This is a genomic window from Streptomyces sp. NPDC047515, assembly GCF_040643055.1.
In the GTDB taxonomy this organism is placed as follows: Bacteria; Actinomycetota; Actinomycetes; order Streptomycetales; family Streptomycetaceae; genus Streptomyces.
The window spans coordinates 1-54,458 of sequence record NZ_JBEYTM010000009.1; the positions used below are offsets into that span (position 1 = coordinate 1).

At 71.4% G+C, this 54,458-nt stretch carries 54 protein-coding genes, 1 other RNA gene and 4 pseudogenes (1 of these 59 running past the window's edge); 32 read left to right on the plus strand and 27 right to left on the minus strand.

Going from position 1 to position 54,458, the window contains the following annotated elements; translation table 11 throughout:
* Positions 1-425: 425 nt before the first annotated feature.
* Entirely contained in the window at positions 426-1,184 is a 759-nt protein-coding gene (locus ABZ826_RS09885; RefSeq protein WP_361444968.1) for an SDR family oxidoreductase, read from the minus strand.
* Between the two features lie 267 nt (positions 1,185-1,451).
* Between ABZ826_RS09885 and ABZ826_RS09890 the strand changes: the two are divergent.
* Positions 1,452-1,642, plus strand: a pseudogene (locus ABZ826_RS09890) (cytochrome P450); the annotation flags it as partial.
* 44 nt (positions 1,643-1,686) lie between these two features.
* Here ABZ826_RS09890 and ABZ826_RS09895 read toward each other — a convergent pair.
* On the minus strand, positions 1,687-1,977 hold the full coding sequence (locus tag ABZ826_RS09895; protein ID WP_361444971.1) for a hypothetical protein: 291 nt from the start codon (positions 1,975-1,977) through the stop codon (positions 1,687-1,689).
* Between ABZ826_RS09895 and ABZ826_RS09900 the strand changes: the two are divergent.
* A pseudogene (locus ABZ826_RS09900) lies at positions 1,965-2,201 on the plus strand (5-amino-6-(5-phosphoribosylamino)uracil reductase); the annotation flags it as partial. The gene ABZ826_RS09895 and the pseudogene ABZ826_RS09900 sit on opposite strands and share 13 nt — an antisense overlap.
* 156 nt (positions 2,202-2,357) lie before the next feature.
* Here ABZ826_RS09900 and rnpB read toward each other — a convergent pair.
* Positions 2,358-2,759: RNase P RNA component class A (gene rnpB / locus ABZ826_RS09905), an RNA gene on the minus strand.
* A 53-nt stretch (positions 2,760-2,812) separates the two neighbouring features.
* Complete coding sequence (locus ABZ826_RS09910) at positions 2,813-3,382, minus strand: Uma2 family endonuclease (protein WP_361445475.1); 570 nt, start codon at positions 3,380-3,382, stop codon at positions 2,813-2,815.
* Between the two features lie 179 nt (positions 3,383-3,561).
* Here ABZ826_RS09910 and ABZ826_RS09915 point away from each other — a divergent pair, with 179 nt between their 5' ends.
* On the plus strand, positions 3,562-4,305 hold the full coding sequence (locus tag ABZ826_RS09915; RefSeq protein ID WP_361444974.1) for a MerR family transcriptional regulator: 744 nt from the start codon (positions 3,562-3,564) through the stop codon (positions 4,303-4,305).
* Complete coding sequence (locus ABZ826_RS09920; RefSeq protein ID WP_361444976.1) at positions 4,302-5,165, plus strand: hypothetical protein; 864 nt, start codon at positions 4,302-4,304, stop codon at positions 5,163-5,165. Before ABZ826_RS09915 ends, ABZ826_RS09920 begins: the two co-directional genes overlap by 4 nt.
* On the opposite strand, the gene ABZ826_RS09925 is transcribed toward ABZ826_RS09920, so the two are convergent.
* On the minus strand, positions 5,110-6,552 hold the full coding sequence (locus tag ABZ826_RS09925; protein ID WP_361444978.1) for an RNB domain-containing ribonuclease: 1,443 nt from the start codon (positions 6,550-6,552) through the stop codon (positions 5,110-5,112). The genes ABZ826_RS09920 and ABZ826_RS09925 overlap by 56 nt on opposite strands.
* 134 nt (positions 6,553-6,686) lie before the next feature.
* Between ABZ826_RS09925 and yaaA the strand changes: the two genes are divergently transcribed.
* On the plus strand, positions 6,687-7,487 hold the full coding sequence (gene yaaA / locus ABZ826_RS09930) for a peroxide stress protein YaaA (RefSeq protein WP_361444981.1): 801 nt from the start codon (positions 6,687-6,689) through the stop codon (positions 7,485-7,487).
* Positions 7,488-7,562: 75 nt separating this feature from the next.
* Positions 7,563-8,183, plus strand: coding sequence for a bifunctional 4-hydroxy-2-oxoglutarate aldolase/2-dehydro-3-deoxy-phosphogluconate aldolase (eda, locus tag ABZ826_RS09935; RefSeq protein ID WP_361444984.1), 621 nt, complete (start codon positions 7,563-7,565; stop codon positions 8,181-8,183).
* Between the two features lie 69 nt (positions 8,184-8,252).
* Here the strand turns inward: eda and ABZ826_RS09940 are convergent, their stop codons facing one another.
* The 4 genes from ABZ826_RS09940 to ABZ826_RS09955 form a co-directional block, all read right to left on the minus strand.
* The gene (locus ABZ826_RS09940; protein WP_361444987.1) at positions 8,253-9,542 is read right to left on the minus strand and encodes a bifunctional RNase H/acid phosphatase; all 1,290 of its coding nucleotides are present in this window, start codon (positions 9,540-9,542) and stop codon (positions 8,253-8,255) included.
* Positions 9,542-10,285 carry a C4-type zinc ribbon domain-containing protein gene (locus ABZ826_RS09945; protein WP_361445478.1) on the minus strand — a complete coding sequence of 248 codons (744 nt, stop codon included), beginning with the start codon at positions 10,283-10,285 and terminating at the stop codon, positions 9,542-9,544. Before ABZ826_RS09945 ends, ABZ826_RS09940 begins: the two co-directional genes overlap by 1 nt.
* Entirely contained in the window at positions 10,282-11,124 is an 843-nt protein-coding gene (locus ABZ826_RS09950; RefSeq protein ID WP_361444990.1) for a Nif3-like dinuclear metal center hexameric protein, read from the minus strand. Before ABZ826_RS09950 ends, ABZ826_RS09945 begins: the two co-directional genes overlap by 4 nt.
* Positions 11,125-11,346: 222 nt before the next feature.
* Positions 11,347-12,390 (minus strand): iron-siderophore ABC transporter substrate-binding protein, encoded by a 1,044-nt coding sequence (locus ABZ826_RS09955; RefSeq protein ID WP_361444993.1) that lies wholly within the window; start codon positions 12,388-12,390, stop codon positions 11,347-11,349.
* Positions 12,391-12,587: 197 nt separating this feature from the next.
* Here ABZ826_RS09955 and ABZ826_RS09960 point away from each other — a divergent pair, with 197 nt between their 5' ends.
* Entirely contained in the window at positions 12,588-13,904 is a 1,317-nt protein-coding gene (locus ABZ826_RS09960; RefSeq protein WP_361444996.1) for a hypothetical protein, read from the plus strand.
* Between the two features lie 123 nt (positions 13,905-14,027).
* Positions 14,028-14,201 (plus strand): hypothetical protein, encoded by a 174-nt coding sequence (locus ABZ826_RS09965; RefSeq protein WP_361444999.1) that lies wholly within the window; start codon positions 14,028-14,030, stop codon positions 14,199-14,201.
* Positions 14,202-14,278: 77 nt separating this feature from the next.
* Here ABZ826_RS09965 and ABZ826_RS09970 read toward each other — a convergent pair whose 3' ends face one another.
* The 3 genes from ABZ826_RS09970 to ABZ826_RS09980 are packed head-to-tail and all read right to left on the minus strand — an operon-like array spanning position 14,279 to position 17,264.
* Positions 14,279-15,220 (minus strand): 3-oxoacyl-ACP reductase, encoded by a 942-nt coding sequence (locus ABZ826_RS09970; protein WP_361445002.1) that lies wholly within the window; start codon positions 15,218-15,220, stop codon positions 14,279-14,281.
* Positions 15,221-15,271: 51 nt separating this feature from the next.
* Positions 15,272-16,348, minus strand: a complete 1,077-nt coding sequence (locus ABZ826_RS09975; RefSeq protein WP_361445005.1) for a Zn-dependent alcohol dehydrogenase — start codon at positions 16,346-16,348, stop codon at positions 15,272-15,274.
* Between the two features lie 43 nt (positions 16,349-16,391).
* Positions 16,392-17,264: a MaoC/PaaZ C-terminal domain-containing protein gene (locus tag ABZ826_RS09980; RefSeq protein WP_361445008.1), complete on the minus strand. Its 873-nt coding sequence runs from the start codon at positions 17,262-17,264 to the stop codon at positions 16,392-16,394.
* Positions 17,265-17,542: 278 nt separating this feature from the next.
* Between ABZ826_RS09980 and ABZ826_RS09985 the strand changes: the two genes are divergently transcribed.
* The 4 genes from ABZ826_RS09985 (at position 17,543) to ABZ826_RS10000 (ending at position 21,165) form a co-directional block, all read left to right on the plus strand.
* A complete protein-coding gene (locus ABZ826_RS09985) occupies positions 17,543-18,493 on the plus strand; it encodes an ABC transporter ATP-binding protein (protein WP_361445011.1) in 951 nt (316 codons plus the stop codon).
* Positions 18,493-19,212: an ABC transporter permease gene (locus tag ABZ826_RS09990; protein ID WP_361445014.1), complete on the plus strand. Its 720-nt coding sequence runs from the start codon at positions 18,493-18,495 to the stop codon at positions 19,210-19,212. Before ABZ826_RS09985 ends, ABZ826_RS09990 begins: the two co-directional genes overlap by 1 nt.
* Before the next feature lie 11 nt (positions 19,213-19,223).
* Positions 19,224-20,450 (plus strand): histidine kinase, encoded by a 1,227-nt coding sequence (locus tag ABZ826_RS09995; RefSeq protein ID WP_361445017.1) that lies wholly within the window; start codon positions 19,224-19,226, stop codon positions 20,448-20,450.
* Positions 20,451-20,526: 76 nt separating this feature from the next.
* A complete protein-coding gene (locus ABZ826_RS10000) occupies positions 20,527-21,165 on the plus strand; it encodes a response regulator transcription factor (protein WP_361445020.1) in 639 nt (212 codons plus the stop codon).
* A 42-nt stretch (positions 21,166-21,207) separates the two neighbouring features.
* On the opposite strand, the pseudogene ABZ826_RS10005 reads toward ABZ826_RS10000, so the two are convergent.
* The 3 genes and pseudogenes from ABZ826_RS10005 to ABZ826_RS10015 form a co-directional block, all read right to left on the minus strand.
* Positions 21,208-21,381: pseudogene (locus tag ABZ826_RS10005) on the minus strand (MFS transporter); the annotation flags it as partial.
* A gap of 156 nt (positions 21,382-21,537) precedes the next feature.
* A complete protein-coding gene (locus tag ABZ826_RS10010) occupies positions 21,538-22,734 on the minus strand; it encodes a lipid-transfer protein (protein ID WP_361445481.1) in 1,197 nt (398 codons plus the stop codon).
* 75 nt (positions 22,735-22,809) lie between these two features.
* Complete coding sequence (locus tag ABZ826_RS10015; protein WP_361445023.1) at positions 22,810-24,987, minus strand: acyl-CoA dehydrogenase; 2,178 nt, start codon at positions 24,985-24,987, stop codon at positions 22,810-22,812.
* Positions 24,988-25,319: 332 nt separating this feature from the next.
* Here ABZ826_RS10015 and ABZ826_RS10020 point away from each other — a divergent pair, with 332 nt between their 5' ends.
* Entirely contained in the window at positions 25,320-27,134 is a 1,815-nt protein-coding gene (locus ABZ826_RS10020) for an MFS transporter (RefSeq protein ID WP_361445026.1), read from the plus strand.
* 52 nt (positions 27,135-27,186) lie between these two features.
* On the opposite strand, the gene pepE is transcribed toward ABZ826_RS10020, so the two are convergent.
* Both pepE and ABZ826_RS10030 read right to left on the minus strand, forming a co-directional pair.
* On the minus strand, positions 27,187-27,915 hold the full coding sequence (gene pepE / locus ABZ826_RS10025; protein WP_361445029.1) for a dipeptidase PepE: 729 nt from the start codon (positions 27,913-27,915) through the stop codon (positions 27,187-27,189).
* Between the two features lie 62 nt (positions 27,916-27,977).
* A complete protein-coding gene (locus ABZ826_RS10030) occupies positions 27,978-28,808 on the minus strand; it encodes an IclR family transcriptional regulator (RefSeq protein WP_361445032.1) in 831 nt (276 codons plus the stop codon).
* 175 nt (positions 28,809-28,983) lie between these two features.
* Here ABZ826_RS10030 and ABZ826_RS10035 point away from each other — a divergent pair, with 175 nt between their 5' ends.
* From ABZ826_RS10035 to ABZ826_RS10045, 3 genes are read left to right on the plus strand one after another with little or no spacing between them, the layout of a single operon-like run.
* Complete coding sequence (locus ABZ826_RS10035; protein WP_361445035.1) at positions 28,984-29,937, plus strand: DUF1177 domain-containing protein; 954 nt, start codon at positions 28,984-28,986, stop codon at positions 29,935-29,937.
* The gene (locus tag ABZ826_RS10040) at positions 29,937-31,319 is read left to right on the plus strand and encodes a cytosine permease (RefSeq protein ID WP_361445038.1); all 1,383 of its coding nucleotides are present in this window, start codon (positions 29,937-29,939) and stop codon (positions 31,317-31,319) included. Before ABZ826_RS10035 ends, ABZ826_RS10040 begins: the two co-directional genes overlap by 1 nt.
* Entirely contained in the window at positions 31,316-32,644 is a 1,329-nt protein-coding gene (locus tag ABZ826_RS10045) for a M20/M25/M40 family metallo-hydrolase (RefSeq protein ID WP_361445041.1), read from the plus strand. Before ABZ826_RS10040 ends, ABZ826_RS10045 begins: the two co-directional genes overlap by 4 nt.
* 119 nt (positions 32,645-32,763) lie before the next feature.
* Here the strand turns inward: ABZ826_RS10045 and ABZ826_RS10050 are convergent, their stop codons facing one another.
* The 3 genes from ABZ826_RS10050 to ABZ826_RS10060 all read right to left on the minus strand — a co-directional run bounded on the left by ABZ826_RS10050 (position 32,764) and on the right by ABZ826_RS10060 (position 35,132).
* Positions 32,764-33,867: a DUF4037 domain-containing protein gene (locus tag ABZ826_RS10050; RefSeq protein ID WP_361445044.1), complete on the minus strand. Its 1,104-nt coding sequence runs from the start codon at positions 33,865-33,867 to the stop codon at positions 32,764-32,766.
* Between the two features lie 161 nt (positions 33,868-34,028).
* Positions 34,029-34,244 (minus strand): DUF397 domain-containing protein, encoded by a 216-nt coding sequence (locus ABZ826_RS10055; protein WP_361445047.1) that lies wholly within the window; start codon positions 34,242-34,244, stop codon positions 34,029-34,031.
* A 6-nt stretch (positions 34,245-34,250) separates the two neighbouring features.
* Entirely contained in the window at positions 34,251-35,132 is an 882-nt protein-coding gene (locus ABZ826_RS10060) for a helix-turn-helix transcriptional regulator (RefSeq protein WP_361445484.1), read from the minus strand.
* Positions 35,133-35,213: 81 nt separating this feature from the next.
* Between ABZ826_RS10060 and ABZ826_RS10065 the strand changes: the two genes are divergently transcribed.
* The 10 genes and pseudogenes from ABZ826_RS10065 to ABZ826_RS10110 all read left to right on the plus strand — a co-directional run bounded on the left by ABZ826_RS10065 (position 35,214) and on the right by ABZ826_RS10110 (position 42,457).
* A complete protein-coding gene (locus ABZ826_RS10065; protein ID WP_361445050.1) occupies positions 35,214-35,732 on the plus strand; it encodes a DUF6415 family natural product biosynthesis protein in 519 nt (172 codons plus the stop codon).
* Positions 35,733-35,996: 264 nt separating this feature from the next.
* On the plus strand, positions 35,997-36,218 hold the full coding sequence (locus ABZ826_RS10070; protein ID WP_361445053.1) for a hypothetical protein: 222 nt from the start codon (positions 35,997-35,999) through the stop codon (positions 36,216-36,218).
* Entirely contained in the window at positions 36,218-37,192 is a 975-nt protein-coding gene (gene tgmB / locus ABZ826_RS10075; protein ID WP_361445056.1) for an ATP-grasp ribosomal peptide maturase, read from the plus strand. The genes ABZ826_RS10070 and tgmB overlap by 1 nt, the downstream gene beginning before the upstream one ends.
* On the plus strand, positions 37,189-37,974 hold the full coding sequence (locus tag ABZ826_RS10080; RefSeq protein WP_361445059.1) for a methyltransferase domain-containing protein: 786 nt from the start codon (positions 37,189-37,191) through the stop codon (positions 37,972-37,974). The genes tgmB and ABZ826_RS10080 overlap by 4 nt, the downstream gene beginning before the upstream one ends.
* Positions 37,959-38,279, plus strand: a complete 321-nt coding sequence (locus ABZ826_RS10085) for a hypothetical protein (protein WP_361445062.1) — start codon at positions 37,959-37,961, stop codon at positions 38,277-38,279. Before ABZ826_RS10080 ends, ABZ826_RS10085 begins: the two co-directional genes overlap by 16 nt.
* Positions 38,280-38,373: 94 nt before the next feature.
* A pseudogene (locus tag ABZ826_RS10090) lies at positions 38,374-38,505 on the plus strand (VapC toxin family PIN domain ribonuclease); the annotation flags it as partial.
* 200 nt (positions 38,506-38,705) lie between these two features.
* On the plus strand, positions 38,706-39,293 hold the full coding sequence (locus ABZ826_RS10095; RefSeq protein ID WP_361445487.1) for a class I SAM-dependent methyltransferase: 588 nt from the start codon (positions 38,706-38,708) through the stop codon (positions 39,291-39,293).
* 79 nt (positions 39,294-39,372) lie between these two features.
* A complete protein-coding gene (locus ABZ826_RS10100; RefSeq protein WP_361445065.1) occupies positions 39,373-40,311 on the plus strand; it encodes an N-acetylmuramoyl-L-alanine amidase in 939 nt (312 codons plus the stop codon).
* A gap of 192 nt (positions 40,312-40,503) precedes the next feature.
* Positions 40,504-41,331, plus strand: a complete 828-nt coding sequence (locus ABZ826_RS10105; RefSeq protein WP_361445068.1) for a hypothetical protein — start codon at positions 40,504-40,506, stop codon at positions 41,329-41,331.
* A 118-nt stretch (positions 41,332-41,449) separates the two neighbouring features.
* Positions 41,450-42,457: an LLM class F420-dependent oxidoreductase gene (locus ABZ826_RS10110; protein ID WP_361445071.1), complete on the plus strand. Its 1,008-nt coding sequence runs from the start codon at positions 41,450-41,452 to the stop codon at positions 42,455-42,457.
* A 72-nt stretch (positions 42,458-42,529) separates the two neighbouring features.
* Here ABZ826_RS10110 and ABZ826_RS10115 read toward each other — a convergent pair whose 3' ends face one another.
* From ABZ826_RS10115 to ABZ826_RS10145, 7 genes are all read right to left on the minus strand, one after another.
* Positions 42,530-43,132: a VOC family protein gene (locus ABZ826_RS10115; protein WP_361445074.1), complete on the minus strand. Its 603-nt coding sequence runs from the start codon at positions 43,130-43,132 to the stop codon at positions 42,530-42,532.
* A complete protein-coding gene (locus ABZ826_RS10120; protein ID WP_361445077.1) occupies positions 43,129-44,217 on the minus strand; it encodes a PHP domain-containing protein in 1,089 nt (362 codons plus the stop codon). Before ABZ826_RS10120 ends, ABZ826_RS10115 begins: the two co-directional genes overlap by 4 nt.
* Positions 44,218-44,331: 114 nt before the next feature.
* Positions 44,332-45,108, minus strand: a complete 777-nt coding sequence (locus ABZ826_RS10125) for a maleylpyruvate isomerase family mycothiol-dependent enzyme (RefSeq protein WP_361445080.1) — start codon at positions 45,106-45,108, stop codon at positions 44,332-44,334.
* Between the two features lie 205 nt (positions 45,109-45,313).
* Positions 45,314-45,883 carry a hypothetical protein gene (locus tag ABZ826_RS10130; RefSeq protein ID WP_361445490.1) on the minus strand — a complete coding sequence of 190 codons (570 nt, stop codon included), beginning with the start codon at positions 45,881-45,883 and terminating at the stop codon, positions 45,314-45,316.
* A 267-nt stretch (positions 45,884-46,150) separates the two neighbouring features.
* A complete protein-coding gene (locus ABZ826_RS10135; RefSeq protein ID WP_361445083.1) occupies positions 46,151-47,224 on the minus strand; it encodes a prenyltransferase in 1,074 nt (357 codons plus the stop codon).
* The gene (locus ABZ826_RS10140) at positions 47,221-47,976 is read right to left on the minus strand and encodes a class I SAM-dependent methyltransferase (RefSeq protein ID WP_361445086.1); all 756 of its coding nucleotides are present in this window, start codon (positions 47,974-47,976) and stop codon (positions 47,221-47,223) included. The genes ABZ826_RS10135 and ABZ826_RS10140 overlap by 4 nt, the downstream gene beginning before the upstream one ends.
* Before the next feature lie 62 nt (positions 47,977-48,038).
* Positions 48,039-49,370: a glycosyltransferase family 4 protein gene (locus ABZ826_RS10145; RefSeq protein WP_361445089.1), complete on the minus strand. Its 1,332-nt coding sequence runs from the start codon at positions 49,368-49,370 to the stop codon at positions 48,039-48,041.
* 230 nt (positions 49,371-49,600) lie between these two features.
* Between ABZ826_RS10145 and ABZ826_RS10150 the strand changes: the two genes are divergently transcribed.
* From ABZ826_RS10150 to ABZ826_RS10175, 6 genes are all read left to right on the plus strand, one after another.
* Positions 49,601-50,227 (plus strand): TetR family transcriptional regulator, encoded by a 627-nt coding sequence (locus ABZ826_RS10150; protein WP_361445092.1) that lies wholly within the window; start codon positions 49,601-49,603, stop codon positions 50,225-50,227.
* 92 nt (positions 50,228-50,319) lie between these two features.
* A complete protein-coding gene (locus ABZ826_RS10155; protein WP_361445095.1) occupies positions 50,320-50,667 on the plus strand; it encodes a DUF4190 domain-containing protein in 348 nt (115 codons plus the stop codon).
* A gap of 210 nt (positions 50,668-50,877) precedes the next feature.
* Positions 50,878-52,125, plus strand: coding sequence for a substrate-binding domain-containing protein (locus ABZ826_RS10160; RefSeq protein ID WP_361445098.1), 1,248 nt, complete (start codon positions 50,878-50,880; stop codon positions 52,123-52,125).
* Between the two features lie 3 nt (positions 52,126-52,128).
* Positions 52,129-52,920, plus strand: coding sequence for an ABC transporter ATP-binding protein (locus tag ABZ826_RS10165; protein WP_361445101.1), 792 nt, complete (start codon positions 52,129-52,131; stop codon positions 52,918-52,920).
* Entirely contained in the window at positions 52,917-53,660 is a 744-nt protein-coding gene (locus ABZ826_RS10170; RefSeq protein ID WP_361445104.1) for an ABC transporter ATP-binding protein, read from the plus strand. Before ABZ826_RS10165 ends, ABZ826_RS10170 begins: the two co-directional genes overlap by 4 nt.
* Positions 53,660-54,458, plus strand: the 5' portion of a protein-coding gene (locus ABZ826_RS10175) for a branched-chain amino acid ABC transporter permease (protein ID WP_361445107.1). It continues 89 nt past the right edge of the window; the window shows 799 of its 888 coding nt (coding positions 1-799); it begins with the start codon at positions 53,660-53,662; the stop codon falls past the right edge of the window. Before ABZ826_RS10170 ends, ABZ826_RS10175 begins: the two co-directional genes overlap by 1 nt.

The following is a 54,458-nucleotide window of genomic DNA, read 5'->3' on the forward strand; positions in this document are numbered from 1 at the left end:
GAGCGGACGCTGACCCGCAGGTCCTTGGCGATCACCGAGCTCGCCTCACCCTGGGCGAACCTCTCGGCCGCCCTGAGCCGTAACTCCTCACGGAAACAGTGAGCAAGCGCCGTCTCTGGTGCGGGCCTTGGTGCCAAGCTCAAGGTAGGGCGTTGCGGGTGGCAGGTGGCCACATCCACCACCCGCGAGCAACAGCTCGGTTGGGACGCCGTGACCCACCAGAGTGTCAGTGGAAGTCCACGGCGTTCGGCCGCACAGCCTGACCCGCGCCACTCGCAGGGCCGCCCTGGTCGTTGTCTCACCGGGGCGGCTCTGCGGCACTGTGGTCGGGTAGCCGGGTCACGGCAACGTGATCCGGCTACGCGGACCACAAGGACTCTGGGACGGCGAGACCAGCTTCGGAACCGGCCGGGGGGACCTTCAGGTCAGCGGGTGGTGAATCCGCCGTCGATCGCGAGGGCCGCACCGGTTATGAACGAGGCTTCATCGCTCAGCAGGAACGCCACGAGCGGGGCGATTTCCTCGGGCTGGGCGATGCGGTTCACCGGGTGCATCGCTGAGATCTGCGCGACGGCCGCATCGCTGGTCATCATGGAACCGCGGGACAGCGGCGTGTCGACGCCGCCCGTGGTGATGGCGTTGATCCGCACGCCCTGCTCAGCGACTTCGAGCGCAGTGGCCCGGGTCAGGCCCACGACCGCATGCTTGGCGGCGACGTACGGGGCGACGCCGGGCAGCGCGACGACACCCATGTTGGAGGCGTTGTTGACGACCGCTCCGCGGGTCTTGAGGACCTCCGGGATCTGGTGCTTGAGGCAGTTGAAGACGCTGGTGACGTTCTGCGCGATCTCGGCGTTCCACGCGGCGCCGTCGATGCTGGACACCGGGCCGGACGCGTTGATGGCGCCGGCATTGTTGAACGCCCCGTCCAGGCGGCCGAATTCGGAAACCGCCGCCGCGACCAGGGCGGCGGCGTCGGCCTCGACGGAGACGTCCGCGGGAACGAAGAGCGCCCGACCACCCGTAGCGCGGATGTTCCCGGCGGCCTCCTCACCGACGTCCTTGCGGCGGGCGCCGATGACGACAGCAGCGCCTTCCGAGGCGAGCCGCCGGGCGACCGCGAGACCGATGCCGGAGGAGCCGCCGGTGACGACGAAAACCTTGGAGTCCAGACGGGAAGACATGGAGAAACCTTTCGGAAAGAGGTGGTTCCGGTGGTCGGCCGGGCCCGGCATCTGACCACCTCCTTCAGACTGCGACATGGTGGAAGTCGGCGCTGGCGGGTATCGGACCTTGCGTTTCCCCTCGTGGAACCCGGCCGCGGCTTGCGGTCCTCACGCCGGTGCTGCGCGGGCCGGAAGGCGAACATGGCCCACAGCCGACAGGGCAGCGCGTTCGGCGTTCTTGTCCGCGAAGATCCGGCTGCATCCGGCGTCGGCGAGAGCGTCGATCTGCTGGTCGCTCTTGGAACCGCCGACCGCGACCCAAAGCGGTTCCCGTCGCCGGACCTGCTCGACTTGGACCGAGACGCCGCCGCTCATCTCGGCTTCGGCCATAGCATCCATCGCTGTGTCGGCACTCCCCAGAATGGCGGCGCACTCGACTCGTTCGCGGGCTCGCAGCGCTTCCCGTCCTGGTGTAGCCACCCGGTGCAGCGCTCGTGTCCAATGAGTAGGAGCGTGAACATCAACGCACCAGGCCGCCGGTGGATGCACCGGCGGCGAGCAGATGGCCGGCTCGCGCGAGGTCTTCTGGTGTGTCCACTGCTACGCCGTCGTCCACGACAGGGATCATCTGCACGGCGTGGCCGTGTTCGACGAAGCGCAGCATCTCCACTCCCTCGGCGCGTTCCAGGGGCCCCTGTTGGAGTTGTCGGAAGCGTTTTAGGGCCGGGCCGGTGAAGCCGTAGAGGCCCAGCTGACGGAGGTACTTCGGCCAGCCGCCCTGCGGGTAGGGGATGGGCCGGCGCGAGAACATACAGCTCCCTGGAACCCTGTGCCAAGCGAGCATCCCGCCCTCGTCCCTGCGCCCAGCTCATCCGGGACACCGGCCTTCGCCGCGTCGTCACCGCCTGGAGCGAGCCCGACACCTTCGTTGCCGGTGCTGAAGGCACCGAGATTCTGGAAGACTCCGGCGTAACGGTCGTGGCAGTGCCTGAGTACGCGAACGCCGCGCAGGCGCCCAACCGGCACCTGCTCTGAACCTCGGTCCCTCAGGGACTTTTCAGGGACTTTCAGCGCTGTCCGAGGGACTTTCGAGGGACTTTTTGTCGCCCGAAGCAGCAAGCCCCTGAAAGCCCGGAAAGGACCTCCGACGCAGGTCAGAGGCCCTTTCGAAGGCAAAGCCGCAGGTGGCGGCAGACGAGTCGGGCTGTACGCCGGGTTCTGTCGCCCGGTCGCCTCGCGGCGGCCGGGGAGACGGCCATCCATCTAGGACCGGCATTGCTGCCGGCCTCGTGCGGTCTACCCGCGAACTCGGGCGGGCAGCCCTCGAACATTCGCGCAGGGCCGTCTCGCGACGGCCCCTCTTGACCTTGCTCCGGGTGGGGTTTACCTAGCCGCCTGAGTCACCTCAGGCGCTGGTGGTCTCTTACACCACCGTTTCACCCTTACCGAGGACCGAGGTCCCCGGCGGTCTGTTTTCTGTGGCACTGTCCCGCGGGTCACCCCGGGTGGCCGTTAGCCATCACCCTGCCCTGTGGAGCCCGGACGTTCCTCGGGGAGATCCGAGGATCCCCACGCGGCCGTCCGCCCGGCTCGTCTGCCGTGCCGACCATGCTACCCGCCCGGCCGGGGGCGCCGGACGGGGTGGCTCAGATGAACGCCTCGGTCGCCAGGTCGAAGGCGAAGGGGGCCGGAAGGGTGAGCGACTTGCCGAACGGGATCGTGCAGTGCTGACGGTAGTCGTCCCCTTCCGGCTCGCTGAACAGCGTCACCGAGGACTCCTCGCGGTCGACCAGCAGGTACAGGGGGATGGGTCCGCGGGCGTAGCAGTGCCGCTTGTCCGTGCGGTCGGCCCGGGGCTTGGTCGAGGTGACCTCGATGACGAGGGCCACTCCCTCGCACGGCATCCAGGGGTCCGCTCCCCGGTACAGACGCAGCTCGGTGGGGGCGAAGGTGCCATCGGGGATGACGTGGTTCCTGGGGCAGCGTCCACCGCTTTCCAGTTTCAGTCCCTTGTTCCCGGAGAACTGCATCTTCGTGCGTGCGTGGGTGATCACTTGCTCCAGGATCAGGCCGATGCAGTCCTCGTGGTCCCCGTCCGGCGGCGGCGTCACGACAATGTCCCCCTCGATGAGCTCGGCCCGGAAGCCCTCCGGCGTATCCAGCGCCAGGAAGCCCTCCAGCAGGACGTCCGCCTGCGTGAGCGGTTCGTGCGGCATCGCAGTCATGTCACGCCCCTTCCTCGGTCGCCCGCCAGATGGGGACATCGATGGATCCGCCGTCCGTGAGATGGGAGTGCTTCCCTCGATCGTGGCACAGGAGGGAGCGCGGTTGTCAGATGCGGACGGGTGGGGTGCGCGGTTGACCTTGCCGCAGCGTCAAGGTTTCTACTGGCTCCATGCGCATCGGAGAGATCGCCGCGCTCGTCGGGGTCACCTCGCGGGCGATCCGGCACTACCACCACATCGGACTGCTTCCCGAGCCCGCGCGCCGGCCCAATGGTTATCGCGCCTACAGCGTGCGCGATGCCGTGGTGCTGGCCCGGATCCGGCGTCTCACCGAGCTCGGGCTCGGGCTGGACGAGGTACGGGACGTCCTCGCCGACGATTCCGGGCGTGAACTCGTCGACGTGATCGTCGAGTTGGATGCCGACCTGGCCCGGCAGGAGGACGAGATCCGGGAGCGGCGGCGCCGGCTGGCCCGGCTGCTGGACGGGCCGGTGAGCGCCGAGGAGCCCGTGTCGCCCGCGCTGGCCGAGCTGCTGGGCGCGGCTGTGGTCACCGACTCCCCGACGGCTGCCAAGGACCGCGAGCACCTGGTGCTCCTGGACACGGCGGGCGTCGGCAGTGAGGTCTATGCCGCGCTGAGGCCGCTGGCCGAGGACCCGGCCGCGCACACGCTGTACGAGCGGCTGGACGCACTGGTCGCGGCGCCCGTGGACGACCCCCGGGTCGCCGCGCTCGCCACCGATCTGGTCGCTGCCGTACCGGACGAGGTGCTGGCGGCGATCCCCTCCGACGGGCCGGTCACGGCGGGGTTCGGCCAGGCCCTGCTCGACGAATACGCGCCCGCGCAGGCCGAGGTGGTGCGCCGGGTGATGGCGGCCCTGTCGGCGCGTGTGGCGGGGAAGGGGACGGGATGAGCGTGCGGATCGCGCGGTGGGCCGTGGGCGCCGCGCTGACGGTCGAGCTGGGCCTGGGCGGTTGCCTGGCGGCGGGGGCCCGGGTTCCGGGTGCGGTGCTGCTCGGGGCCGAGGCCCTGGTGATCGGCGTGCTCGGGTTCGAGGCCATGGCCCTGTGGCGGCTCTGGCGCGCGGGGCGGCGGGCCGGTGCCGGACGGCGGGCGGCGATGGGCGCGGCGCTCCGTGCCGTCGTACCCGACAAGGCGCGCCGTCTCCTCGCGCACGAGGTGCGCGGCCTGCACAGTCTCGGGCTGTGGGTGCTGCGGCGGCGGCACGGTGTGCCGGAGGGCGCCCTCGCCGTCCCGTACACCGGGCCGCAGACCGCGATGCTGTATGGGCTGGCCTTCGTCGCCCTGGTCGAGACGGTGATGCTGGCGCTGCTGGTCCCGTGGCCGGTCGTGCACGCGGTGCTGCTCGTGGCCGATGTGTACGGGGTGCTCCTGGTTCTCGCCCTCCACGCCGCGTGTGTGACCCGGCCGCATGTCGTGGACGCCGACGGGGCGCTGCGCATTCGGTACGGGGGGTTGTTCGACCTGCGGGTTCCCGCCGGCGCGGTGGCCGGTGCACGGGTCGAGCGGAGATATCCCGAGGGCGGGCCGGTGCGGACAGGGGCGGACGAGGTGCTGGACCTCGTCGTGGGCGGTCAGACGACGGTGACCGTGGAGCTGGTCTCTCCGGTGGAGTTCGTCCGGCCGCTCGGGAAGCGCGGGTGGGCGCGGACCGTGCGGTTCCATGCGGATGACCCGGGCGCCGTCGTGGCCGCGCTCACGCGGGGGCGAACAGGACCTTCGCGGTGCCAGGATCCGCCTGGGCGAGCCTGACCCGCAGCCGCTCCCCCAGCGGAAGCTTCTCCGTGCCGCCCTCGATCCGGGCGACGACGGCGGGGACGTCGATGTGGACGGTGCCCGTGGTGGGCTCCTGGTCCAGCACGTCGACCACGTACGCGTCGAAGATCTCGCCGATCCGGTCCTTGAGCAGCGCCGCCTCGACCACGTCGACGCACTCGCGCTCCACCGTGTTGGCGCGCCTGGTTCCGTCCGCCATCTCCTTCGGCAGGTCGGGCAGGGCGGCGAGGACCCATTCGGGCGGGTCGTGTTCCGCGACCGCTGCGAGGCACAGCTCGGCCGCGTACCGGTCGACCAGGCGGCGCAGCGGGGCGGTGCAGTGGGTGTAGAGGTCGGCGACCGCGGCATGGATGGCGGGGGTGGGGAGTTCACCGCGTTCGAAGACGGTGTAGCCGGCGCCGCGCAGCAGCGTGGTGCACTCCTGGAGGAACGCGGCGTGATCGGCCCTCCTCGGGTCGAGGGAGCGGACGACCTGGGCGTACGGGACGTGGTGCGGCCAGTCGATGTGGAGCGCCTCGGCCGAGCGGCGCAGCCGGGCCACGGCGCCGTCCGGCGCGACCGGCAGGGTCCGCAGGATGCCGGTGCCGGTCTCCGCCATGAGGTGGGCGGCGGCCATGCCGGTCAGCAGGGAGAGCTGGGCGTTCCAGCCGTCGGCGGGCAGCGGGGCGCGGTATTCCAGGCCGTATGTGCTGTCGCGCGCGACGACCTCCTGCTCGGGCACGTTGAGGGAGATGCCGCCGCGGGCGACCTCCTGCTCCTCGCGGAGCCGTCCGATGTCCCGGAGCAGTGCCAGGGGCTCCTCGGCGGTGCCTGTGTCGATCTGCCGCTGGACGCCCGCGTAGTCGAGCTTCGCGCGGCTGCGGACGAGGGCCCGGTGCACCGAGGTCGCGACGACGGCACCCTCGGCGTCGAGGTCGATCCGCCAGAGCGCGGCGGGGCGGGTCTGCCCGGGGAGGAGGCTGGCGGCGCCCTCGGAGAGCGAGGTGGGGTGGAGGGGGACCTTGCCGTCGGGGAAGTAGAGGGTCGTCACCCTGCGGTGGGCCTCGGCATCGAGTGCGCCACCCGGGCGTACGAAGGCGGCGACATCGGCGATGGCGTAGTGCACGCGGAAGCCGTGACGGCGGCGTTCGAGATGCACGGCCTGGTCGAGGTCGGCCGATGCGGGCGGGTCGATGGTGAAGAGCGGCAGGTCCGTCTCGTCCTTGTGGCCCGACACCGCCGGGGCCACCGCTGCCTGCGCCGCCTCGGCGAGGACAGCGGGCGGGAAGCCGTCGGGCAGGTCGAGCTCGGTGCGCAGCTTGCGCAGGGCCGCCCTCAGCGGGGTGTCGGCCGGCCCGGTCATGTGGAGATGGCGGCGGGGCATGGATCGAGCGTATGGCGGGGCGGCCGGGGCGGCATCCCGGGTGCCGGACAGGCTCCGGTGGGTCTGCGGCGCCCCCGTACGCTGGGCGCGGGCCTCCGCGGCCCGCCTGCCTGTGCGTACGAAGGAGAACCGCCGTGCTCGTGCTGTTGCCGCCCTCCGAAGGAAAGGCCGCGTCGGGGCGCGGAGCACCCCTGAAGCCGGAGACGCTGTCACTGCCGGGGCTGGCCCCGGCGCGGGCCGCGGTCCTCGACGAGCTGGTCGAGCTGTGCGCGGCGGACGAGGAGAAGGCCCGTGAGGTGCTCGGGCTGAGCGAGGGGCTGCGCGGGGAGATCGCGAAGAACGTCGAGCTGCGGACGGCGGGGACGCGTCCGGCCGGGGAGATCTACACGGGGGTGCTGTACGACGCCCTGGACCTGGCCTCCCTGGACGCGGCGGCCGGGCGGCGGGCCGGCAGGTCGTTGCTGGTCTTCTCCGGGCTGTGGGGCGCCGTGCGGGTGGGCGACCGGATTCCTTCGTACCGCTGCTCGATGGGTGTGAAGCTGCCGGGGCTCGGCGCGCTCGGGGCGTACTGGCGCGGCCCGATGGCACAGGTCATGCCGGAGGCGGCCGGGGACGGGCTCGTTCTGGATCTGCGGTCGTCCGCGTACACCGCGGCCTGGAGGCCGAAGGGTGAGGTGGCAGAGCGCACGGCGAGTGTGCGGGTGCTGCACTCCCAGAGGGTGGACGGGGTCGAGAAGCGGTCCGTGGTCAGTCACTTCAACAAGGCGACGAAGGGGCGGCTGGTCCGCGATCTGCTGGTGGCGGGCGCTCGGCCGAAGGGGCCCGCGGAGCTGGTGGAGACCTTGCGGGAGCTCGGGTACGTGGTGGAGGCCGAGGCCCCCGCGCGGGCCGGGCGGGCGTGGTCGCTCGATGTCGTGGTGACCGAACTCCACTGACCAGGGGGATCCACGCATTGCAGCATGTGCAACGTTCGTTGCGTACGATGCTGCGGGCGCGGCAGGATGGGGCGCATGACCTCCTCTGTGCTGGACCTTGCCCCCGTCGTCCCCGTTGTCGTCCTGGAGGACGCCGCCGACGCGGTGCCGCTCGCCCGTGCCCTGGTCGCGGGCGGGCTCCCGGCCATCGAGGTGACGCTGCGCACCGCCGCGGCCCTGGACGCGATCAAGGCCATCGCGGCCGAGGTGCCGGACGCGGTGGTCGGCGCCGGCACGGTGATCTCCGTGTCGAACGTCTCCGAGACCGTCGCCGCGGGGGCCCGGTTCCTGGTCAGCCCCGGCTGGACGGACACACTGCTGGACGCGATGAAGGCGTCGGGGATGCCGTTCCTGCCGGGCGTATCGACGACGTCCGAGGTGGTCGCACTGCTGGAGCGCGGGATCACCGAGATGAAGTTCTTCCCGGCCGAGGCGGCGGGCGGCACGGCCTATCTGAAGGCACTCTCCTCGCCGCTGCCGCAGGCCCGGTTCTGCCCGACGGGCGGCATCTCGCCCACCTTGGCACCGTCCTATCTGAAGCTGCCCAACGTCGGCTGCGTGGGCGGCAGTTGGATGATCCCGGCGGACGCGGTGGCGGCGAAGGACTGGGCCCGGGTGGAACGGCTGGCTAGCGAGGCGGCGGCGCTGCGCGACTGACGGAGGCGGGGGCAACCGAAGCGCGGGGCGGTTGTGGATGCCCCGCCGCCTGCCCGCGCTCCCTGCCTCCTACCTCAGATGCGACGTGTCGTTCAGCAGCCTGAGTGACATGTTCCCGTCCGCGTAGTACGCCACCGCGGACACCGAGGCCGCCGAGAGTTCCATCCGGAACATGGCCTCCGGCGGGGCGCCGAGCGCCAGCCTGACCAGGGTCTTGATCGGCGTCACATGGGTGACCAGGAGGACCGTGCGGCCCGCGTAGCGGGCGGTGAGGCGGTCGCGGGTGGCGGCGACGCGGCGGGTGACTTCGGCGAAGCTCTCGCCACCGCCGGTGGGGGCCGCCTTCGCGGAGCCGAGCCAGGCGTCCAGGTCGGCGCCGTGACGCTCACGCACCTCGGCGAACGTCAGCCCCTCCCAGGCGCCGAAGTCCGTCTCGCGCAGGCCTTCCTCGATCCGGACCTCCAGACCGAGCCGGGACGCCACCGCCGCCGCCGTCTCGCGGCAGCGCCGCAGGGGGGAGCTGACGATCTCCTCGATCGTGCCCCGGGCGGCCAGCGACCGGGCGACGAGTTCGGCCTGGTGCCGGCCGGCCGCCGAGAGTTCGGGGTCGCTGCCGCCGCTGCCGGAGAACCGCTTCTCGGGGGTGAGAGCCGTCTCGCCGTGCCGGAGCAGTACGAAGGTGGCGGGCGCTCCGAGATCGGGCGTCGCACCCCAGCCCAGCTGAGGGGCGGACGGGGACGCGGCTGCCGCGGCCGGTTCCGCCGCCGGTCCGGCTCCCGGGCGGGAGGACAGTGCCGCACGGGCCCTGGCCGCGCCCGCCGCCGCGTCACCGGGCGGGCCGGAGACGGGCGGCAGGACGGCGGTCGTCGAGGGCCGGGGGGTGTCGAGGGCGGCCGTCGACGACGACGGCTCCCACTGCTTGCCGCGCTTGCCGGCGTCCATCGCCTCGTTGGCCAGCCGGTCCGCGTGCTTGTTCTGCTCGCGCGGGATCCACTCGTACGTGACGGCGGAGGCCGGCAGGATCCTGGCTGCCTGGGCCGCGAGCGGCTTCATGTCGGGATGCTTGATCTTCCAGCGGCCCGACATCTGCTCCACGACCAGCTTGGAGTCCATCCGTACCCGCACCCGCAGCGCACCGTCCGCCGAGGCGTCCGGCACCAGCGCCTTCGCCGCCTTCAGGCCCGCGATGAGGCCCTTGTACTCGGCGACGTTGTTCGTCGCGACGCCGATGTACTCGGCGGCCTCGGCAAGGGTCTCCCCCGTCACCGGGTCGATGACGACCGCTCCGTAACCGGCGGGCCCGGGATTTCCCCGGGAACCGCCGTCGGCCTCGACGACGAGCTCGCGCGGCTGGGTCATTACAGGCCCGACTCCGCTGTACGGACCAGGATGCGGCGGCAGTTCTCGCAGCGCAGGACGGTGTCCGGGGAGGCCGCCTTCACGTCGTTGACCTCGGTGATGTTCAGTTCGAGACGGCAGCCCTCGCAGCGGCGCTGGTAGAGGCGGGCGGCGCCGACCCCGCCCTGCTGGACGCGGAGCTTGTCGTACAGCTTCAGCAGGTCCGCGGGGACGGAACCCGCGACGAGCTCGCGCTCCCTGGTGACGGTCGCGGCCTCCTCGTCGAGCGCCTTGGTCGCGGCATCGCGGCGGGCGGTCGCGTCGTCGGCCTTGGCCTGGACGGCGGAGACCCGGCCGGACAGTTCGGCGACGCGCTCCTGGGCGGACTCGCGGCGCTCCATCACTTCGAGGACGACGTCCTCCAGGTCGCCCTGGCGCTTGGCCAGTGAGGCGATCTCGCGCTGGAGACTCTCCAGGTCCTTCGGGGAGGTGACCGCGCCCGAGTCGAGGCGCTGCTGGTCGCGGGCGGCGCGCTGGCGCACCTGGTCGACGTCCTGCTCCGCCTTCGTCTGCTCGCGGGCGGTGTCGCTCTCCTCGGTCTGCGAGGCGACCAGCAGGTCGCGCAGTTGCGCGAGATCGCTCGTGAGCGTCTCGATCTCGGTGTGCTCGGGCAGCGACTTGCGCCGGTGCGCAAGCTGCGACAGACGTACGTCGAGGGCCTGGACGTCGAGGAGTCGGATCTGGTCGGCGGGCGCGGCGTTCAGTTGGGGGCTCCAGAAGAGTGGTGGGTGGTGGTGGTCCAGGGGTCGGTGACCTGCTGCGAGACATGAACCCGAAGGCCCCATCCATGGCGGTCGGAAATCGCGTCGAGCTGCGCCGCGGCCTGTTCGCACCAGGGCCATTCGGTGGCCCAGTGCGCGGCGTCGACCAGGCCGAGCGGGGAGTGCTGGATGGCTTCGGAGGCCGGGTGGTGGCGCAGGTCGGCGGTGAGGAAGGCGTCGACGCCCGCCGCGCGCACCGCGTCGAAGAGGCTGTCGCCGGAGCCGCCGCTCACCGCAACGGTGCGCACCGTCGCCGTCGGGTCGCCCGCGAGCCGGATGCCCTGCGCGGTGGCGGGCAGCCGCGCGGCGGCGCGGGCGGCGAAGTCGGCCAGGCTCTCGGGGTGGTCGAGCACACAGATCCGGCCGAGGCCGCGACGGCCCTTGAGGTCGGCCGGGTCCGGTACGAGGGGCCCCTCCACGCGCAGGTCGAGCGCGCCGGCGAGGGCGTCGGAGACACCCGGATCGGCGGTGTCGGCGTTGGTGTGGGCGACGTGCAGCGCGACATCGTGCTTGATGAGGGTGTGCACGACCCGGCCCTTGAAGGTATCGGCCGCGACCGTCGTCGTACCCCGCAGATAGAGCGGGTGGTGGGTGACGATCAGCTGGGCGCCGAGCCTGAGCGCCTCGTCGACGATCTCCTGGACGGGGTCGACGGCGAAGAGCACGCGGTCCACCTCGGAACCGGGGTCTCCGCAGACGGTGCCGACCGCGTCCCATCCTTCGGCCCGCTCGGGCGGCCAGAGAGCGTCGAGCTCGGCGAGGACTTCAGACAGACGGGGCACAAGGAAAAGGCTACCTGCCCCCGGTGCCCCGTCGCCCATGGCCTCGGCGACCCGTGCGGACGGGCCGACGGGTCCGCCGGTTCCTGCCGTCGGGCGGCGCCGTCGCCCGGCGGACGGCCGCGCGGCGCCCGGCGCCACGAGCGGAGGCGCGGGGAGGCGCGAGCGTGCGCGCCGAGGGGCGCGCGGCCGACGGGCGGCCCGACGACAGGAACGGGGGAATCGTTACTTCACGAGGTCGGCGCGGAGGTCGTCGAGGACGAGATTCGCCGCCGTGACACCGAGCCCGAGGTACCAGGTCTCGTCGGAGACGTCCTTGGCCTGACCGTCCTTGACCGCCTTGAGGTTCTTCCACAGCGGGTTGGACTGGGTGGTGTCGCGCTTGGTGGCCTTCACGTCCCCGTAGACGCCGGTGAAGATCCAGTCGGCGTCGGCCTCGTCGATCTTCTCCGGGCTGATCTCCGCCGCGAGGTCGTCGATCTGCTGGTTCTTGGGCCGCGGCAGACCGACGTCCTCCAGGATCGTGCCGATGAAGGACGCCTTGGCGTAGAGCCGGATCCGGTCCGGCAGGTAGCGGACCATGGAGATGGTCGGCTTGTTCGGGCCGATGTCCTCGCCGAGCTTCTTGGCCTTCGCCTCGTAGGCGGCGAGCTCGCTCTTCGCCTTGGCGGTCTTGTCCAGTGCCGCCGCGTTGAGGAGGTAGTTCTGCTTCCAGGTGAAGCCCGGACGGATGGAGAACACGGTCGGCGCGATCTTGGAGAGGGCGTCGTACTTGTCGGCGGCGCGCAACTGGCTGCCGAGGATCAGGTCGGGCTTCAGGCGGGCGATCGCCTCAAGGTTGAGGTTGTTGATCGTGCCGACGTTCTTGGGGTTGCCCGCGTCCTTCTTCAGGTACGAGGGAATGGCCGCGTCGCCCTCGGAGGGGGCGTAGCCGACCGGCTTGACGCCCAGCGAGACCACGTTGTCGAACTCGCCGACATCCAGCACGACGACGCGCTTGGGGGCGGACTTGATCTCGGTCCTGCCCATGGCGTGGGTGAGGGTCCGGGGGAACTGGCCCGCCTTGGCGTCCGTTCCGTACTCCGCCGTCTTCTTCGCGGCGTCACCGAAGTCCTTGCCACCCGTCGCGACGGCCGCCTTCTTGTCACCGCCGCCCTCGGACCCGGCCGAGCCGGCCGAGCCCCCGCCGTCGCTCCCGCAGGCCGAGAGGGAAAGGGCGGCAGCCACCGCCAGGCCGACTGCGGCAGTACCGCGGCGACGAAGGGACATCACAGGCTCCAGTCGAAGGTCACACAGCTATTGCTTAGGGATGCCTAACCTTAGTCACCCGCTTGGTGGCCAGCACAGGCACCCCCTCCCCCTCAGGCGAATCCAGCCATCACCACCCTTATGTGTGAAGAGACAGGTCTCGTGTTGTTCGGCAGGAAGTGCGAAAACTAGCTTCGGTTGCCGGAGGTGACCCGTCCATGACTGCCTGTGCCATCGAGAACGGGACCGAGGGGCCGGCCGGGGCTGCCGGAGACGCGGCCCTGGCGGACGACGAGCCGGACAACGAGCCGGTCGGGACGGGCGGGACGGAGATCCCGCCCGAGCAGGCCGCCGCGGCCGGTGCGCGGGGCGGATCCGGTACGCCCTGCGGGGCGGCCCTCGCCCCGCCCTCGTTCACGATCGCCGCCGACGGTTCGTACGCGGCCCGGCTCGCCCTGCGCACTGTCGCCACCGAGCCGTCCGGCGAGGCCGCCCAGGCGTGGTTCGTGGAGCGCTGGACGCTCGACGGCCCCGAGCCGTACGCCGTACCGCTCCCCCTGGACCAGCCGGAGGAGCCGGACTCCGAGGTACTGCCGCTGGCCGACGGACGGGTGCTGATCCGGCGCCGGGTCGCGGACCGGCACGCCTTCTCGCTGCTCTATCCGACCGGCCCCGGTACCGGTGAACTGCCCCTCGGCGCCGTCGGATGCGCGAATCCGACCCTGTTGCCGCCGTCGCCGGACGGCGTGAGCGCGTACGCCCTGTCGGTCGGTGCGCACTCCACCGCCGTCTGGCAGGTGGCGGGCGGCGCCTGCGGCCCCGAGCGGGTCGCGGAAGTGCCGGGTCGCTGCTCCGGCGGGGTCTGGCTGGACCGGGCGGGGCGGATGCTGGCGCTGGACCGGGAGATGCCGGGCGGCGGTCCGGTCAAGGCGGTCGCCGTGGACCTGGAGCGGGGTGGCGAGGTGACGCCGCTGCTGCAGATCGCACCGGACAGCGACGACCGGCTGCTGCTGGCCGACGCGGACAGCGGGCTGCTGCTGATCCGCTCGGACGCGCCGGGGCACGACCGGCTCGGGTGGGGGGTGCTGGGCAGCTGCCTGCCGGTGCGATTCCCGGAGTGTCTGCGCCCGGCGGATGTCGCGGTGACGCCGTTCGCCGTACAGCCGGGGCAGACCCTGATGCCGGAGAGCTGCGCGGTGGCCCTGCGGATCGACGGGGCGGCGGGCAGCTGGCTCGGGGTGTGGCGGCCCGCGGGGCGCCGGCTGCATCAACTCGCCGCCCCCGAGGGGTGGCAGGCCGGTCACGGGGTGTGGACCCGGGACGGCGTGCTCAGACTTCCGTACGCCGACGAGCACGTGGCGTGCGGGGTGGCGCTGCTGGAGGCGCCGGTGGACGGGGAACACGGCGCAAGGCCGGCGCGGGAGGCGGGCGCGGAAAGCGGTATGCAACCATCCGCCACCGCGGTGGCTCTTCCCGTGTGTAAGCCGATTCCCCTGGCGCAGGCGCCTCTCACCGGGCGCACGGTGCCTGGTTAAAATCCTGGGCCTGGGCTACGCAGCCGTCGTCGACGGTCGCCGATGGCGACCGTGCCGTGTTGCGGTGGCGTGATCGGCCCTGGTGACACACACATAAGCGATCACAACGGGGTGACTTCCCACATGTCTGAAGCCCGAACCGACACGACCCAGACGCGTCCGCCGGTGGCGCACGCGGAACGGGCCGAAGCCGGCGGCGCCGGAAAGCACCGAGGGGGCGTGTCGACGGAGGACGCGGCGGCGCAGCCGCACGGCCGCCACCGCCGCCCCTCCGAGGGGGACGGCCGGGCGGCCTGACCGCGCGGAACATCAACGAGGGACGGGTGGGCCCCGGCAGCCGATCGGCTGCCGGGGCCCACCCGTGTCCGTCGCGGTCACCCCCGCTTCAGACCGAGCACCTCCGCCGCGGCGAAGGTCTCGTTCTGCGGCCGGTCCTCGTAGTACGGGGAGATCAGCTCGTCCAGCTCGTCGAAGGAGAACGTCTCCTTCGACGAGTCGAACGTGGCCGCCACCTTGGGGCGTTCGACGATCGCGACCATCCCGCCGTGCACGACGAGCAGTTGCCCGTTGACCTTGGCGGCCGCCGGGGAGGCCAGATAGCCGACCAGTGGTGAGACGTGCTCGGGGGCGAGCGCGTCGAGCCGGCCGTCCGCCGGTTCCTGGAAGCCCGCGAAGACGTCCTCGGTCATCCGGGTGCGGGCCCGCGGGCAGATGACGTTGGCGGTGACGCCGTACTTGGCCAGGGCCAGGGCCGTGGAGGTGGTGAGGCCGACGATGCCGCCCTTGGCCGCCGCGTAGTTCGGCTGGCCCGCCGATCCGGCCAGGAACGCCTCCGAGGAGGTGTTGACGATCCGGCCGTAGACCGGGGCGCCGGCCTCCTTGGAGCGGGCGCGCCAGTGGGAGGCGGCGAAGTGCGTGGTGTTGAAGTGGCCCTTGAGGTGGACCCGGATGACGGAGTCCCATTCGTCCTCGGTCATGGAGAAGATCATCCGGTCGCGCAGGATCCCGGCGTTGTTGACCAGGATGTCGAGCTTTCCGTACGTGTCGACGGCCAGCTCCACCAGGGCGCGGGCCCGGTCGTGGTCGGAGACGTCGCCGAGGTGGGCGACCGCCCGGCCGCCCGCCGCCCGGATCTCCTCGGCGACTTCCTCGGCCGGGGTCGCGGACGCCTCGCCCGAGCCGTCGCGGCCCGGCTGTCCGTAGTCGTTGACGACGACGGACGCGCCGAGCCGCGCCAGCTCCAGTGCTTCGGCGCGTCCGAGGCCGCGGCCCGCGCCCGTGACGATCGCGGACATGCCGTCCAGGGGAAGTGACATCGGAATCTCGGAGTCCTCTCAGGTGGGAACAGGGAGGGAGCGGGGCGGGGATCAGAGTTCGATGCAGGTACGCAGCGACTCGCCGGTCCTCATCTGGTCGAGGGCGTCGTTGATGCCGTCGAGCCGCACCCGGTGGGTGATCATCGATTCCAGGTCGATCCGGCCGGCCCGCCAGAGCGCGATGGCCCGTTCGTACGACCGGAGCACGTCCCCTCCCCCGTACATGGAGGGCAGGATCCGCTTCTCGTCGAAGAACAGCTCGAACATGTTGGCCTGGAAGTTGTCGTCCATCGCGCCCGCGCCGACGATGCAGAGGGTGCCGCCGCGCCGGGTGTTCTCGTACGCCGTGCGGGCGGTGGCGGACTTGCCGACGACCTCGAAGACGTAGTCGAAGCCCTCGCCCGCGGTGATCCGCTGCTTGGCGTCGGTGAGTTCGTCCGGGGACACGGCCTCGGTCGCGCCGAACCGCAGCGCCGCCTCGCGCCGGGCGGCCACCGGGTCGACGGCCACGATCTGCGCGGCCCCCCGCACCCTGGCCCCCTGGATGGTGGAGATGCCGACGCCGCCGCAGCCGATGACGGCGACCGACGAACCGGCCTCCACCTGTGCGGTGTTGATGGCCGCCCCCAGCCCGGTGGTCACCCCGCAGCCGATCAGCGCGGCGATCTCGAACGGCACGTCGTCGGGGATCGGCACCGCGCAGCCCGCGCCGACGACGACCTCCTCGGTGAAGGTGCCGGTGCCCGCGAAGCCGAAGACCTCTCCCCCGGGGCGCTTGAAGTTGGGGGTCCCGGCGTTCATGAAACCGGCCAGGCAGAGGTGGCTCTGGCCGCGTTTGCAGGACGGACACGCCCCGCAGGCGGGCAGCCAGCAGACGAGCACCCGGTCCCCCGCGCTCAGCCCGGTGACGCCGTCGCCGACGTCGACGACCTCGCCCGCGCCCTCGTGGCCCGGGATGAAGGGGGCGGGCTGCGGCAGCACCCCGTTCATCGCGGAGACATCGGAGTGGCACAGTCCGGTGGCCCGGATGCGGAGCTTCACCTTGCCGGGGCCGAAGCCCACCGCCTCGACGTCGTCGAGGACTTCCAGTTTGTCCTGGCCGATCTCGTGCAGTACGGCTGCGCGCATGGTGCGGCTCCCCTCATGGGTCTGTGGACCTCTTGGAGTTGGTTCAGGAGTGTTCGACGACGGTGTCGCCGAGGACCGGGGCGTCGTCCCGCTCGACGGCCCGCACCTCGACCCGGACGCGGTCCTCGCCGGTCCACATCCGGATGCGGAGGGTCTCGCCGGGGAAGACGACCCCGGCGAAACGGGTGCGGTAGGAGCGGATACGGGTCACGTCGCCACCGAGCACCGTGTCGGTGACGGCCTTGAGCGTCATGCCGTAGGTGCACAGCCCGTGCAGGATCGGCCGGTCGAAGCCGGCCAGCCGGGCGAACCCGGGGTCGGCGTGCAGCGGGTTCCAGTCCCCGGAGAGCCGGTACAGCAGCGCCTGGTCGGGCCGGATCGGCCGCTCCACCACGTGGTCGGGCGCGACCTCGGGGTGGGCGACCCGTTCGGACGGTCCGCGGTCACCGCCGAAGCCGCCCTCGCCCCGGACGAAGATCTGGGCGTCGTTCGTCCACAACAGGCCCTCGTCGTCGGCGGCTTCGGTACGCAGCACCAGTACGGCCGCCTTGACCTTGTCGTACACCGCGGCGACCTTCGAGGTCTGTACGGCGGCGCCCTTCACGGGGATCGGCCGGTGCACGTGTACGGACTGCCCGCCGTGCAGGACGGCGGCCAGGTCGACGTCGACACCGGGCGAGGAGAGCCCGCCGACGACGCCCGCGCCCGCCCCCGCGACGGTGGCGAAGGAGGGCAGCACCTGGAGCCGTGACTCCAGGGTGTAGCGCAGTTCGCCGGGGTCGGTGGCCGGGTCGGCCCGGTCGGGATCGGCTCCGGCGCCGATCCCCAGGTGGTAGAGCTGCACGTCCTTGTGGTCCCAGCTGATCCGGGTGGACCGCGGTTCGGCGGCGACAGCCTTTTCGGCATCAATGGGCATGGGGAAGCCGCTCCTTGATGGTGGGAAGACCTCGGCGCGGCCGTCCGCACCGTCGGCCGCACCGAGGTCGTGCGGGACCGGCCGCCACGCCCCGTTCTAGAACGCGTTCTAGCCGATGACCCCATGTATAACGCAGCACCCAGCAGTTGTGAAGACCGCTGCTGACGCAGCGTCAGATCCGTTGCCCGGCGCGCGCTGCTTGCCATGACATATGTCATCGCGAAGTCCGTACGCACACCCCTGCCGGGCCCCGGGCGCCGTTCCGTAGCGTCGTGGTCATGAAGCAGACAACGGGGAGTTCGGCCGCGGTGGTCCTCACCGGGGCGGTCAAGACCTTCGGCCGGGCGGGCCGGACCGTACGGGCCGTGGACGGGATCGACCTGTCCATCGGCCGCGGTGAGACGGTCGCCCTGCTCGGCCGCAACGGCGCGGGCAAGTCCACCACCATCGCCCTCCTGCTGGGGCTGGACGAGCCGGACTCCGGCGGTGTGCGGGTGCTGGGCCGGACCGCCGAGCAGGCGGTCCGGGCCGGCCTGGTCGGCGCCATGCTCCAGGACGGGCGGCCCATCCAGCGGGTCACCGTCCGCGAGCTGATCACCTTCGTCGCCTCGACCTACCCGCAGCCGATGCCGGTGGCCGAGGCGCTCTGTCTGGCAGGCGTCACCGGGTACGCGGACCGGCGCGTCGACAAACTCTCCGGTGGCCAGACCCAGCGCGTCCGTTTCGCCGTCGCGCTGGCCGGCAACCCGGAGCTGATCGTCCTGGACGAACCGACCGCCGCCCTGGACGTGGAGGCGCGCCGGACGTTCTGGGAGTCGATGCGGGCCTACGCCCGGCGCGGCAACACCGTCCTGTTCTCCACCCACTATCTGGAGGAGGCCGACGAGAACGCCGACCGGATCGTCGTCGTCGACCGGGGCCGGATCGTCGCGGACGGGAGCGGCGACACGATCCGGGGCTCGGCCGGCGGCAGCCTCGTCTCCTTCGACCTGGCGGACCGGCCGACCGAGGGCCTGGAGCTGCTGCCCGGCGTCGTCACCGTCGAGGTGACCGGGGACCGGGCGCTGCTGCACACGGACGACTCGGACGCCACCGTCGTGGAGCTGGCCCGCCTCGGCCTGATCCGTGACCTCCAGGTCTCCCGGGCCACGCTGGAGGACGCCTTCCTCGCCCTCACCGCACCGGCCGCCGGGGCACCCGCAACCGATACCGAGAGGGAGATCGCGTGATGTTCCGCTACATCGTGCTGGAGGTCCGCCGGACCCTGCGTGACGGTTTCTTCCTGATCTTCGGGACCGGGATGCCGGTGATGATGTACCTGCTCTTCACCAACGTCGGCGGTGGGGGTGTCGACGGCTGGAAGACGGCCTCGATGGTCGGCATGGCCGCGTACGGAGCACTGGGTTCCGCCATGTCGATCGGTACGGGGGTCGCCTCCGACAAGACGCTCGGGTGGCTGCAGCAGCTGCGGGTCACTCCGCTCGCCCCTTCGCGCGCGGTCGTGGGCCGGGCGATCAGCGGTTCGGTGACCGTACTGCCGACGATCCTGACGGTGCTGCTGGCCGGCGGACTGGTCAACGGGGTACGGCTGGCCGCCTGGCAGTGGACCGCCCTGACGCTGCTGCTGTGGATCGGGGCGCTCCCGTTCACCCTGCTCGGCCTCGGCAACGGCTACCGGCTCACTCCGCAGGGCACCGGGGTCGTCAACGTGGCCTGTCTGATGGGTTTCGCGATCGTCGGCGGGCTGTGGTTCCCGCTGGAACTGCTTCCCGGGTGGTTGCGTTCGATCGGCCGGTTCACCCCCGCCAACCGGTTCGCCGACCTGGGCTGGGCGACGACCGACGGACACGCGCCCGGCGCCGGCACGATCGCCGTGCTCTGCGCGTGGCTCCTGCTGTTCGGTACGTACGCCGTGGTCTCGTACCGTCGGTCCGCGAGGACCGTGTGACAGGAGTGGACATGCTCAGGAACCGGACAGGGCGGCGGACGGGTACGCGCCGGGAACGGCGCGCACAGCGGCGTGAGAACCGGCGCCCCGGCCCGCCCGGACCGTACACCCTGCTGCCCTGGCTGCTGATGGGCATGGGCTCCTTCTCCAACCTCTTCCAGGGCGAGGCCCCCAACCCCTGGCTCGGCGGTCTCGGGCTGTTCGTCTTCAACTCCCTCTACATCTCCGTGGTGTTCCGCGGCTTCGACAAGAGGAAGCGCGAGAGCCCGGTGTCGTACTGGCTGCTCGCGGCGATGGCCGTCGTCACGTTCGGGCTCGCGATCGGCTACGGCGGAAGCTGGCTGCTGTTCTTCCCGCTGCTCTCGCTGGCCTGCGGCACCATCCTGCGCAACCGGCGGCTGGCCGCCGGTCTGCTCTCGCTCGCCGCAGTGGCCACCGTCATCGCCGTGTGGCGCGGGAACGGCGGCTCCGACCCGTGGACCATCGGGTACGGCACCTTCATCTCGGGCGCCGTGACCGCCGCGATCCTCACCCTCGCGGAGACCGTGATGGAACTGCGCGCGACCCGGCAGGAACTGGCCCGCACCGCCGTCGAGAAGGAGCGGCTGCGGTTCTCCCGCGATCTGCACGATCTGCTGGGCCACACGCTCTCCGTGATCGTGGTCAAGTCGGAGGCCGCGCGCCGACTGGCACCGCGCGACATGCATGCGGCGCTCCTCCAGGTCGCGGACATCGAGTCCGTCGGCCGCCAGGCCCTCACCGAGATCCGTGAGGCCGTCACCGGCTACCGCGAGGGGAGCCTCGCCACCGAACTGGACCGGGCCCGCTCCGCGCTGGCCGCCGCCGGGATCGAACCGGAGCTCCGCCGCTCCGGACCGCCGCTCGCCCCACAGGCGGAAGCGCTGCTGGGCTGGGTGGTGCGAGAGGCCGTCACCAATGTCGTACGCCACTCCCACGCCACCACCTGCATGTTCGTGGTCGACGGCACATCCGAACGGGTCCGGCTGACGGTCACGGACGACGGCTACGGCCCGGACCCCGACGCACCGGCCACACCCGGCATCGGCGGCACCGGACTGACCGGCCTGACCGAACGCCTCGCCGCGGCGGGCGGCTTTCTGGAGGCGGGCCCGGGGCCGGAGCGCGGCTTCGTACTCACCGCCGAACTGCCGGTGGACGGGCCGGGCGAGACGGATCCCGCGGACGCCACGGCCTTGCCCGGCACGCGGAGCCGGTGAGCGGGCCCCGGGGTGAGCGGTCCGTCGGCATGGCGACCTTCGCCGCCGTACACCCCCGGTCTGAGACGCTGGCCGTATGACTGACATGCCCGGCGGGCGGCCCTCGAAGTGTGTACGCGTCCTCCTCGCCGAGGACCAGGGCATGATGCGCGGCGCGCTCGCCCTGCTGCTCGGTCTGGAGCCGGACATCGAGGTGGTGGCCCAGGTGGCCGCCGGGGACGAGATCGTGGACGCCGCCCTGCTGTCCCGCCCCGATGTGGCGCTCCTGGACATCGAGCTCCCGGGCCGCAGCGGTCTGGACGCCGCCGCCGATCTGCGCGCGGAGGTGCCGGACTGCCGGGTGCTGATCCTCACCACGTTCGGCCGCCCCGGCTATCTGCGCCGCGCGATGGAGGCCGGGGCGGCGGGGTTCCTGGTCAAGGACGGACCGGTCGAGGAGCTCGCCGACGCGATCCGCCGGGTGCTGAGGGGCGAGACGGTCATCGACCCGGCGCTGGCCGCCGCCGCGCTCAGCGCCGGTCCCAGCCCGCTGACCGCGCGGGAGCGGGACGCGCTGAACGCCTCGGTGGACGGGGCGACGGTCGCCGACATCGCGGCGAAGCTGCATCTGTCCGAATCGACGGTGCGGAACTATCTGTCGTCGGCGATCGGCAAGACCGGTACGCGCAACCGGATGGAGGCGGTGCGCGCGGCGCGGCAGCAGGGGTGGCTGTAGGCGGCCGGGGCGGCCCTGTCCGGGTCGGTGCCGAGCGGACCGCTGGCGCGGCAGCCGGAGCGCCATCAGCAGCTGTCCGCCCAGCAGCACCGTGCCGGCCGTGCGGAACGCCGGCGCGTACCCGGCGGTGAGCTCCGCCGACCCGGTGCCGCCCGCGGTGCGTGCCGCGGCGACGGTGGAGAGCGCGGCGAGACCGAGCGCGGCGCCCATCGGTCGTCCTCGCAGCCGTTCGGGGGCCGGTACATCGGTATTCGGACCGACCCCGGCTCGGTCCGGCGACGTGGCGGGACGCGCGCCGATCGCCCCGTCGGCCTTCGCCGATCGGCCCGCCTGCCTCCGCCGATCACCCGCTGATGTCCGCTGATCGCCTCACTACCGCCGCAGCAGCGTCACCACCGCCGCCCCGCCGAGCCCGATGTTGTGCGCCAGGCCGACCCGTGCGTCCGCCACCTGCCTGCCCTGTGCCTCCCCCCTGAGCTGCCAGGTGAGTTCGGCGGCCTGGGCGATTCCGGTGGCGCCGAGCGGGTGCCCTTTGGAGATCAGCCCGCCGGACGGGTTGATCACCCACCGGCCGCCGTACGTGGTGGCCCCGGACTCGACGAGCTTCCCGGACTCGCCCTCGCCGCACAGGCCGAGCGCCTCGTAGGTGAGGAGTTCGTTGATGGAGAAGCAGTCGTGCAGCTCGATGACGTCGAGGTCGCCGGCCGAGAGCCCCGAGGCTGCGTACACCTGCTGGGCGGCGGCACGCGACATCGGCTGCCCCACGGCGTCGATGCAGGTGCCGGAGGCGAAGGAGTCGTCCGTGTCGGTGGTCATGGCCTGGGCGACGATCTCGACCGCCCGGTCGCCCAGGCCGTGGCTCTCGACGAAGCGTTCCGACACGACGACGGCGGCCGCCGCCCCGTCGGAGGTGGGTGAGCACTGGAGTTTGGTCAGCGGCCGGTGGATGGTCTTCGCGGCGAGGATCTCCTCGACCGTGTACGGGTCCTGGAACTGGGCGTACGGGTTGTTCACCGAGTGCCGGTGGTTCTTCGCGCCGACTGCGGCGAGCTGCGCCTCGGTCGTCCCGTACCGCTCCATGTGCTCCCGGGCCGCGTTGCCGAATATCTGGGCAGTGGGCGGGCTCATCCCAAAGCCGTGGGCGGCGGCCATGATCCCGTAGTGCCGGGCCACCGGTGACGTCCTGAAGTCCGAAGCGCCGCCGTCGGCGCCACCGCCGCCGAGCGCACCGCGCGCCATCTGCTCGAAACCGAGCGCGAGGACGCAGTCGCTGCCGCCGCCCTCGACGAACTGCCGGGCCATCATCAGCGCGGTGGAACCGGTGGCGCAGTTGTTGTTGACGTTGTAGACGGGCACTCCGGTCAGCCCGAGTCCGTACACGGCGCGCTGACCGGCGGTGGAGGCCTGGAAGCAGTAGCCGACGACGGCCTGCTGGACCTGTTCATAGGTGAGCGAGGCATCGGCGAGCGCCGCCGTTCCGGCCTCCTTCGCCATGTCCCAGTACTGCCAGTCGCGGGTCTCGGGCTTCTCGAACTTCGTCATGCCGACACCGACGACGTACGCCTTCATGAGCTTCATCGGCTTCATGGGCCGCGTGGTCTCCATGGGCTTCGTGGGCTTCATCGGCTTCATGGGCAAGTCCCTTCAATCGCGCGGGAGGCCGAGGATGCGCTCGGCGACGACATTGAGCTGAACCTGGGTGGTGCCGCCCGCGATGGTCAGACAGCGGGACATCAGAAAGCCGTGCACGGCCCGCTCCCCCGCGCCTTCGCCGACCGCTCCGGCCGGGCCGAGGAGTTCGAGGGTCAGTTCGGCGACCTTCTGCTGATGGGTGGTCTGGACGAGCTTGCGGACGGAGGCCCCCGCGCCCGGTTCCAGGCCGGACACCTGCCGCAGGGTGGTCCGCAGTCCGATGCAGGCGAGTGCGTGGGCCTCGGCGGCGAGTGCTCCGATGCGGGCCCGGTACGTGCCGTCGAGTTCGCCGGAGCGGGCGATCAGCGCCTCCAGGCCAGTGTCGAAGGTCATCTGGTCGGCCATGTGGACGCGTTCGTTGCCGAGGGTGTTGCGGGCGACCCGCCAGCCGTCGTCGATCTCGCCGACGACGGCGTCGGCGGGCAGCAGGACGTCGTCGAAGTACACCTCGTTGAAGAGGGAGTCGCCGGTGATCTCCTTCAGCGGGCGGATGTCGATGCCCTCGGTGTTCTTCATGTCGACGAGGAAGTAGCTCAGACCCCGGTGCTTGGGGGCGTCCGGGTCGGTCCTGGCCAGCAGGATGCCGTGGTCGGCCGACCGGGCGGCGCTCGTCCACACCTTCTGCCCGTTGATCCGCCAGCCCTCGTCGGTCCGCTCCGCCCTCGTGCGGAGCGAGGCGAGATCGGAGCCCGCGCCCGGTTCGGAGAACAGCTGGCACCAGAGGAGTTCGCCGCGCAGGGTGGGCAGCACATAGCGTTCCTGCTGCTCCGGCGTCCCGTGGGCGAGGAGCGAGGGCACCACCCAGGTGGCGATCCCGAGATCGCTCAGCTTCACCCCCTGAGCCTTCAACTCCCGCTGAACGGCGAGTTGCTGGACGGGCCCGGCGCCCAGGCCGTAGGGGGCGGGGAGGTACGGGGCGGCGTGGCCGGTGGGCGCGAGGGCGCGGCGGGCGGCCTTCGGGTCGAGGCCCCGGGCGGTGGCGACCGCTTCGCGCGCCTCGGCGCGGTGGGCGGCGGCCTCGGCGGGGAGTTCGAGAACGAGCTCGCGGCGTGCCCCGCCCTCGGCCAGCCGGGCGGCCCGCAGCCGGTGGGCGTCGCCGGGCCCCAGCAGCTGCCGGGCCACCAGGGCCCGGCGCAGATACAGATGGGCGTCGTGCTCCCAGGTGAAGCCGATGCCGCCGAGGATCTGGACGCAGTCCTTGGCGCAGCCGTAGGCGGCGTCGAGGGCTTCCGACGCGGCGAGGGCGGCGACCATGGACCGTACGTCCGGGTCCTCCTCGTCGGCGGCGCGGGCCCCGTCCCACACCAGCGCACGGGCCCGCTCCACCCGTACGAGCATGTCGGCGCAGAGGTGCTTGATGCCCTGGAACTGTCCGATGGGGCGGCCGAACTGTTCGCGGACCTTGGCGTATTCGGCCGCGGTGTGCAGCGCCCTGGCCGCGGTTCCGCACGCTTCGGCGGAGAGGAGGACGGCGGCGAGGTCGCGGACGTGCGCGGTGTCGGTCCGTACGACGCGTTCCGCGGGGACGAGTACGCCCTCGGCGCGGATCTCGGCCGTGGGACGGGTCGGGTCGGCGCTGCGGTGCGGGCGGGCGGTCAGCCCTTCGGTGGCGGCGTCGACGGCGAACCAGAGGGTGCCGGTGGCCGATTCGGCGGAGATCAGGAGGAGGTCGGCTTCGGCGCCGGAGAGGACCGGCGGGGCCGCGCCGTCGAGGAGATGGCCGTCCCCGTGCTCCACGGCGGTGAGAGTGCCGGGGCCGAGTGCGACGGCGCCGATGCGCGTACCGGCCGCGAGGTCGCGTACCCGCTCGTCCGCGCCCGCCGCGTGCAGTACGGCGGAGGCGAGGGCGCTCGCGAGGTACGGGCCGGGGAGCGCGGCCCGGCCGGCTTCCTCCAGGACCACGGCCAGATCGAGAAGTTGGCCGCCTCCGCCGCCGCACGCCTCGGGCAGATGGATGGAGAGGAGGCCTTGTTCGGCGAGCCCGTCCCAGTATTCGGGGCGCACGCCGGGGGCGCCCGGGGTGTCGGCGTCGAGGAGCTTGCGGATCTCCTCCGGCGGTACGGCGCGTGCCAGCCACCCCCGTACGGCCTGCGCCAACTCCTTCTGTTCTTCGGTGATTCCGATGCCCATGCGGATCCTCGCCGGTCGCAGCCACTGGAACGGCGCAAGAGTAGAACACGTTTCATTCTGACGGAAGGTCAGCACAGCGCCGGATGACAGCCGAAGGAGGGTCCCAGGGACGGCCGGAGGGGCGGTTCGGGGCGGCCGGATCGGCGCACGCTCCGGGCCGAATGCGCGGCCGTGCCTCGTTCGCGCCGTCGTGCCCCGTTCGCGCCGCGTTCACCGGAATACCCCGGCGACAAGGAAGGTTTCACCCTGCACATACTTGGCGGCCGGCGCCGCCCGCGCCGGACCCGCACCCCGCTCCAGACCCTCGACCACGCCGCCCGGAGGCCGCACGTATGCCACAGACGACGAACGAACAGCACAGCGGGGAACTCCCCGATCCGCGGCCGCGCAGGGCGGGCGGCGGGGTCGTCCCCGTACTCGCCTTCGCGGGAATCACCGTCGCGGTGATGCAGACCCTGCTCGTCCCCGTCATCAAGGACCTGCCCGCCCTTCTGCGCACCGATCCGTCCAACGCCACCTGGGTGATGACCGCGACCCTGCTCGCGGGGGCCGTCGCGACCCCGATCATGGGGCGGCTCGGCGACCTCTACGGCAAGCGGAAGATGCTGCTCGCCAGTCTCGCCGTGATGGTGATCGGTTCACTGATATGCGCCTTCACCGACGATCTCGTGATCATGATCGTGGGGCGCGCGCTCCAGGGTTTCGCCATGGGTGCCATCCCGCTGGGCATCGGCATCATGCGCGACGAGCTGCCGCGCGAGAAGCTCGGCTCGGCGATGGCGCTGATGAGCTCCTCGATCGGGGTGGGCGGTGGACTCGCGCTGCCCGCCGCCGCGCTGGTGGCCCAGCACACCGACTGGCACACCCTGTTCTTCGGTGCGGCCGGTCTCGGCGTGCTCTCGATGGCGCTCACCGTCCTCGTCGTACCGGAGACCACGCTGCGCGCCCCCGGACGGTTCGACCTGGTCGGCGCGCTCGGCCTCTCCCTGGGTCTGGTGTGTCTGCTGCTGCCCGTCACCAAGGGCAGTGACTGGGGCTGGACCTCGGGCAGCACGCTCGGACTGATCGCCGCCGCCCTGGTGATCCTCGTCCTGTGGGGCCTGTTCGAACTGCGCAGCCCGGCCCCGCTGGTCGATCTGCGGACCACGGCCCGGCGCGAGGTGCTGCTCACCAACCTCGCCTCGATCATGGTCGGGGTCGCGTTCTACGCCGTCTCGCTCGTCCTGCCGCAGCTGCTCCAGCTGCCGGAGTCGACGGGGTACGGGCTCGGCCGGTCGATGGTGGTCGCGGGGCTGTGCGTGGCGCCGCTGGGTCTGACGATGATGTTCGTCGCCCCGCTGTACGCCCGGCTGTCCGCCCGCCGGGGCCCCAAGGTCTCGCTGATGCTCGGCATGCTGATCATCGCGATCGGTTACGGGGCGGGGCTCGGGCTGATGAGCGCCGCCTGGCAGACGGTCGTGATCGCGGTGGTGCTCGGGGCCGGTATCGGACTCGCGTACTCCTCGCTGCCCGCACTGATCATCGGAGCCGTGGATCCGTCCGAGACGGGTGCGGCCAACGGTCTGAACACCCTGATGCGGTCGATCGGCACGTCGGTGTCCAGTGCCGTGATCGGCATGGTGCTGGCCAACACCTCGGTGCGGACGGGCGGGGTGTCGCTGCCCTCGATGGAGGGGTTCCGCATCTCGTTCCTGATCGCGACGGGCGCGGTGGTGGTCGGGCTGGTGCTGGCCTCGTTCCTGCCGTCGCAGCGCGAGGCGATGCGCCCGGCTCTGCTGGCGAGCAGCGACGACGACGCGCCGGCCGCCGCACGCTCCGTCTCCCGCCCCGTCACCGGCTCGGGCGGCTTCCGCGGCCGGGTGCTGGACGCGGACGGTGCGCCGGTGGCCCGCGCCAACGTCACGCTGATCGACCACCGGGGCCGGCAGGCCGGTCTCACCGTGGCGGACGAGGACGGCCACTACATGCTGGCCGCCCCGTCCGGCGGCAACTACGTGCTGGCCGGATCGGCCGCCGGGTACGCGCCGCGCGCCCGCCCGGCGGCCTACCCGGGCAACGGGCTGCCGGTCGACGCCGATCTGGTGCTGACGGCCGGGGCCCCTCGCCTGGATCACGCCGGGCTCGCGGGCCCCGGCACCGCACCCTGATCCGGGCCGACCGGGCCGATCCGGCCCGGCCCGGCCCTGCGAACGAAGGGGCTCAGCGCACCGGAGCGTCGAACCGCGGTGTCGCCGCGAGCAGATGAGAGACGTCCGACCCCGCCGGAAGCTCCTGCGGCAGCGCGCCGCGGGTGAACAGCCGGGCGGGGCGGGCACCCTGCACCCGGGCCTGGCGCCCGTTGACCCGCAGCCAGGAACCCTCGCGCAGGCCGAGCACCGGTACGTCGTTCTCCTCCAGGAACTCGGTGAGCCGCTCCTCGCGGGTCTCGCCCTTGTGGGTGCTCTCCGGGTCCGGGTCCAGATAGTGCGGGTTGATCTGGAACGGGACGAGGCCGAGGGTCTCGAAGGACGGCGGCTGCACGATGGGCATGTCGTTGGTCGTACGGAGGGTGGGCGCCGCCATGTTCGTCCCCGCGCTGGCTCCCATGTACGGCAGCCCGCCGCGCACCGCTTCGATCACGGCGTCCCGCAGACCGGTCCGGTACAGGGCGCTCAGCAGCCGGAAGGAGTTGCCGCCACCGATGAACACGGCGTCGGACGCGGCGAGTTCGGCGACCGGGTCGGCGTTCTCGTGGACCCCTCGGACACTGATGCCGGACGGCGCGAGGGCGTCGCGGACGCGTGTGGTGTACGCGGTGTAGTCGGCGAGCGCGTAGGGGACGAAGGCCAGCCGGGCGCCGGAGGGCAGGAACGCGGTGACGGTGTCGAGGGCGTGTTCCAGATAACCGCGCCCGTACTGGGTGGAGTTGGAGAGCAGCAGCAGATTCACGGGGTTCCTCTTGGTTCTGTTCTGGTTCTTGGTTCTGTTCTGGTTCTTGGTTCTGTTCCGGATCAACGGTCGGTGCGAGGGCGGCGGGCGCGGGGCTTCGGGCGCTGCGGAGGCTGGGTCAGCCGCCGCTCCAGCAGCTGGGCCGCGTGGCGCAGGGCGTCGAGCCGGTCCTCGGGCGCCCCGCGGAAGAGTTCCTCGGCGCCGCCGAGGCTGAGGCTCCCGTACGGCTCGCGTCCGAGGAACACCGGTACGGCGACGGTCGCGATGCCGGTGTCGTACTCGCCGACCGTCCAGGCGTACCCCTGGGCGCGGACCTTGAGGAACTCCTCCTCCAGCCGGTCCGGGTCGGTCACCGTCCGGTCGGTGAAGCGGGCCATCGGGCGGCCCCGGAAGAGCCGGTGGCGCTGCTCGTCGGGCAGATACGCGTAGTACGACTTGCTGGTCGCCCCGGCGTGCGCCGGGTAGAGCTCGCCGACCAGTGGGTAGTAGCGCAGCGGCCCGGCCTCGCCCTCCTCCGCGGCGACGCACCGCATGTGGAAGCTGTCCGGCAGACAGAACAGGACGGTGTCGCCGGTGACCCGGCGCAGCTCCTCCAGGACCGGTCCGGCCAGCAGCTCCAGTGATCCGGAACGCTCCCAGAGCCTGCCCAAGCGCAGCACGGCGGGGCCGATGCGGTAGCGCCGGGTGGCGGGGTCGGAGACCAGGAAGCCGCGCCCGGCGAGCGTGGCGAGCAGCCGCTGGGCCACCGAGGTGTCCCAGCCGAACTCCTCGGCGACCTCGGTGACGCCCCAGTCGGGCCGGGTCCGCTCGAAGGCGAGCAGCACCAGGAGCGCCCGGTCGACGGTTTGCAGTGCCCCGGCGGGGGTGCGCCGGTCCAGATCGAAGTCCGCCATCGTCATCTCACCATTCAGACCTGAATTGCAAATAACGGGAAACAGTTGCGTTCAACGCTATCCGATCCCGAATGTTGCCTCAGCACCCCGCCCCGCGCTTCCCCCGTCGAGCGCCTCGGCCCGGGTGCCCGGACTGCGCCGCCCCGGGTGTCCGGATGAGTGAGAAAGGCCCCCCATGTTGAAGTACGTGCTGGACATCGTCGAGCTGCTGGACGATCCCCAGGTCAATGGCAAGACGGTCGCCGAGTACCTCGACTCCGTGAGCGGGGCCGAGGGATCGTCCGCCCAGGTCACCACGGTCACCGGCGAGCGGGGCTCGACGGACTTCGTGATGGTCCGCATCCCCGGCTCCCAAGGACGTACGTCCGGGGGCAGCGCCCGCACGCTGGGCGTGGTGGGCCGGCTCGGCGGAATCGGCGCCCGGCCCGAGGTGACCGGCATGGTCTCCGACGCCGACGGCGCGGTCTCCGCGATCGCCACCGCCGCCAAGCTGCTCGACATGCGCCGCCGCGGCGACGTGCTGCCCGGCGACGTGATCGTCGCCACGCACATCTGCCCGGACGCGCCGACCGAGCCGCACGACCCGGTGCCGTTCATGGGCTCGCCCGTGGACATCGCCACCATGAACCGCCACGAGGTGACCGGCGAGATGGAGGCCGTGCTCTCCATCGACACCACCAAGGGCAACCGCATCATCAACCACAAGGGCCTCGCCCTGTCGCCCACCGTCAAGGAGGGCTGGGTGCTGCGGGTCAGCGAGCAGCTCGGCGAGCTGCTGGCCGTGGTGACCGGTGAGCCGTTGGTCACGTACCCCGTGACCACGCAGGACATCACCCCGTACGGTAACGGTGCACACCACATCAATTCGATCCTGCAGCCCGCCACCGCGACGGCCGCTCCGGTCGTCGGCCTGGCCATCACCTCGGCCGCCGCGGTACCGGGCTGCGGTACGGGCGCGAGCCACGAGACGGACATCGCGTCCGCCGCCCGCTACGCCGTGGAGGTCGCCAAGACCTACGGCAGTGGCCACCTGGACTTCCACGACGCGGTGGAGTTCGACAACCTCGTCAGCCGTTACGGGTCGCTGGCGCACCTGCAGACCCTCGGCCGCACACCCCAGGAGTCCTGATGGCAGCCACCCCGCAGGCCGAGGCCGTGGCCCCCGAGGCCAGAAGCATCGGCAGCGACGACTACTCGCTGTCCCGCGTCCCGCGCGACAAGCGTTTCGGGTTCTGGTCCATGCTGCTGCAGTGGCTGGCCCAGTCCGGCTCGATCTCGCAGTTCACCCTCGGCGCCACCATCGGTGTCGGCATGACCTTCGGGAACGCGTTCCTCGCCTTCACGCTCGGCGCGGTGATCCTGGAGATCGTGATCTTCGCGATCGGTCTGGCCGGTATGCGCGAGGGCCTGGCGACCCCGATGCTGACCCGCTGGGTCGGCTTCGGCCGCAACGGCTCGGCGCTGGTCAGTTTCGTCATCGCGGTCAGCCTGGTCGGCTGGTTCGGCGTCCAGAACACGATCTTCGGCAACAGCGTCTCGGCGCTGGTCGGCGGCCCGTCCTGGATGTGGTGCGTACTGGCGGGCATCGCCATCACCGCCCTGGTGATCTTCGGCTTCAAGTACATGGCCGTCTTCGCCAAGATCGTCACGCCGCTCTTCTTCGCGATGGTCGCCTGGTCGATCGTCTCGACGCTGAAGGACCACTCCCTCAGCGACCTGATCCACTCGCCGGCCCCCGGCCAGACGATTCCGCTCGCCGTCGCCGCCACCGCCATCGCGGGCGGATTCATGACCGGTGCGATCGTGGCCCCGGAGATGACCCGGTACAACCGGAAGGGCTCGCACGTCTTCCTGCAGAGCGCCTCGTCGATGATCCTCTCCGAGTACATCGTCGGCATGACCGGTGTGCTCCTGGGCCACCTGGTCAAGAGCAACGAGGTGTCGCACATCGTGCTCTCCACCTCCGGTGCCTTCGGCGTCATCGTGGTCCTGATGTCCACCGCCAAGATCAACGACTGGAACCTGTACGGCTCCTCGCTCGGCGTCGTCAACTTCTTCCAGGTCGTCTTCGGCAAGCGGATCCACCGCGGCGCGGTCACGATCGTCCTCGGCATCGCCGGCACGGCCCTGTCCGCGGTCGGGATCATGACCCACTTCACCGAGTTCCTCTCCATCCTCGGCGTCGCGATCCCGCCGATCGGCGGCATCATCGTGGCCGAGTACTGGGTCGTGAAGCGGATGCGCAAGCCGCTGGACGACACCCGGGAGTCCGAGACCCTGCCGAAGTCCTCGCCGACCTGGGTGCCGATGTCCATCGCCATCTGGATCGCGGCGTTCTGCGTCGGCAAGTTCTACGAGGGCGGCATCCCGGCCCTGAACTCGCTGGCCACCGCCTTCATCCTGTACAGCGTCCTCGGCCTGCTGGGCTGGGTGAGGCCGTACGGCACCTCCACCCTGGACGACGAGGACGCCCCCGCCGCCCGTGCGACAACCACTGTGGGAGCAGCATGACCACCCCCGACCCCACCGCCTCGTTCGTCCCGGCCTCCGACGAGGCGCAGGAAGAGGTCATCGAACTCTGCGCCGAGCTGATCAGGTTCGACACCTCCAACCCCACCAGCGACGAGCGCGCGAGCGCCGACTGGGTGGTGAGCCGCCTCGCCGAGGTGGGCATCGACTCCGAACTGGTCGAGTCGGCGCCCGGCCGGGCCAGCGTCGTCGCGCGCATCGCGGGCAGCGACTCCGGGCGCGGCGCCCTCCTGGTCCACGGCCACTTGGACGTGGTTCCCGCCGACGCCTCCGAGTGGCAGGTCCCGCCGTTCTCCGGCGAGATCCGCGACGGCTACCTCTGGGGCCGCGGCGCGATCGACATGAAGGACACGGTGGCCGTCATGCTGGCCACCGCCCGCCACTTCGCCCGTACCGGCATCAAGCCGTCCCGCGACCTGGTCCTCGCCTTCCTCGCCGACGAGGAGGCGGGCGGCAAGTTCGGCGCCCACTGGCTGGTCGAGCACCGTCCCGAGCTCTTCTCCGGGGTCACCGAGGCGATCGGCGAGGGCGGCGGCTTCTCCTTCGCCATCGACGACACCCGTCGCCTCTACCCGATCGAGAACGCCCAGCGCGGCATGGCCTGGATGGAGCTCACCGCCACCGGGCGGGCCGGCCACGGCTCGTCCCCCAACGACGAGAACGCGGTCACCGACCTCGCCGAGTCCCTGGCCCGCATCGGCCGCGAGACCTTCCCGATCCGTCTGATCGAACCGGTCCGCGCCCTGCTCGAAGAGGCCGCCCGCCTCTACGGTGTCGAGTTCGACGAGAACGACATCGAGGGCAGCCTGGAGCGGCTGGGCCCGGTCTCCGACTTCATGCAGGTGGTGCTCCGCAACTCCGCCAACCCCACCATGTTCGACGCGGGCTACCAGACCAACGTCATCCCCGGAAAGGCGACCGCCCGGGTGGACGGCCGCTTCCTGCCCGGCCACGAGCAGGAGCTGGTCGACACGATCGACAAGCTTCTCCTCCCGTCGGTCAGCCGCGAGTGGGTCAACCACGACATCGCGATGGAGACGACGTTCGACGGGCCGCTGGTCGACGCCATGTGCGCGGCGGTACGCGCCGAGGACCCGGACGGCCACCCGGTCCCGTACTGCAACCCCGGCGGCACCGACGCCAAGGCCTTCACCCACCTCGGCATCCGCTGCTTCGGCTTCAAGGGCCTCAAGCTCCCGCACGACCTGGACTACGGCCGCCTCTTCCACGGCGTGGACGAGCGCGTCCCGCTGGAGGGACTGCGCTTCGGCGTCCGCGTCATGACCCGACTCTGGCAGAGCTGCTGACCTCCACATCGCACCCCTGCCAGGGGCGCCCCGACCCGGGCTCACCCCTCGTACGCCCCCGCCGATTCCTTCGGCGGGGGCGTACGGCGTCGTCGCGGTACACCACCGGTGCGGCGGGTTCAGGGTCCCGGGGTGTCGAGCGCGGCCCGGGTGACGGCCTGCGCGGACTCGGGCCGGCCGAGGACGTCGGTGCTGTCGACGAACTGATCGACGGCCCCGGACACCGGCAGGGCGCGCACGGCCGGGTCGGTGATGCGGGCGGTCAGGGCGGCGGTGAAGCGTTCGGCGTGCAGCACCTGGAACGGCCGGTCGTGGTACGGCCGGGTGGCCCGGTCGACCGGCTCGGTGAGGGCGAGCCGGTTGTGCAGGGCGGCGACCGTCTCGTAGGCGCGGCAGAGATGCGGTTCGCGGGTGCGCCAGTCGGTGGCGGCGAGGGCGGCGGTGAGATGCGGAGTGAGGGCGGACGCCCCGGGCGTACGGGCGAAGGCGGAGCCGAGCCACTTGCTGTACGGCGGATAGCGGCGGTCCATCAGCAGACAGAGCCGCATCAGATCGCGCACCAGCCGGGCGGCGACGACGGCGGAGCCGAGTTCGTCGCCCACTTCACCGCAGCGGCCCACGAAGGCTTCCTCCTGGGAGATCCGCTGCCACTGGCAGGCCAGCAGGTGGAGCCAGAGGTCGTGGGGATACCAGTCGAGGGCGGCGCGGGCCGGGGCGAGCCGCCCGAGCCCGTCGTGGAAGACGGCCCCGGCGGTCACCTCGGCAAGTCGCTGGGTGGGGGTGGCCAGCCAGTCCGCCGGGGTGATGTCCTCCCCCGGGTCGAAGCCGAGCCGCGCGACGAACCAGGCGGCCGGGTCGGTGATCTCGACCCGGTGGCGGACGGGCCCGTCGGTCGCCTGCATGACGGCGACGCCCCCTTCACCGGTGGAAGCGAAGTGGGTCGGGTAGCCGCAGAAGGTCTTCGGCAGGCGCTCGGAGAGCAGGTCACTGATCCGTGCGCCGTGACGGGTGACGTCCTGCGGGCTCAGGAAGAGCTGAACGCGGGGGCCCCAGTCATGGTCCGCGGAGCGGGCCGTGTCGAATCCGAGGACCTCCGAACCGCTGCCGATGCGAGCGGCGGAGTGCACCAGTCCGGGGGCCGCCTCCTCCAGTACTGGACGTACGGCTTCGAAGCAGAAGCGGCGGCAGAGCTCCAGGCCGGGAAGAAAACGGGGTGCGTCCATGGCGGGCAGGGTGCCGGACCGCCGCGCGACGCGTCGAAGGGTTTTACCGGTGGACACCGTCCTGCACGGGGCGGACCTTCACCCCTCGCCCGTTCCGCCCGCCACGGCACACGGCAAAGGTCCCTGCCGACCTCCTGGCAGGGACCTCCGTTCAGTCGCCGTCAGGCAACGGTGCCGACGGCCTCTACCCCGTCGACGAACGCCAGCCAGGCAGCGACCGGGAAGACGCAAACGCCCTGCTCCGGGTCCTTGGAGTCACGGACGGCCATCCGGTGCCCGTCGAGCCGGGCGCCCTCGACACAGTTACCGCCCTGGTCATTGCTGTAGCTCGACTTGAACCAGTCGGCTCCGCGCAGGGTCTCAGCCGTGATGCTCATGGGTGTTCATAGCTCCTTGATTGCCGTCTGGATCATACTCAAGGACTCCTGCGGTCCAGGAGCAAGTGCGGATAGGTCGGTGAACGCCTCGCCGTAGCGCTCGACGCTGTCCTCTCGCCTTGTGACCCACGCGTCTGCCAGGTTCTCCAAGTAGACGATCGGCTTGAGGACCGCTCGGTCCGGGAAGTGCAGGACGACGAACGGCCCGTTCATCCCGGAGTGCGCACCCAGCTTGAAGGGAATGACCTGCACTCGTACGTTCGGCATCGAGTCCGCCAGCTCGGCGATGTGGCGGAGCTGGTCACGCATGACAGACCGAGAACCCACCTGCCTGCGCAGGACGGCCTCGTTGACGATGGCCGTGAATTTGAGCGGTGCGACCTCCCGCCGCAGCACCTCCTGCCGCGTCACACGCACCGCGACGAGCTTGTCCACCTCGTCCGCGCCAAGACCTTGATGAGCCCGCTGATGGATGACTCGGACGTACGCCTCGGTCTGAAGCAGTCCGGACACGAACTCCGACTCGTACGTCTGAAGCACGCTCGCTGTCGCTTCCAGACCGAGGAACGCCTTGAACTGGGGTCCGATGACTGGCCGATACTCCGGCGACTGCCACCAGTCCTGCTTGGTCTTGGTGACTGCCGCGTACCCCACGAGCAATGCACGCTTTTCCCGGTCGGCGCCGTAGATCTCACATAGAGCCATCACGTCACTCGTCTCGACGGAGGCGTTCTCTCCGGACTCCAGTCGGGTGAGTTTGGACGGGCTCCAGATGAGCTGCTTGACCACCTGAGTGGACTTCAAGCCGATGGCGACGCGTAACTGACGTAGCTCGCTGCCCAGTTGGAGGCGGCAAAGAGCTGCGCGACTCTTACTGTCAGTTGCCAGATGAGCGCACCAAGCGACCGATCGGCCACGGATCGCCGCGCCCGTGCGCCCCACGCCCCATCCCAGGGCCAGGAGTCCCCCATGACAGACCCCACGCCAAGTCGGCCGTCGGGACCGGCCGCGAAAGCCGTCGCCCTCGACACTGCCGACCTCCCCTTGGACGTCGAAACCGCGACTCAAACCGCCGATGCCGCCCTCGAACTCCGACTCGGCACCACCACGCGCCGGGAGATCGACACGTGGACGGCCGAACTGCGTGGACGCATCAGCCTCTTCGCCGAAGCGGTACTCGACCGCGAACAGACCACCGCAACGTGCTCCGCCCGGTGGAAGGTTGACCAGCTCCTCGCCTCCGCACCGGGAGACGGCGTCCTCGTCTTCAGCGCCTACCAGTACCTGCGCGACCTCGCCCGGATGCTGCGATGGCTGGTCACCGAGCACCGGAAACGGACGGAGACGGTCGACGCCGCTCCCCTTCTCACCTGTTCGCCACCGGGCGCGCCGCCCGACGGCGACGCACACGTCGAGGCCCGCCCGGCCCTCGTCGGCCCCGCACCTCACCGCGAGGCCATGCCACCCGGGAACGGGAACCGGACGTGACCGAACTCCACCGGCAGATCGCGTACATCGTCTGCCTCACCGTCCTCGGGGGCTCGCTCGTCGTGGCGGTGTTGCGGTGACGCGGCGATCAGTGCCCGAAGTCCACGACCTGGTGGGCGCCCTGAGCACCGCACCCGAGCGTGGGCCCGGCAAAGACCACTGTCCGACACCGGCCGAGCGGAAGACCGCCAACGACCGGGCAGGTGTCGCACGTCCTCGTCGGGCGAACGCCGACGAGGCGGAAACCATCGAAGGAGAGACCCCATGACCACAGCAACGATCCCGTTCGCCGCCCGCGCGGCCGATCTTCCGTGCCTCGTCACCACGTCCGTCGCGGGAGTCGTCTGGGACGAGGACCGCCAGCTCAACGTCCAGGCCGACGGAATGCCCTGGCACACCGCCGACCACGCCGCCTCGACCACGGACACGAACCTGGACGGCAAGGGCGACGACGTGACCGACCCCTACCTCGCACCGGCTTCCTGATGGCAGCCGCCCGACCCGTGCTCGTCGTCGCCGAACAGCTCGACGCCTCCGCCGACATGGTGGTGGACCAGCTGAATCAGCGGGGCGTCCCAGTGATGCGTTTCGACTCCGCCGACTTCCCGCAGAAGGTATCCGTGACAGCCCGGCACAAGTCGGCGGACGCGGGGTGGGAAGGAACGCTGGACGACGGGCACCGATCGGTGCGGCTGGAGAACGTCCGGGCCGTGTACTACAGGCGGCCCGGACGTCCCGTCATCGCCGACACCGTGACTGAGCCGTACGCGACCTGGGCGCGGAACCAGGCGGACGCCGCAATGCTGAACCTTCTGTCCGCACTCCCTGTCCGCTGGATCAACAACCCGCACTCCGACCGCATCGCCGTTCACAAGCCGCAACAACTCGTCGCGGCCACGCGCGCGGGACTTCGCGTGCCCGACAGCATCATCACGAACGACCCGGACGCGGCCCGCGCGTTCGCCGCGCGACTGAACGCCCCACTGATCTGCAAGCCCGTGCTCGGCGGTCGTCTGAACACGGGCACAGGGCGGGAGTTGATGGTCGCGACCCACCGGATTGACGCCGCCGAATTCGACGACTCCCTCCGCCTGACCGCCCACTACGTACAGGAAGCCATCCCGAAGCAGTACGAAGTACGCCTCGTCGGCCTGGACGGGAACATGTTCGCGGGCACCCTCGTCGGCACGTCCGAGAAGGCGCGCACGGACTGGCGAACGGACTACGAGTCGATCGAATACGGCACGACCACCGTGCCGGAGAGGGTGGCGACGGCTGTTCGCCGCTTCATGGCCTCGTACGGAATCGTCTTCGGCTCGTTCGACTTGGCCGTAACCCCCGAGGACGAATGGGTGTTCTTCGAGAACAATCCGGCCGGAACCTGGTCGTGGGTCGAGAATCGCACCGGGTCGCCCATCGCAGCGGCACACGCTGACTACCTGCAAGGGGCCATCGCATGAGTCCACCGAACAACATCGCCGCGGCCGAACTGCGTGCGAGGTTCGTCGCCGCTCTCGGCGAGGGGCACTCAAGCCCCTGGCTGGCCGCGTTCGCCGACGTGCCACGGGAGCGCTTCGTCCCCACGTTCCACAGACAGGACGGGCGGGGGCAATGGAATGAAGTGTCTGCCGCCGATCCCGGCTATCTGGAGACCGTGTATGCGGACACGGCCTTGACGACGCAACTTGACGAACATGGTGTCCCCACCTCGTCGTCGAGTGAACCCCGGCTGATGCTGGCCATGCTCGACGCTCTGAATGTGAAGGCCGGCGACACGGTGTACGAGCTGGGCACCGGTACCGGCTACAACGCGGCTCTGCTCGCATCGCGCCTGGGCAGTGACAACGTGGTGAGTGCGGACGTCGATCCCGAACTGGTGCAACTCGCCCGCAAGCGGCTGGCCCAAAGCCGACTCCACCCGCTCGTGTACGCCGGAGACGGCGCCGAGGGCTACCCGGCCCGCGCGCCATATGACCGCATCATCGCTACGGCCGGGCTCCGGTGCATCCCGCCCCCGCTCCTCGCCCAGGTTCAAGAAGGCGCGGTGATCGTCGCCCCCATCGGCTTCGGTGTGGCGAGGGTGGTCGCCTCGGACAAGGGCGAGGCGGCTGGACGGTTCCTCCCTACGCCCGCGTTCTTCATGCCACGCCGTACACCCGGAACGAAGCCCGCCTTCGCGGCCTGGACGTTCGGCCTGTCGAGAAGACCGCGGTTCCGGCCGAGGACGTGCTCGACCGGCTGAGGTTCCCGCTGTCGCTCGCGCTCCCCGGATACCACTCGTGTTCCTGGCGTGACGACGAGGGGAACCTGACCGGTGTGGGACTGTGGACGGGCGACGGCTCAACGGCCACAGCCCACGTCGGGGGAAACGTCCGGCAAATCGGCGCTCGTCGGCTCTGGGACACGGTGGAGGAGCTGGCCTCGATGTTCCCGCAGGGCGCCCCCGCCCGCGAGGACTTCGGGCTCACAGTCACCCCGGACAGCCAGCACGCCTGGTACCGCGCGCCGGATGGCCCGACGTGGACGCTGTTGCGAAGGCCGCAGTAGTCGAGCGGGAGCATACGACCTGGCCGCCGCCTGCTTGAGGGGCAGAGGAAGGGGGTCCTCGCCCGCCCTCAGCTGGGCCGGTCGGACGAGGCACTTGATGATCGCGTCCATCGCCATCGCCGAGGAGCTTCCGCTCTTCACTACGAATCCCGACGATTTCAAGGGGCTGGACGACCTGCTCACCGTCGTCCCCGTCACACGACCGCAGGTGCTCCACAACCGATAGGCCGTCGGGGTGCGACCCGCGCCGGGCTCACCCCTCGTACGCCCCCGCCCATGTCCTCGGCGGGGGTGTACGGCACGATGGGGGCGCCGTCGAACGCGTACCCGCAGAACCGTCCCCACCAGGAGGAACCCGTGCCCGTCGAGTCCGTCGCCGAGCCGTCGCCGGAGATTCTCGCCGCCTTCCAGGCCGCCAAGGGCTTCATGCCGGTGGTCGAGGGACTCGCGCTGTACCGGGCCGCCGTCGAGGCCGCCGCCCTGGGACTGCCGGTCCTTGAGGTCGGGACGTACTGCGGACGCTCCACCATCCTGCTCGCCGATGTCGCCCGCGCGGCCGGTGTGACGGCCCTCACCGTCGATCACCACCGCGGCAGCGAGGAGCAGCAGCCGGGCTGGGAGTACCACGACCCGACCGTCGTGGACCCGGAGGTCGGCCGGATGGACACGCTGCCGACGTTCCGCCGGACCCTGCACGCGGCGGGTCTCGAAGACCACGTCGTGGCCCTGGTCGGGCGCTCTCCGCAGGTCGCCGCCGTCTGGGGCGGGAAGCTCGGCTTCGTCTTCATCGACGGCGGGCACACCGACGAGCACGCGGGCGGTGACTACGAGGGCTGGGCGCCGCATGTCGCCGAGGGCGGGCTGCTGTTGATCCACGACGTGTTCCCGGACCCGGCGCACGGCGGCCAGGCCCCGTACCGGATCTATCTGCGGGCGCTGGCCTCCGGCGCGTTCACCGAGGTCTCGGCCACGGATTCGCTGCGCGTTCTGAGGCGTACCGGAACGGGGATCTGAGCCCGGTCGGGTACGGGGACGGGGCACGGGTGCGGGAATCCGGGCCGGTCGGCCGAAGGCGCCCCGATAGCATCGCCGGGTGCCGTACGACGAGAGCGTTCCCCCCACCCTGCGCCGCCGGCCCCTGCTCGCCGCCGCCGTGCTCGCCGCCGTCTGCCTGACCGCCGCGGGCTGCGGCGCGGGCGACGACGGCGGAGCGCGGGCCGAGCCCCGGCAGGGCGGCGGCGCCACCTCCGCGGCGCCGCCGGCCTCACCGTCGAGGAGCGCCCCGGCGCCGGGGAGGACGTCCGCCTCCCCCACCCCGCCCGCGAAGCCCTCGAAGTCTCCGGGCCGCCAGGCCTCGGGGCCGCTGTCGGGCAGGACCGTCGTCATCGACCCCGGACACAACCCGAACAACCGTCTGCACACCCGCGAGATCAGCCGCCAGGTCGACATCGGCACCACGTACAAGGAATGCGACACCACCGGAACCTCGACCAACTCCGGCTATCCGGAAGGCGAGTTCACCCTCGATGTGTCGCACCGGCTGCGCACGCTCCTCGAAGCGCAGGGCGCGCACGTCGTGCTGACGTACGACAACGACCGTCCGTACGGCCCGTGTGTCGACGAGCGGGCCCGAATCGGCAACGAGGCCAAGGCCGACGCGGTGGTGTCGGTGCACGCGGACGGTTCCGCGGCCGGCAACCGCGGCTTCCATGTGATCCTCCCCGGGCCCGTGCGGGACGGGAAGGCGGACACCACGAAGATCGTCGAGCCGTCCCGCGATCTCGGCACCCGGATCGCCGGTCTCTTCGTCCGCGATACCGGAAGTGCGCCTTCCAATTACATCGGCGGCAATACCGGGTTGGACATCCGCAAGGATCTGGGCGGACTTAATTTGTCGACCGTGCCCAAAGTGTTCATCGAATGCGGCAATATGCGTGATCCGAAGGACGCCGCTCTGCTCACCAACGCGAACTGGCGCCAGAAGGCCGCACAGGGCATTGCCGATGGCATCAGCAGCTACCTCAAGGGGTAACAAGAGGTAGTTCTGCGGCGAAATTGGGGGGAAGTGCGTCCAGGGTCCGGGCAGGGACACAACCCTGCCGGGCAGACGATAGATTCATCCGTACGATGGGGAGCCACCCCCGAGCCTTGCGCCGTGCCCGCCGTACCCCGGCGGGCGGCAGCGACGACCACCCCGACGAGACGACCGACTAAGGATCTTTACGTGAATATGCGCTCCCTCACTCGAGGCGACGGCGTGGTGATCGGAGCAGCGGTGGTGCTGTTCATCGCCTCTTTCCTCCACCTCTACGGTTACGAATGCCCCTCGGGCCTCAACTGCTCCGGCTACTCGGCCCCGAACGCCTGGGACTCGCTCGCGGCCCTCATGAGCATCTACCTGGGCGGCATCATCGCCGCGGCGCTGGTCGTGGTGAGCCGTACCCTGCCGGCCCGCAAGGTCCTCGGTTTCGAGCTCGGCCAACTCGGGGCCGCTTTCAGCGTCTTCACTCTGTGGACGGCGTTCTGGTCGACCATCGACGCCAGCAACGCGGGCGCCGGCCTGATCCTCGGCCTGCTGGGTACGGCCGTGCTCGCGGTCGGCACGGTCGGGACTCCGCTGATTCCCGCGCTCAAGGCTCCGCTGATGGGCGCCCCGCGCCCGCAGGCCGTGCAGTCGCCGTACGGCGGCCAGCCGCAGCCCGGCCAGGGGTACGGCTACCCCGGCGCCCAGCAGCAGCCGTACGGCGGCCAGCCGGGTCAGCAGCAGCCGTACGGCGCCCAGCCGCAGGCCGGTCAGCCCCAGGCGGGTCAGCCGGCGCCGCAGCAGGCCCCGGCGGCCGGCGCGCCGTCCGGTGGCTTCACGCCGTTCTGGTTCGCGGTGCCGGTGGCCCGCCCGCTGTACGGGGAGGACGGTTCGCCGTCGCCGATCGCCGAGCTGGCTCCGGGCACCTGGTACCTCGCGGTGGAGCAGCGCGGTGCGAGCCTCATCGCCCAGACGCAGGACGGCCGTCGTGGTGTGCTCCAGGACACCACGGGCATCCAGCGCGGCTGAGCCCACCCACAGCACGAACAGCGGCCCCTCGCCCCTTCCGGGCGGAGGGCCGCTGTCGTACTCTCCATCCCTGCATCGATGACCTGACGCAACGTCAGATTCCTTGGGAGGAGACGGAATGCGGCTCGGACTCGCGCTCGGCTACTGGGGCCGCGGCCCCGACCCGGCCCAACTGGAGCTCGTCCGTCAGGCCGAGGAGCTGGGGTACGGGTCGGTGTGGACGGCGGAGGCCTGGGGCTCCGACGCGTTCACCCCGCTGACCTGGATCGCCGCGCACACCTCCCGCATCCGGCTGGGCACCGGCATCGCGCAGATGGCGGCGCGCACCCCGACCGCGACCGCCATGCACGCCCTCACCCTCGACCATCTCTCCGGCGGCCGGATGATGCTCGGCCTCGGCCTGTCCGGGCCGCAGGTGGTGGAGGGCTGGTACGGGCGGCCGTTCCCGAGGAGCCCGCTGACCGCCACCCGCGAGTACGTCGACGTCATCCGCCAGGTGCTCGGCCGCGAGGCCCCCGTCGAACTGGACGGACGCTTCCACTCCCACCCGTACAACGGTCCCGACGCCACCGGTCTGGGCAAGCCGCTGAAGTCGATCACCCATCCGTTGCGGTCCCGGCTCCCGGTGCTGCTCGGGGCGGAGGGGCCGAAGAACATCGCGCAGACGACGAGGATCGCCGACGGCTGGCTGCCGCTGTACTGGTCACCGCTGCGCACCGATGTGTACGAGGCGTCGCTCACGGACCTGCCTGACGGGTTCATGATCGCGCCGATGGCCCGTGCGCGGGTCTGTGACGACGTCGCCGAGGGGCTGCTGCCGGTGAAGGCGATGCTCGGTTTCTACATCGGCGGGATGGGGCACGCGGCCCGCAACTTCCACGCCGATCTGATGGCGCGCATGGGTTTCGAGGAGGAGGCGCGGCGGATCCAGCGGCTCTTCCTCGAAGGGCGCAAGGAGGAGGCGGTGCTGGCCGTGCCGGACGCGTTCGCCGATGAGATCTCGCTCGTCGGACCCCGGCAACGGATAGCGGAGCGACTGGAGTTGTGGCGCAAGGGGCCGGTGACCGATCTGCTGGTGACGGCGCCGGACCCGCACACCCTGCGGGTGCTCGCGGAGCTCAACTGAGCGCTCTCCCGCAGTCCCTGGTGGATCGGCGCGCGGCTTCAGGTGCGGTGCATCGCAGGGCAAAGGGCTCGCTCATCCGATCCGATCCGCATGAAGGGCCCCGGGCCCCGGTCGCGCCGGGTCCGTCGGCCAGGTCCCGGTGCTGACCGGGGCGGGGCGCACGCGCCGACGCGATGCGGTGCGTTCCCAGGGCTGAGGGTCGGGATACGTGAGGAGTTCCAGAGTGCTGCCCCAGGGAGTGCGCAGATACGCGAAGCGGTTGCGCTCCCCCGCCTCGGGGCCCGGCAGCGGCTGCGCCTCGGCGAGCAGTGAGGCGCCCGCGGCCACACAGTGGCTCACGGCCGCGTCCAGGTCGTCGGCGTAGAGCGCCACATGCTGCCAGCCGAAGTCGCAGGGCAGCACCGGGGGTTCCCGGCGGGGGCCCTGGAACTCGAAGAGCTCGATGGCCGGACCGTCGCCGGGGAGAGCCAGCATCCGGATCGCCAGCTGCTGGGTGCCCGCCGGGACGCCGAGCCGCCGCTCGACGTCCGGACCGCCGAGCGGCTCGTCCCGGCGGCGCAGGGTGTCGTAGAGCACCTCGGCGCCGAACGCCCTGGTGAGGAAGAGGGTCGCGGTCTCCAGATCGGGGACCGTGACCCCGATGTGGTCGATGCCGCGCACGGTTGTGGCCGTCATGGGTTCACCGTTCCTGTCCCGGGGCCGCGCCGATGCGTCCCGTCCGCTCCGGAGCGGACCCGCTCCGGGGTCGTGCCCGCGCGCGACCAGGCCAGCAGTTTGTCGGCCGGCCAGGTGGAGATGACGCGCTCCGCCGGGACACGGCACTCCTCGGCGCGGGCGCAGCCGTGGATCTGCCAGTCCAGCTGACCGGGCGCGTGTGCGTCGGTGTCGATGGCGAACAGGGTGCCCGCGGCGACGGCTCGGCGCAGCAGCCGGCGGGGCGGATCGAGCCGTTCGGGCCGGCTGTTGATCTCCACCGCCGTGCCCGACTCCGCGCACGCGGCGAAGACCTCGACCGCGTCGAACCGCGACTCCGGCCGCCCCCGGCCGGTGATCAGCCGGCCGGTGCAGTGCCCGAGGACGTTCGCCCGCGGATGGCGGACGGCCGCGAGCAGACGCCTGGTCATCGGTGCCGCGTCCATCCGCAGTGCGGAGTGCACGGAGACCACGACGACGTCCAGTCGCGCCAGCAGCTCGTCCTCCTGGTCGAGGGAGCCGTCGGGGAGGATGTCGCACTCGATGCCGGTGAGCAGCCGGAACGGTGCCCACCGCTCGTTGAGCCCGGCGATCACCTCCAGCTGCCGGAGCAGCCGCTCCGGGGAGAGCCCGTTCGCCACGGTCAGCCGGGGCGAGTGGTCGGTGAGGACCGCCCACTCGTGGCCCAGCTCCGCCGCCGTGCGGCCCATCTCCTCGATCGGGCTGCCGCCGTCCGACCAGTCGGAGTGCAGATGGCAGTCGCCCCGCAGGAGAGCGAGGAGGCTCAAGCCGCCCTCGGTGAGCGGGACGGCGGCGGCCTCCTTCTCCAGCCGTTCCAGGTAGCCGGGCACTTCCCCGGCCGCCGCCTCCCTGATCACCTCTGCGGTCCTCGGCCCGATGCCCTCGACCGACTCCAGCGAGCCCTCCGTGAGCCGCCGCCCGATCTCGCCGTCCGTCATCGATGCCACCGCGTCGGCAGCCGTACGGAACGCCTGTACGCGGTAGGTGTCGGCCCTGCCGCGTTCCAGCAGGAAGGCGATCCGTTTCAGGGCGCGGACGGGCTCCATCGGCACCTCCACGGGGGCCGCCGGATACACGGGCTGTCGTTTCCAGCTTGGCTCAGCACCGCCCCGCCCGCGCGGCGGACGGGGGCACAGTGCTCCACGACGGCCTGCGGCGGCTCAGCCGAATGCGGAGTGCTCCAGCCAGAAGTCCAGCAGTTTCGCGTCCCCCAGCACCTCGACCCGGTCGCTGTCCGCCGACAGGCGCCGGTTGAAGACCAGCATGACGTCGGTGAGCGGGCCCCGCAGCGCCACGGTCGCCTTCTCGTGGGCCCGCCGCCAGGTGAAGCCGTCCTCGCCGAGCTCGATCAGCCACTCGGCACCGGGCACATCCGTGGCATGCAGATGGATCGAGCCCCTGGCGCCGGCGAGCTTGGCCGCCTTCTCGTGGCCAGCGGCCCGCACGAAGGCGATGATCTCCAGCCATTCCTCGATCGTGTCGGCCGCCAGCTCGGGTGCCACCTCGTAGCCGGTCCCCGCGGTGAGCGCGGCGTCGGCCTGGTGGACGATCGTCTCGTGCGCCATGCGACGCGCCCAGAAGCCCGTGCTGCACTCCCAGCCCCAGGACCACGCCTGCACGTCCGGGCCGGCCGCGCGCAGTAGCTCGACAAGCTCCGCCGCCCCGTCCGCCAGCCAGGCGTCGAGCACGGCGGGGTCGTCGCCCTCGGGCCCGAACTCCGGTCCCCGTTCGAGCGGGACCGCTTCGGTGGCCCGGGTGCGTACGATCTCGCTCACCCAGCGGTGGGCGCCACCGACATGGACGGCGAGGTCGCGCAAGGTCCAGTCGGGGCAGGTCAATACGGTCGCACCGAGGTCGGCGCCGCTGATCGCGGCCCTCAACGCGTCGGTGCGGCCGATGATTTCGTCACAGTAGAGGTCGTGCGGGAGTGCGCTCATGACACGCACCCTAAGGGCTGCCCCGTAATCCCTGGCGGGCGTGCGACGACAGCTACGGCACCTCGCCGCGTTGTCGGAACGCCCGAATACATCCAGTATTCGGGCGTCTCTCCGCCTTGCGATGCACCGCATCTGACGCCGCACGCTGATCCACCAGGGATTACGGGACAGCCCTTGGTTCGATCAAGAGCCGGGGCCCCATCGATTATCCGCCGAGTTGCGACGTGGTGGGCACCTTGTCCTTCACGTCGGCGCCCGCGCTCCTGCCCGCTTCCTTGACGTTGCTGATCACGCTCTCGAAGGCGCCGATGTCGCCCGCGCCCGCCTCGCCCCTGCGCAGTTTGGTGCCGAGCCCCTTGAGCGATTCGATGCCCGCCGTCAGCGGCGCGAGCGCCTTCGACAGCAAGGGATCGCCCTTGGCGTTGACCGTGGCCGCCTTCAGCCGGTTGTACGCGAAGCCACCCGCGAGCCCGGCCTTGACCAGGGCGAACGTCCGCCCGTCGGCGCCCTTCTTGAACGTGCCCGCACGGTACGGCTTCACGATCCACTGGTACGTCGCCCCGGCCGCGAGCCCCGCGTTGGCGACGAATCGCGTCTTGGCCAGTTTCTGCGCCTGCGCCGACGGTGTGGCGCTCGGGGACGCGGTATCGCTCGGGGACGCGGAACGGCTCGCGCCGTTCTTGTCACCGCCGCCGCACGCGGTGGCGCCCACCAGCACGACGCAGGACAGCAGGAGCGGGACGAGCAGACGGCGAAGCGGTACGGAACCGTTCACGGCGGAACTGCGCACAGCGGGCCTCCCTGACCGGACACCTCACGGCGACCTCTACGGTGAGTGACGGGCATCGCCACTCTCCGTAAGGCTCGCGTGGCAGCGGGCGGTGTGCCACCCGAGGCCGCCGTCCGGGTTCGGGGCACGCGGTGGCCGGCCGCATCCGGCACTGAAGCCGCCCGTCCGGATCACCCCGGTCCCGCGTGCCCCGGCACCGGGCCCGCTCGCCGATCCGGTCCGATCCGGACGAATACCCCTGGTCGGCCGGTGCTATCCGCAGCAGTCCGGTTCCAGCCCGCGCGGCAGCCGTTCGCCGCCGAAGACCGCCGTGGTCGCCTCGTCGCCGCCGAGCGCGGCCACCGCGAGCAGCAGCGAACCGGCGGTCCAGGTGGTGAGCTCCTCCGGCCAGAAGGCCCGGTTGCCCTCGAAGACGTACCCCGTCCAGTACATGCCCCCGTCGGCGCGCAGGTGCTGGATGGACTGGAGGATCTCCAGCGCCCGGTCGGACTCGCCCATCACCCAGAGCGCCAGGGCGAGTTCACAGCTCTCGCCGCCGGTCACCCACGGGTTGGGCAGCACACAGCGCACCCCGAGGCCGGGCACCACGAAACGGTCCCAGCCGTCCTCGATCCGCTCCTTGGCGGCCGTTCCGAAGAGCGCGCCGCCGAGGACCGGGTAGTACCAGTCCATCGAGTAGTGGCTCTTGTCCAGGAAGCGTTCCGGATGGCGGCAAATCGCGTGGGCCAGCGCACCGGTCGCCAACTCCCAGTCCGGCTGCGGCTCCTCGCGCCGTTCGGCGATGGCGAGTGCGCAGCGCAGCGCCTGGTGGATGGAGGAACAGCCGGTCAGCAGCGCGTCGTCGACGGGGGTTCCGTCGGCTTCGCGCTTCCAGCCGATCTGGCCGCCGGGCCGCTGGAGCCGCAGCACGAACTCGACGGCGGCGTAGACGGTCGGCCACATCCGGTCGACGAACGCGTCGTCGCCGGTGGCGAGGTAGTGGTGCCAGACGCCGACGGCCACGTACGCGCAGAAATTGGTCTCCAGGCCCCGGTCGGTCGGCCGTTCCGGGTCGCCGTCGTGGTACGCGGCGTACCAGGAGCCGTCCTCGTTCTGGTGCCGGGCCAGCCAGTCGTACGCGCGTTCCGCGGCGGCGTGCTCGCCCGCCGCGTCGAGGGCCATGGCGGCCTCGGTGTGGTCCCACGGGTCGAGGTGGTGGCCGCGGAACCAGGGCAGCGCACCGTTCTCGCACTGCGCGGCGAGGAGGGCGGCGACGGTCTCGGCGGCCTGCTCGGCGGTGAGGACTCCGGGCAGTACGAGATGTTCTGTCTGCTCGGGAGTGGTCACGCCTCGGCCTTGGTGAGGTCCTCGGCGGCGGCCACGGGCAGGTGCGGCTTGGTCGCGTACGCCACGAAGCTCTTGCCCACGACGGGGTTGAGCAGCTGCTCGGCGACCCGCGTGACGGCCGGCTTCTTCATGATGTCCCAGACCAGCAGCTTGTGGTACGCGCGGACCGGCAGCGCCTTGTCGTTGTCCACCCCGAACGCGCACTTCAGCCACCAGTACGGCGCGTGCAGGGCATGGGCGTGGTGGGTGCCGTACGGCTTGAGGCCGGCGCCGCGGATCTTGCCGAGCAGTTCGTCGGCCTTGTAGATGCGGATGTGGCCGCCCTCGACCTCGTGGTACGCGTCGGAGAGCGTCCAGCAGACCTTCTCGGGACCGTAGCGCGGGACGGTGATCGCGATCCGGCCGCCGGGCCTGAGCACCCGGACCATCTCGGCGAGCACGCCCTTGTCGTCGGGGATGTGCTCCATCACCTCGGAGATGATCACGACGTCGAAGGACTCGTCGGGGAACGGCAGGTTGAGCGCGTCGCCCTCCATCGCGGTGGCGGTGGCGCCCTCGGGGGCCTCCCCGGCCTCCTTCATCGCGGCGAACCACTTCGCGACCTCGCGGATCTCCTCGCCGTTGCGGTCGAGGGCCACGACCTGGGCGCCGCGCCGGTAGCACTCGAAGGCGTGGCGTCCGGCGCCGCAGCCCAGGTCGAGCACTCGGTCACCTGCGGCGAGCGGGAAGCGGGTGAAGTCCACGGTCAGCACGAATGCCTGCTTTCGCGGTCGAGGGGATCAGGGGGCGGGGACAGCGTGGGCGGACTGCGGGGTCACCGTCGGCCGCCGGGGTGCGCGCCGCCCGCGCGGGCGGCGATCGCCTCGCGGTACAGGGCGGCGGTGCCGATGGCGGCCTGCTTCCAGGTGAACCGGGAGAGCACCCGGGCGCGGCCCGCGGCGCCGAGCCGGGCGCGCAGTTCCGGATCGCCGAGCAGCCGGGCGAGTGCGTCGGCCAGTGCCCCGGCGTCGGCGGGCGGGACGGCCAGGCAGGTCTCCCCGTCCGGGCCCGCGACCTCGGGGATCGCGCCGCCGGTGGTGGCGACCAGTGGTGTGCCGGTGGCCATGGCCTCGGCGGCCGGCAGCGAGAACCCCTCGTACAGCGAGGGGACGCAGGCGATCTGGGCACCGCGCACCAGGTCGACGAGTTCGGCGTCGCTGATGCCCTTGACGAATTCGACGGCGTCCTGGAGTCCGTGCCGCTCGATGGCCCGCGCCACCGGCCCGTCCTCGGCCCGCTTGCCGACGACCACGAGGTGCGCCCGCGGGTTCTCGGTGCGGAGCTTGGCGAGTGCCTCGACGAGATGGACGAGGCCCTTCAGCGGGACGTCGGCGCTGGAGGTGGTGACGATCCGGCCGGGGACCTCGGCGACGGACGGGTCGGGCGACCACAGATCGGTGTCCGCGCCGATGTGCACCACATGGACGCGGTCCTCGCGCACCCCGAGGTGTTCGACGATCTCCTGCTTGGAGGAGCCGGAGACGGTGAGCACCGACGGCAGCCGACGCGCGACCCGCTTCTGCATGCGGGTGAAGGCGTACCAGCGGCGCACGGAGGCGCGGCGGCGACGGGTCGCGGCGGCGTCCAGGTCCAACTGCCGGTCGACCGTGATGGGGTGGTGGATCGTGGTGACGAGCGGGGCGCCGAGGTCCGTCAACAGCCCGTAGCCGAGGGTCTGGTTGTCGTGGATGACGTCGAACTCGCCGCGCCGGGCGGCGAGATGGCGTCGGGCGCGGAGGCTGAAGGTGAGCGGCTCCGGGAAGCCGCCGGTCCACATGGTGGCGACCTCGGCGGCGTCGATCCAGTCCCGGTACTCGCCGCGCTTCGGGGTGCGGAAGGGGTCGGGCTGGCGGTAGAGGTCCAGGCTCGGCAGTTCGGTGAGCGGGACGCCCTCGTCGAGCACCGGATAGGGCTGGGCGCCGATCACTTCGACGCTGTGGCCGAGGCGGGCGAGCTCACGGCCGAGGTGGCGCACATAGACGCCCTGGCCGCCGCAGAAAGGATTGCCCTTGTAGGTGAGGAGTGCGATGCGCAGCGGGCGGTCGCCGGGGCCGCCCGACACGTCGCTGCCCGTGCGGGGGCCCGACTCTATGGCCTCAGCGGTCACACTCGGCCCCCTTCTCACTGCGTGTTCGCCGGAGCGTAACCGCTCACGCTAATCTAGAACAAGTTTCAGACTGGATCGTTCAATGAGCTACGAATCTACCGGCAGGTAGCGTCGGCGCAACGGCCGGACCGGGTGATTCGCGCCACGGCCCGGCACCCTGGCATGCTGTGCGCCGCCGGGAGACCGAGCGCCTCCCTCCGGTTGCGGACAGAAGCCATGGATGGGGACACATGACAGCGGAAGCCAGGCCGGCGTCGCCGCCGCTGACGGAACGTCAGGAGGCCCGTCGCCGCCGCATCCTGCACGCCAGCGCCCAGCTCGCCGGCAGGGGCGGGTTCGAGGCGGTGCAGATGCGCGAGGTCGCGGAGGCCGCCGAGGTCGCCCTGGGCACGCTGTACCGCTACTTCCCGTCGAAGATCCATCTGCTGGTCGCCACCATGCAGGACCAGCTCCAGCACATGCACACGACGCTGCACAAACACCCCCCGGCCGGGGACGACGCGGCGCAGCGGGTCGCCGGCACCCTGATGCGGGCGTTCCGCGCGCTGCAGCGCGAACCGCATCTGGCGGACGCGATGGTACGGGCGCTGACCTTCGCGGACCGCAGCGTCAGCCCGGAGGTGGACACCGTCTCGCGGATCACGACGGCGATCATCCTGGACGCGATGGGCCTGGAGCATCCGACGCCGGAGCAGCTGTCCGCGGTCCGGGTCATCGAACACACCTGGCACTCCGCGCTGATCACCTGGCTGTCGGGGCGGGCGTCGATCGCCCAGGTGAAGATAGACATCGAGACGGTGTGCCGGCTGATCGACGTGACGGCTCCCCGGGACGCGTCCCGGCGTTACGCGCCCTGACAGGTTCATCACACATCCCTCACCGTTCTGTCCGGGAGCACCACAAACCTCTCCTTAACATGGTCATGACCAGCACCGATGGAGAGGAAGACATGACTGACCAGTCAGGCGCAGGCGTCGCGGCGGGGGCACAGGCCCCGGGAGGGCCGGGTTACGGCGTCCAGCCCCCGACCGGCTACGGCTACCCCGGTGGTGCCTCGCTGCCCAGCGGCAAGGCGACGGCCTCGATGGTGCTCGGCATCCTCGGCCTCGTGCTCATCCCGATCATCCTGCCGATCATCGCGCTGTGCCTCGGCATCTCGGCCAAGCGCATGGCCGACCGGGGCCAGGGCGGCGGACGCGGCCAGGCGGTCGCCGGCATCGTGATGGGCAGCGTGGGCATCGCTTTCGCCGTGCTCGGCATGATCGTGGCCACGGTCCAGGCCATCGGCGCGGTCTGACGGGCCGCCACCCGCGACGCGCGCACCGAGTACCGGGCCGCGCCGGAGGAACCGTACGATCCGGTTCCCCGGCGCGGCCCGCGGCTTCGGCCCATGTGCGGCCCCCACATGCGCACCGCGCCAGGTGGGGTGCCCTGCACCATGTCGACGGCGGCAGGGTGTCCATACGGTTCGGCGACATCACATGAACACGCCGAGGAGCCGGTCACCATGCGTCGCAGAGCCACAGGCACCGTCCGTCGTCACAGATCCCACTCCGTCGCCGTCGCACTGGCCTCGGCCGGTCTTCTGCTGGCCGGGTGCACCGCCGCCGGGAAGGCGGGCGAGGCCGATTCCGCGTCCGGGAAGGACGCGAAGGACCAGACCGTCAAGGTGGGCTTGGTCTACTCCCGTACGGGGCTGCTCGCGGACTACGGGAAGCAGTACCGCGACGGGTTCATGGCGGGCCTGGACCATGCGACGAAGGGCACGGGCAAGGTCGCCGGGCACCGTATCGAGGTCACCGAGCAGGACGACGCGGGCGACCCGGGCAAGGCGGTCGCCGCGGCCAAGAACCTCATCGGCAAGGGCTACAAGGTGCTGGCCGGCACCACCGATTCCGGGGTGGCCCTCCAGATGGCGCCGCTCGCCGCCCAGAACAAGGTGCTGTACATCAGCGGCCCGGCCGCCACCGACGCCGTCACCGGGATCAACGACTACACCTTCCGCTCGGGCCGGCAGTCCTACCAGGACATCCTCACCGCCGGGGCGATGCTCGGCGAGGCCAAGGGCAAGAAGGTCACGGTGCTGGCCCAGGACTCCACCTTCGGCCAGGCCAACGTCGCCGCCGTGCAGGCCGTCCTCGGGGCAAAGGGCGCGAAGGTGGGCTCCGTGCTGGCCCCGCCCAGCGCCACCGATCTGACCCCCTTCGCCCGACAGGTCAAGGCGGGCAGGCCCGATCTGGTCTTCGTCGCCTGGGCCGGCTCCACCGCGCCGGCGCTGTGGACCGCGCTGGACCAGCAGGGCGTGCTGAGCGCGAGCAAGGTCGTCACGGGCCTCGCCGGAACGGCCTCGTACCCGGTCTTCGGGAACGCCGGTTCCAAGGTGTCGTTCCTGGCGCACTACTTCCCCGGCGCGGGCGGCGGCAACGCCGTGGAGAAGTCCATGCTCGACTCGGTCACCAAGGCGGGCGGCACCCCGGACCTGTTCACCCCCGACGGCTTCACCGCGGCACAGATGGTCGTGCGCGCCGTGGCGGAGGGCGGCGCCACCGATTCCGCCGCCATGGTCAAGGCCCTGGAGGGCTGGAGCTTCGACGGAGTGAAGGGCAAGGAGCAGATCCGTGCGGAGGACCACGCACTGGTGCAGCCGATGTTCGTCGCGAAGCTCCGCGGGAAGGGGGCCGGTGCCCGGCCGGAGCTGGTGGGCACCGAGCCGATGGACAAGGTGGCGCCGCCCGTGAAGCCCTCGGCGGGCTGACCGATGGCCGCACCGGACACCACCGCGGAGCAGCCGGCCGGGGCGCGGACCACCGCCCCGGTGCTCCGGCTGACCGGTCTCGGCTGGGGCGTCGGCGGGGCGACGATCGTCGAGGACGTCACCCTGAGCGTCCGCGAGGGCGAGTTCCTCGCCTTCATCGGCCCCAACGGAGCCGGCAAGACCTCACTTTTCAACCTGATCAGCGGGCTGACCATGGCCACGTCGGGCGCGATCGAGCTGGACGGCACGGACATGACGGACCGACCCTCGCACGCGCGGGCGAGGCGCGGCATCGGCCGCACGTTCCAGACGTCCAGCCTCTGGCCGGGGATGACCGTGGCCGACCACGTCAGGCTCGCCGCGCAGGCCGCCGGGGGCGGCTCGTACCGGCTGTGGCGGCGCGCCCGCCCGTACACCGCCGAGGTGGCCGGCGTACTGGAGCGCACCGGCCTCGGCCACCGGGCCGAGGTGCCGGCGTCCGAGCTGTCGCACAGCGAGAAGCGGAAGCTGGAGCTGGCGGTGCTGCTGGTGGGCGAGCCGCGGCTGATGCTGCTGGACGAGCCGATGGCCGGGGTCAGCGCCGAGGAGGTCCCCGCGCTGACCGAGCTCATCCGCACCCTGCACCGGGACGAGGGCCGCACCGTCCTGATGGTCGAGCACCACATGGACGTTTTGCTGGGTCTGGCCGACCGGCTCGCCGTGATGCACCACGGACGGCTGCTGGCGCTGGACACCCCCGACGCCGTGACCGCCGACCCGACCGTGCAACAGGCCTACCTCGGGGAGGGGTTGTGACGACAGGGACCCTGCTCGCCGTACGGGACCTGCGGGTCCTGATCGGCGGCCGGCACATCCTGCACGGCGTGGACCTGGACGTCGCCCGGCACGGGGTGACCGCGCTCCTCGGCCGCAACGGCGCCGGGAAGACGACGACCGTGCGCGGCGTCCTCGGCCTCGTCCCGCGCACCGGCAGCGTCCGGCTGGACGGTGAGGAGACCGTGTCGATGCCCACCCACACCGTGGTGCGGCTGGGCATCGGCTACGCCCCCGAGGACCGGGGCGTCTTCGCCGGGCTGACCGTGGCGGAGAACCTGCGCCTGGCCGAGCGGCCCGGCGCGGGCGGGCCCGACTACCCGCTCGTCCATGAACTCTTCCCCGAACTGAAGCACCGGGAGAGGCAGTTGGCCGGGACGCTGTCCGGCGGGCAGCAGCAGATGGTGGCCATCGGGCGGACGCTCCTGAACGGAAACCGGCTGATCATCGCCGATGAGCCCACCAAGGGCCTGGCGCCCAAGGTGGTCACCGAGGTCGCCCAGGTGCTGGAGCGGGCCGCCGAGGCGGTGCCGGTACTCCTCGTGGAGCAGAACCTGGCCGTCGTGCGACGCCTGGCCGAGCACTGTGCGGTGCTCGCCGACGGCCGGACGGCCCATCAGGGGCCGGCCGCCGAGCTGCTGAGCGACGCGGAGGCGGCTCGCAGGCTGCTCGGTGTGGGCCACGGCTCGCTCACCGCACACACCGTGGAGGCGGATTCCTGATGTCCACCGTCGTCCTGCTCACCATGACCGGGCTCGGTCTGGGAGCGCTCTACTTCCTCATCGCGTCGGGACTCTCGCTGATCTTCGGCCTGATGGACGTGCTCAACTTCGCGCACGGCGCGCTGCTCTCCATCGGCGCGTACGGCACCTGGTGGGCGGCGTCCGGTCATCTGCCGGGCGCCGGACCGGGCGGAGCGGGTTTCGTCCTCGCGGTCCTGTTCGGTACGGCGGTGGGCACCGCCGCCGCCGTACTGCTGGAACTCGCCGTCGTCCGCCCGCTCTACACCCGGCCGCGCGAGCAGGTGCTCGCCACGGTCGGGGTGGGGCTCGCCGTCCCCGCGCTGCTGTCGGGGGTCTGGGGCTCGGACGCCCGGACCTTCCCCGGGCCGAAGGCGCTGTCCGGCACCTTCGGCCTGCTCGGCGCGCAGGTCCCGGTCAACCGGCTGGTGCTGGTCGCGGCGGCGGTCGTCGTCCTCGTGGCACTGCGGCTCTTCCTCGGCCGCACCCGGCACGGTCTGGTGGTACGGGCCGGGGTCGAGGACCGGGCGATGGTCACCGCCCTCGGCATCGACGTACGGCGGGCGTTCACACTCGTCTTCGCGATCGGCGGCTGCGCCGCCGCGCTCGGCGGGGCGCTGGGCGGGCTGTACTTCGGTTCGGTCGACCCCCGTCAGGGCACCTCGCTGCTGATCTTCGCGTTCGTGGTCGTGGTCACCGGAGGCATGGGCTCGGTGACCGGCGCCGCCGTGGCGTCCGTCGTCATCGGCCTGGTCCAGCAGTTCGCCAACTACTACACCG

Excerpts from the sequence above, each read along its gene's own strand:
- ABZ826_RS09885 (WP_361444968.1), bottom strand. The coding sequence starts at position 1,184 with ATGTCTTCCCGTCTGGACTCCAAGGTTTTCGTCGTCACCGGCGGCTCC.
- ABZ826_RS09895 (WP_361444971.1), bottom strand. The coding sequence starts at position 1,977 with ATGTTCTCGCGCCGGCCCATCCCCTACCCGCAGGGCGGCTGGCCGAAG.
- ABZ826_RS09910 (WP_361445475.1), bottom strand. The coding sequence starts at position 3,382 with ATGCCGCACGAACCGCTCACGCAGGCGGACGTCCTGCTGGAGGGCTTC.
- ABZ826_RS09915 (WP_361444974.1), top strand. The coding sequence starts at position 3,562 with ATGCGCATCGGAGAGATCGCCGCGCTCGTCGGGGTCACCTCGCGGGCG.
- ABZ826_RS09920 (WP_361444976.1), top strand. The coding sequence starts at position 4,302 with ATGAGCGTGCGGATCGCGCGGTGGGCCGTGGGCGCCGCGCTGACGGTC.
- ABZ826_RS09925 (WP_361444978.1), bottom strand. The coding sequence starts at position 6,552 with ATGCCCCGCCGCCATCTCCACATGACCGGGCCGGCCGACACCCCGCTG.
- eda (WP_361444984.1), top strand. The coding sequence starts at position 7,563 with ATGACCTCCTCTGTGCTGGACCTTGCCCCCGTCGTCCCCGTTGTCGTC.
- ABZ826_RS09940 (WP_361444987.1), bottom strand. The coding sequence starts at position 9,542 with ATGACCCAGCCGCGCGAGCTCGTCGTCGAGGCCGACGGCGGTTCCCGG.
- ABZ826_RS09955 (WP_361444993.1), bottom strand. The coding sequence starts at position 12,390 with ATGTCCCTTCGTCGCCGCGGTACTGCCGCAGTCGGCCTGGCGGTGGCT.
- ABZ826_RS09960 (WP_361444996.1), top strand. The coding sequence starts at position 12,588 with ATGACTGCCTGTGCCATCGAGAACGGGACCGAGGGGCCGGCCGGGGCT.
- ABZ826_RS09965 (WP_361444999.1), top strand. The coding sequence starts at position 14,028 with ATGTCTGAAGCCCGAACCGACACGACCCAGACGCGTCCGCCGGTGGCG.
- ABZ826_RS09970 (WP_361445002.1), bottom strand. The coding sequence starts at position 15,220 with ATGTCACTTCCCCTGGACGGCATGTCCGCGATCGTCACGGGCGCGGGC.
- ABZ826_RS09975 (WP_361445005.1), bottom strand. The coding sequence starts at position 16,348 with ATGCGCGCAGCCGTACTGCACGAGATCGGCCAGGACAAACTGGAAGTC.
- ABZ826_RS09980 (WP_361445008.1), bottom strand. The coding sequence starts at position 17,264 with ATGCCCATTGATGCCGAAAAGGCTGTCGCCGCCGAACCGCGGTCCACC.
- ABZ826_RS09985 (WP_361445011.1), top strand. The coding sequence starts at position 17,543 with ATGAAGCAGACAACGGGGAGTTCGGCCGCGGTGGTCCTCACCGGGGCG.
- ABZ826_RS09990 (WP_361445014.1), top strand. The coding sequence starts at position 18,493 with ATGTTCCGCTACATCGTGCTGGAGGTCCGCCGGACCCTGCGTGACGGT.
- ABZ826_RS09995 (WP_361445017.1), top strand. The coding sequence starts at position 19,224 with ATGCTCAGGAACCGGACAGGGCGGCGGACGGGTACGCGCCGGGAACGG.
- ABZ826_RS10000 (WP_361445020.1), top strand. The coding sequence starts at position 20,527 with ATGACTGACATGCCCGGCGGGCGGCCCTCGAAGTGTGTACGCGTCCTC.
- ABZ826_RS10010 (WP_361445481.1), bottom strand. The coding sequence starts at position 22,734 with ATGAAGGCGTACGTCGTCGGTGTCGGCATGACGAAGTTCGAGAAGCCC.
- ABZ826_RS10015 (WP_361445023.1), bottom strand. The coding sequence starts at position 24,987 with ATGGGCATCGGAATCACCGAAGAACAGAAGGAGTTGGCGCAGGCCGTA.
- ABZ826_RS10020 (WP_361445026.1), top strand. The coding sequence starts at position 25,320 with ATGCCACAGACGACGAACGAACAGCACAGCGGGGAACTCCCCGATCCG.
- ABZ826_RS10030 (WP_361445032.1), bottom strand. The coding sequence starts at position 28,808 with ATGGCGGACTTCGATCTGGACCGGCGCACCCCCGCCGGGGCACTGCAA.
- ABZ826_RS10035 (WP_361445035.1), top strand. The coding sequence starts at position 28,984 with ATGTTGAAGTACGTGCTGGACATCGTCGAGCTGCTGGACGATCCCCAG.
- ABZ826_RS10040 (WP_361445038.1), top strand. The coding sequence starts at position 29,937 with ATGGCAGCCACCCCGCAGGCCGAGGCCGTGGCCCCCGAGGCCAGAAGC.
- ABZ826_RS10045 (WP_361445041.1), top strand. The coding sequence starts at position 31,316 with ATGACCACCCCCGACCCCACCGCCTCGTTCGTCCCGGCCTCCGACGAG.
- ABZ826_RS10050 (WP_361445044.1), bottom strand. The coding sequence starts at position 33,867 with ATGGACGCACCCCGTTTTCTTCCCGGCCTGGAGCTCTGCCGCCGCTTC.
- ABZ826_RS10055 (WP_361445047.1), bottom strand. The coding sequence starts at position 34,244 with ATGAGCATCACGGCTGAGACCCTGCGCGGAGCCGACTGGTTCAAGTCG.
- ABZ826_RS10065 (WP_361445050.1), top strand. The coding sequence starts at position 35,214 with ATGACAGACCCCACGCCAAGTCGGCCGTCGGGACCGGCCGCGAAAGCC.
- ABZ826_RS10070 (WP_361445053.1), top strand. The coding sequence starts at position 35,997 with ATGACCACAGCAACGATCCCGTTCGCCGCCCGCGCGGCCGATCTTCCG.
- tgmB (WP_361445056.1), top strand. The coding sequence starts at position 36,218 with ATGGCAGCCGCCCGACCCGTGCTCGTCGTCGCCGAACAGCTCGACGCC.
- ABZ826_RS10080 (WP_361445059.1), top strand. The coding sequence starts at position 37,189 with ATGAGTCCACCGAACAACATCGCCGCGGCCGAACTGCGTGCGAGGTTC.
- ABZ826_RS10095 (WP_361445487.1), top strand. The coding sequence starts at position 38,706 with ATGCCGGTGGTCGAGGGACTCGCGCTGTACCGGGCCGCCGTCGAGGCC.
- ABZ826_RS10110 (WP_361445071.1), top strand. The coding sequence starts at position 41,450 with ATGCGGCTCGGACTCGCGCTCGGCTACTGGGGCCGCGGCCCCGACCCG.
- ABZ826_RS10115 (WP_361445074.1), bottom strand. The coding sequence starts at position 43,132 with ATGACGGCCACAACCGTGCGCGGCATCGACCACATCGGGGTCACGGTC.
- ABZ826_RS10120 (WP_361445077.1), bottom strand. The coding sequence starts at position 44,217 with ATGGAGCCCGTCCGCGCCCTGAAACGGATCGCCTTCCTGCTGGAACGC.
- ABZ826_RS10125 (WP_361445080.1), bottom strand. The coding sequence starts at position 45,108 with ATGAGCGCACTCCCGCACGACCTCTACTGTGACGAAATCATCGGCCGC.
- ABZ826_RS10150 (WP_361445092.1), top strand. The coding sequence starts at position 49,601 with ATGACAGCGGAAGCCAGGCCGGCGTCGCCGCCGCTGACGGAACGTCAG.
- ABZ826_RS10155 (WP_361445095.1), top strand. The coding sequence starts at position 50,320 with ATGACTGACCAGTCAGGCGCAGGCGTCGCGGCGGGGGCACAGGCCCCG.
- ABZ826_RS10160 (WP_361445098.1), top strand. The coding sequence starts at position 50,878 with ATGCGTCGCAGAGCCACAGGCACCGTCCGTCGTCACAGATCCCACTCC.
- ABZ826_RS10165 (WP_361445101.1), top strand. The coding sequence starts at position 52,129 with ATGGCCGCACCGGACACCACCGCGGAGCAGCCGGCCGGGGCGCGGACC.